The following is a 56751-nucleotide window of genomic DNA, read 5'->3' as shown; positions in this document are numbered from 1 at the left end:
GCGCATGGGTGCGCAGGCCGCGGAACTTGGGCAGCAGCGAGGGGTGGATGTTGATGGTGCGGCCGCGGAAGCGTTCGACGAAGGCGTCGCCGAGGATGCGCAGGTAACCCGCGCACAGCACCCAATCCGGGCGCGAGGCGGCGACCGCGTCCGCCAGTTCGGCATCGAAGGCTTCGCGGCTGGGGAAGCGCTTGGCCTCGGCCGACCAGCGCAGCGCCTCGGGGACGCGTTGCAGGGCGACCGCGCCGGGCTTGTCGGAGTAGACGCCAACGATCTCGCCGGCCAGCGTGCCGGCGGCGATAGCGTCGATGACGGCCTGCAGATTGCTGCCGCGGCCCGATGCGAGGACGGCGATGCGGGGGAGCGGTCGGGGCATTGCAGGCTGCGCGGTGGGTGCGGAGCGGCATTTTAGGCGATCCGGCGGCATTGGGCCGGGCGGCCCTCACCCCAACCCACCCCGGCCCAAACGCGTAGCGTTCGGGCGTTCGGTGCCGCGCGAGCCAATGGCTCGCAAGCGCGGCCCCTCACCCCGCAAGCGGGAGAGGGCCGGGGTGAGGGGCGCGAATCCGCAAGAACTCAGAACTTCGCATCCACCGAAACAAACCACTGCCGCGGCGCACCCGTCAACAACGTCTGGAACGTCCCCTGCGGATCGGCATCGCGAAAGCCGTTGCTGCCCAAGGTCGCGATGTAAGTCTTGTCGAACAGGTTGTAAACGTTCAAACCCACCCGCAGCGACTTGATCTGCCCCACGTCCTTGCGCTGCCAGCTCACCCCCGCATCCCACAGCCAGAACGCGTCGGTGCCGGCGTCGTTGGTGTAGGTGTAGTAACGCTTGCCGGTGTACTTGCCGCCCAGGCGCAGTTCGAAATCGCCGGCGCTGTAGCTGATTTCGCTCGCGAACAATTGCTTGGGCGTATCCACCACCTGCTTGCCGCGCACCTGCACCAGCTTGCCGCTGCTCAGATAATCCGAGCGGTACTGCGAATCGTTGTAGGCATAGCTGGTGAGCCAGCGCAGGTGTTCGGTCGGCGTCCACACGAAGGCGAATTCGCCGCCGAGCGTGCGCACCTTGCCGACGTTGGCGAACTGGTTCGGACAGCTGACCACGCCGGGGCAGGGCACGATCACCAACTGGCGGTTATCGAAGTTGACCCCATACAACGTAGTGGACACTTGATAACGATCGTCGCCGTAGCGCCAGCCCAGTTCCAGGGTCTTGGACTCTTCCGGCTTGGCGCTGGCGCGGCTGAGGTCAAAGGACGCCTGGGTCAGCGACCACGCGCCGTTGACGCCGGGACGGAACGCCGCCTGGTTTTCCGCGTAGTTGGCGAACACGTCGCTTTGCTCGTTCAACTTCCACGACAGGCCGAGCTGCGGCAGGAAATTGTCGCGCGTGGTCAGGCGTCCGCCGGCCCGGCCGGGAACCACCACGGTGCCGTCGGTGACTACGTGCTGGCCCTTGAAACCGGCGTTGATGGTCAGGCGTTCGTCGAGAAAACGCATCGTGTCCTGCACAAACCACTGCCGCGTGCGGGTATCGAAACGCTGCCGGAACAGGCGCTGGGCGAACTCGCTTGGATCGAAGAAGCGCTGATCGTCGATGGGTCCGGCGATGTTGACGAAGCTGCGGCCGGCGCCGTGCACGCTGTCTTCGAACCAGAAACCGCCTTCCAGCGTGTGCTGGTCCAGAGTGTAGGCCAGGCGCGCGTTCAAGCCGCTGCGCTCGATGTCGTAGCTGGTGATGCGCAGCGCCATCGGGATCGTCGGCGAACTGATGTAAGGCGTGAACCAGTGGCCCTGGCCTTCGTTGCGATGGTAGTAAGCGGTGGCGTTCAGGCGCAGCTGGTCGTTGAGATCGAACTCGCCCGATACGCTGGCCAGATCGTCGTTGCGCATGCCGCGCGCCAGGTAATACGCGTCGTCCTTGGTTTTCACGCAACCGCTGAACTGGCCCTTGGCGGCGGCCAGCGCGCGCTGCCAGTCGGGTGCGTAGTTGTCCCAGTCGTAGCCGCAGCGGCGGATCAGGTCGAGCGACATGTCCTGGTCGTCGGTTTCGTTGCGGCGCGATGTGGACAACCACGCGGCGATGCGGCCGCGATCCCACTGATACACCGCCTTGCCGTTGAACTGCTGCTGCTCCTGCACGCCGGCGCCTTTCCAGCGATCGGCCTCGCTGTGCATGCCCGAGACGTAGGCGCTGAAGCCGCCGTGATCGCCGGTGTCCACGCGCACGAAGCTGCGCAAGGTGGCGTTGTCGCCGTAAGCCAGATTGACGCGCGCGCCGAATTCGCTTTCCGGGTCGGAGGAGTGCAGCAACAGCGCGCCGCCCAGATTGCTCGTGGAGGGAATGCGCAGCGCGCCGGAGCCTTGCGCGAGTTCGAGCTGCGCGATGTTCTCCGGCAGGATCGCGCGGTTGGGCGACAGGCCGTTGTTGTTCGCGTAGCTGTTGTCGCCCAGCGGCAGATCGTCGAGCGTGTAGCCCAGTTGGTTCTGGGCGAAACCGCGGATGGCGATGCGGTTGGACCACTCGTAGCTGCCCCACGGATCGGAAGAGACGAAGTGCACGCCGGGCAGTTTCTCCAGCACCTTCACCGGATTGGTGCCGAGCGCGCTGGCCTGCAGCTCGACCTTGCCGATGTGCTGGACCTGGCGCACCTCGCGGTGGCCGATCACCGAGATCGTATCCAGGGTCGCGGCGGTTTCCAGCGGCGCGCCGCCGGCGGCGACCGCGGCGGTGCTGGCGTTGCGCACGCCGGCATCGGCGGGCGTGGACGGGGTTTGTGCCTGACAGACCAGGGGCAGCACGGCGAGCAGCGCCAGCGCCAGGGGAGTGCGGGTCGGGGTTTTCATGCGGTTCTCGAGGAATGCGCGCCACGGCTGCGGCGTCTGGCGGCATTACAGCGAGGCGATATGAAGGCCCGTGCGCGCGGGGCGGACTGCGCGGCGTACCTGTCTAGTCGGTCGTGACGGGCGGCGCGTTCAGTTTGTGGCGGGGTGGCGAAAAGGCGTTTTCGCCGGTCAGTTTGCCCCCTTTGAAAAAGGGGGCGAGCGCCCGGCGTGAGTGAGTTTCGAAGGGAATGATCGGAGCGCGGGGGATTTGCTTTTGCACGCGCAACAGCAAAAGCAAAAGCGAATCCCCCCTAACCCCCCTTTTTCAAAGGGGGGAACTGATGGCGATTGACGAGGGGAGAGGCGCGGAGTGTCTGTCAGTAGCGCTTCTTGCCGCCTATCCACACCGATTCGACCAGCGGCAACCCGCGCGACACCCGCACGCGCAACAGATCCGCGCGCAGGCCCGGAGCGATCTCGCCGCGGTCGCGATAACCGACTGCACGCGCCGGCGTGCGCGTGACCATCGCGATCGCGCGCGCCAGCCCGATCGATTCCCACTCGCCCAACTGGAACGCCGCCATCAGCAAGCTGCCGGGCACGTAATCCGACGACAGCACGTCGAGCACGCCCGCGCGCGCCAGATCGCTGGCGGCGACGTTGCCACTGTGCGAACCGCCGCGAACCAGATTCGGCGCGCCCGCCAGCACCTGCAGACCGGCCGCGTGGGCGGCGTTGGCGGTGGCCAGATTGACCGGGAATTCGGCGATGCACGCGCCGGCTTCGACCGCTTCGGCGACGTGGTTCAGATCCGAATCGTCGTGGCTGGCCAACGGCAGGCGCAGATCGCGCGCGATGGCCAACACCACGCCGCGATGCGCATCGGCATGACGCCGCTGCAATTGCTGCAGATGCTGCACGCGCGCCTGGAACTGCTCGTGATCGCGGGCGTTGCCGTGGCGCGCGCTGTAACCTCGATAAAGTTCCAGATCGTGAAATTGCCGCTGGCCGGGCGTGTGGTCCATCAACGACATCAGCCGCAGCCCGGGTGTGCGCAACAGCGGTTGCAGCCGCGCCGGCAGATCCGGGCAGGGCAGTTCGCAGCGCAGATGCACGGCGTGTTCGACCCGCAGGCCGCCGTCTTCGCGCGCTTCGGCCAGCGCCGCCAATAACGCCTGCGGATCGACTGCTTCCTCGGCGTCTTCTTCGCCGACCGAGATCGCGTTGAGCGCGGTGGTGATCCCGGCCGCCAGCAACTGCGCATCGTGCGCGCGCAGCGCGGCCGCGGCCGGCCAGTGCGCGCCGGGGCGCGGCAGCAGATGTTTTTCCAGATTGTCCGTGTGCAGCTCGACCAGGCCGGGCAGCAGGTAATCGCCTTCGCAATCCAGCGCGGCCGGCGAGCGGCTGCGGCCCTGGCCGATCCCGCGGATCACGCCGTCGGCGATCAGCACATGCCCGGCGATCACCGCCTCGGGCAGGATCAGTCGTGCGTTGTCGAGCAACAGTTCGGTCATCTGCCTAAACGGGAAGCGGCGCGGCGGCGGGTTCTGTCACGGCCATGCAACGCCAGGGCGTTCTCATGGCCGCTGATGCCGAGCCCGACCTGTCTAGTCAAACAGGCGCAGATGGAGGTTGTATGACATCCACCCAGCGAGCCGTCGTAGCCAGCGACCCCGCCGACACGGCCGCCGCGCTGTTCGCGCCGGACGAAACCCCGCATCGCGAAGGCGACGACGCCGCGGGCGATCACCCCGCCCAGCGCGACGCCGCGCTGCCGCTGTGGCAACAGATCGAAGCCTCGTTGTTGAAGGACATCCGCGCCGGCAACCTGAGCGAAGGCGACAAACTGCCGTCGGCGTTCGATCTGGCCAAGCGCTTCGGCGTCAACCGCCACACCGTGCGGCGCGCGATCGAAGCGCTGGAAGAGCGCGGCTTTTTGCGCACCGAAACCGGCCGCGGCAGTTTCGTGCAGGAGCATCCGTATCACTATCCGATCGGCCGCCGCACCCGCTTCGGCAAGGCCATGCACGACCTCAACGTGGAGAGCCGCTATCGCCTGATCGAAGCGGGCATCCAGACCCCGCCGCGCCAGGTCTCGCGCTCGCTGGGGCTGATCTCGGGCGAACGCGTGCACCGCATCGTCTATTCCAGCGAAGTCGAAGGCCGCACCGTCGACCACAGCGAGGCCTGGTTTCCGGCCTCACGTTTTCCCGGCCTGGACCGCGTATTCGCCGAACAATTGTCGGTGACCCGCACCCTGGCCGAATTCGGCGTGCGCGATTATCTGCGCAAGCACACCTCGGTGATGGCGCGCCTGCCCGGCGCCGAAGTCGCGCGCGTGCTCGGCCAGTCCACGCGCCGGCCGGTGCTGTGCGTGCATTCGCTCAACGTCGATACCCAGGGCGTGCCGGTGCAGTTCGGCGTGACTTCGTTCGCCGGCGACTGGGTGCAGTTGATGGTGATGACCGATTCGTGACATGAACTTGCCAGGCCCTGGCGGCTGCGCGGTTTGAGTCATGCCGATGGCGGGCGATGCGTCCTAGCCTGCGGGCTCCTTTCACCGCAGGAGCACCGCATGTCGCGTTCCCGATTGCATCGTTCCAGTATCGCCGCGTCCATCGTCCTGGCGCTGGTCTGCGCCGCCGCCGCGCCGGCCATGGCCAAGGCGCCGAAGGTGTTGTTCATCGGCACCGACGGTTTTCGCGGCGATGTGTACGGCGCCACGCCCACGCCGAATCTCGACGCCTTGGTCGCCGACGGTTACCTCGGCCGCGAAGGCCTCACCGCCGACACCGCCATCAGCGGCACCGGCTGGTCGTCGCTGTTCACCGGCGTGGAGCGCGACAAGCACGGCGTCTACGACAACAGTTTCAAGGGCAAGAATTACGCCGCCTGGCCCGACGTGCTGAGCCGCATCGAAGCGGTCGCGCCGGGCAAGCGCACCGCTGCGGCGTTGTCGTGGGCGCCGCTGGCCACCGAGATTCCGTGGAAGGCCGATACGGTCTACAACGCCGGCAGCGACGCCAACGTGCTGAGCAAGGGCCTGGAACTGCTCGGCGAGGCGGCCGGTCCGGACGTGCTGCTGCTGGATTTCAATCAACCCGATGAAGCCGGCCACGCCGGCACGTATTTCAACCGCGACGCCAGCGGTTATACCGCCGCGATCCGTGGCATCGACGGCTACATCGGCCAGCTCACCGCCAAGCTGCGCGCGCGTGCGAACTACGCCAACGAAGATTGGTTGATCATCGTCGGCACCGATCACGGCGGCTCGATCCATCACGGCCACAACACGCCGGAAGACCGCAAGACCCTGATCGCCTTCAGCGGCGAATCCGTGCCCAAGCTCGGCATGGAACCGCTGCGGCTGGCGCCGCGCCAGGTCGATGTCGCGCCGAGCATCCTCGCCCATCTGGGCCTGGCGGTTCCGCCCGGTCTCGACGGCCGGCCGATGCACAAGCCCGCGCGCGAAGCCGCGCCCGCGTTCGGCGTGAATCTGCTCGCCAACGCCGATGCCGAATACTCGCAGGGCCGTATCGATCGCGCCTACGACAGCGACGTGCCCGGCTGGCGCAAGGGCAACGGCGGGCAAGTGGTGAACTACGCGCAGTACACGTGGTTGCCGGCGCGGCCCAGCGACGGCGGCGCGAATCTGCTGATCGGCCGCGACACCTCGCGCAGCAACACCCTGAGCCAGCGCGTGGATCTGCGTGGTTTGAATCTGAGCGACGGCGCGGCGAGGTTCAAGCTCAACGCCGACCTGGGCGCATCCAGCGGCCATCGCGCGCGGGTATTCCTGCGTTTCTACGATCTGCGCGGACTGGCCAGCTTCAGCGCCGCCGGTATCGGCCACGTGTTCCGCGGCAGCGACTACTACCGCTACGACATCGCCGCCGATCGCGTCGCCAGCGGCTATCCGCAATCCATCGCCGAGAACTGGCCGGGCCTGGAGAAATTCGCCGGCGGCGCGCGCGATATCGACGCGGCCTTCGAAGCCGGCAACGGCAAGGTGTATTTCTTCAAGGACGCGCAATACCTGCGCTACGACCTGGCCGCGCGCAGCGCCGACCCGGGCTATCCGGCGCCGATCGCCGGCAGCTGGCCGGGCCTGGAGAAATTCGCCGGCGGCGCGCGCGACATCGAGGCGACGTTCTTCTTCAGCCGCAGCAAGCTGTACTTCTTCAAGGGCGATCAGTACATCCGCTACAACCTCGACAGCGATCGCGCCGACAGCTATTACCCGGGCTATCTGTCCAACGCCACCTGGCCGGGCAGCGGCTATTGGCCGGCGAACTGGTCGGGCGCGCTGAACTTCGCCAACAGCAAGTCGTACGCGTTCAAGCCCGGCGAATATCTGCGTTACGACCGGGTGCTGGATCGCGCCGACGCCGGCTATCCGGCGGCGATCAGCGCCTCCAGCTGGCCGGGCCTGCAGGCGCTCTACACCGGCAGCGCGTTCGAACTCGCGCCCGCGGGCGGCAATGGCGCCTTGCAGACCTACACCCTGCAAGGCCGCGTCCCGGCCGACGCGCAATGGGCCGAAGTGGAAATCCGCTTCGAACACGGCAACGCCACCGGCGATGCGTTCGCGGACAAGCTGGGGCTGACGATCGAGCGCTGAACCGGCCCTCGCGACCCTGCCGGACCGGCGCGAGCCGGTCCGGTGGCGGCCCGGTCAGTGGTCCGGAATTCGAACCGCCGCCGCCGCGATTGCGATGGCGGCCCGCCGTTACTGTGACGCAGCGCGTGAAGTCGCCCCGCTGCGGCGCTCGTGCCCAGCCGCTCAGCTTCCGCTTCCAGTCCGAATCGGCAAAGCTGCCGACTGCGGCGGCACGGGGGCGAGCGTGGGCACGGACAGGGCGATGCGGTGGGTGTGGGTGTGGGCGGCGTTGATCGCGCCGTCGGCGGCGGTGGCGCAGACCGCGGCGGGCAACGAGGCGGGCGCGGCGACGTGCCTGGAACAGGCGGTGGTGCTGCCCGATCCGGCGCAATGCCTGCGCCGCTACCAACGCGAGCCCGACGGCGATCTGCCGGCGACGTTGACGGTGCTGTACGAGCGCAGCGTCGAGCTGCAGAGCAAGGGCGAATTCGCCGCCGCCGCGGCGGTGCTCGATTGCGCCGAATCGGCCGCCGGCGCGCATCCGCCCGCGGCGATCGAACACGAGCTGCTGCGCCGCCGCGGCGTGCTCGATTACCGGCGCGAATGCCCGGCGCAGGCGCTGGACAAATTCAAGCGCGCGCTGAAGCTGGCCGAGCGCAACGAGGACCGCCCGGCGCAATCCAAGACCTGGAACAACATCGGCTCGGCGCTGCGCCGGCTCGGCGATTACCGCGGCGCGCTGCAGGCGCTGATGACCAGCCTGGAACTGCAGCGCGGCCTGCCGCAGGCCGAGGCCGGCAAGACCTTGAACAACATCGCCGACATCTATCGCGACCTGGGCGAGAACGCCAACGCGATCCGTCACTACGATCAGGCCTGCGCCGAATTCCTGCGCGACGGCAACAAGGCCGAGGCCGGCCACGTGCTGTCGAGCCTGGGCGTGCTGGCGTTGAACAACGGCGAGCTCCAGCGCGGGGAGAGCCTGCTGACCCAGGCGCGCGACGAGCTGCTCCAGGCCGGCGACAAGAAATATCTGATGCGCACCTACAGCGAACTCGGCCGCGCCGCGATCGAGCGCGGCGACGTGGCCGCGGCCAGGCGCTGGACCGACAGCGGCCTGGCGATCGCCGCGCAGGACGCCAAGACCATCGTGCCGGCGCCGCTGCAACTGCAGGCCGCGCGCGGTGACCGCCTGCGCGGTCAGGCGCGCGCCGCGCAGCAGCGCATGAGCGAGGCCCTGAACGCGTTGGCGGCGCAGGACAGCGATCGTCCGGACCTGCTCGCCGAACTGGCGCGCGACTTCGAAGCGCTGGGCGAATGGCCGCAGGCGATGGCGGCGCTGCGCGAGTCCGAGGACGCCGCGCGCGCGCTGCGCGAAGCGCGTTACGACCGCGAGATGAAATGGATGCAACTGCGTTTCGAAACCGCCGAACGCGACCGCACCATCGCCGCGCTGGCGACGGAGAACCAGGTGCGCGCGCTGAGCCTGAAACAGCGCACGCTGGCGCTATGGCTGACGGTGGTGTCGGCGCTGGCGGGCTTACTGGGGCTGACCGTGTTCTTCCTGCGCCGGCAGCATCGCGCGCGCGTGGCCGAAGCGGCGCGTCAGGCGCGGTTGGCGGAGGAAGTCGATTACTACCGCCGCGCCGCCGCCGAACTCGGCGTCGATCGCGCGCGCCTGCAGGCCGCGCTCGACAGCCGCGACGACGCGGTGCTGGTGCTCGATGCCGGCGGCCAGGTGCTGGCGGCCAATCGCAGCGCCGGCGAATTGCTGCAACCCTCGCAAGCCTCGCCGCTGGCCGGACGCGCGTTCGGCGAACTGCTGGACGAACCCGGCGCGCTGCGTTTCGCCCAGGCGCTGGAGCACCTGGACGAATCCTCGGCGCCGCAGGGCTTCGATTTCAAACTCGGCGCGCAGGCCGAATCCCTGCGCGCGCAGATCAGCGAAAGCGGGCAGGGCGAAGGCTTGATCGTGCTCGGCCTGAAATCCTCCGCCGCGCACGACGCCGCGACGAGGGCGGGCGAAAACGCCGAGGCCGATCCGCTGGGCGTGGAAGCGCCGGCGATGGCCGACGAAGAACTGCGCGTGTCGTTCCGCCGCGCGCTGGTGGAACTGATGCTGGCGGTGGTCGAAGCCTGGGAGCGCAGCACCGGCCAGGGCCGCCTGGAACTGGCGGAAAAGAGCCGGATCTGGCGCGTCACCGTCGACGACGGCCGTCTGCGCGCGCGGGCGATGGAGCGTTACCTGAGCCTGTCCAAGCTGCCGCGCCAACCGCGTTGGCGCGACGTGCTGCGCTCGGGCTACTACGTCCTGGCCGAATGCGCACTGGAGGAGCCGGTGCGCGGCGAACTCCAGCGCCACGTCGATGCGGTGCTGGCCTATACGCGACGCCACGCGCTGGTGTGAGCCCAGGCTGCCCCCGCAGGCGGGCGGCACACCGGCGCGTGGCGGCGCGGGGTTGCTCAGTGACCGGCGGCGACGGCCGACGGCTTGATCGGCGTGCCGCTGGGAAGCTTGCAGTAGACGCAGCGGCCGACCAGGTTCTGCGCGCCGCGGCCGCTGAAGCTGTAGCCGGTATGGTGGTTCAGCACGTCGTTGTAGACCGACGGCGAGATCACCTGCGGGGTGCTGCCGGGCGACTTGTCCTGGCAGTAGTTGGCGATCATCAAGGTCGCGACCGCCCAATGGTCATCGACGATGCCGCAACTGGTCGGCGTGCACATGCCGCCGCCGCCGCTGTGCTGCGCCTCGAACTGGGTCAGTTGGGTCGGCGTGAAGCTGAACGAGCCCGCGTCGATCACCTGCGCGCCCGGAGCCAGGCACGCCGCGTCGTTGTCGTGAGCCGAAGTGGCCGTGCTGGCCACGAGCGCCGCGCCGAGCGCCAGCGTCGCAAATAAGGTTTTCATGTTCGCCCCCTGTAGGCGAGTCATCAGGAGCGCTCAGCCTACGAACCCGCTCGGCGGCGCGTCCAAACAAATAGCGGGCACAAAGTGGGAACGTTTCCGGATGAACTTGCGTGCGGACACGGTCGGGTTGTGATCGTGTTTGCGCTATGAGTCAGTACGCCGTCGCATGGCATTCGAAATCTTCCCATTTCGTCCCGGTTCGGTCCCACATCCTTCCTCGCAAAGCGGCGCGATACGGCGGTAAATAAAGACGTCGTTCAAGCGCGGACATCGCCCCGATCCGGACACGATCGGACGAGGGTTGCGCCGGCCAAGGAAGGCGAACACGTCATCGGTTTCCGTCGCGGCCCGCTCCGGAAGGAACGCTCCTGGAAGGAGTGGGGCGCGGCGGCTCATCGGATCGCGCCCCGGGCCGCACCGGGGCGCGGTTCGCTGAGGTCGGCTAGGGAAGGCCCGGGTCCCGGGAACGGACCCGGCAACATCCATCGCGCTTGCGGCGGATGCGTAACCATCGGGTTCGGCGCGCGATCGCGTCGTCCGCGGCTCCATCGCGAGCCTCACGGGCGGACCGCGCGAATGCGCCGGACCGGTTGGGCATAGGGATATGCGGCCCGCCCCGTATCGGCATGGATGCCGCTGCGGTCGGTAACGCGGCGCTCGCAGCGCGGCGTTGGCGGGTGCGGTCAGTCCGACGGGGGAGCCAGCGGACTGGACGCCGCGGGCTATGGCGTATCAGGACGCCATAGCCCGCGATTGGATTGGCAGCTCATGCCGCACCGCATGCCCGGATGGACGACGGCGCAAGGCCGTCGATCGCGATCGCGTTTCGCGAATCCCGGGCTGCTTCGAATTCCGAATCCGCTTACTCATTATTTTTGCCGCGCGCGATACACGCAGCGCATCGGCGCGTGTCCGCCGCGTTCGACGCGCGCGCATCGCGCCTGTGACGCAGTTCGCGATCGGCTTCGCCTGCGCCGCGAATGTACCCGCCGCGACCCGCGCAGGCCCGTCGAGGCCCGATTCGATCCCGACTCCTTCCTCGTAAATCGCCGCGACGCGTCGGTAAATGATCGACGTCGGCGGCGCCTTCGATCGCATCGACGCTTCGCACATCGCCGTCGGCGCATGTCGCCGCAATCGATCGAAAGCGCCGCGGACCATACACGACTCAGGTTCGAGTCCTTTCACTCCATTCACTCCAAGGAATCGCAACGCAATGGATATCAAGCATTCGATCGCCAAGCATGGAACGCGCATGGGCCGCTGGATCGGCGTGGCGCTGTTGGCCGGAGCCTGCGCGCCGGCGCTGGCCGGCAACCCGATGGACACGGTCGGCGCCGAGCACAACGCGTATCTGGGCTGCCTGATGGCGCAGAGCGACAACGGCGCGCGCAAGGGCACCTTGCTGGAAGACGTGGTGGACCTGTGCGGCTACCGCCCGGAAGGTTCGCGCGAGGAATTCATCGCCCAGTACACCCCGTACCAGCCGACCCAGCGCGACCTGCGCTTCGGCGAGCGCGTCGCGCCGTTCCGCAAGTATTTCGATGCGCGCGAAGCCGCGTTCCTGGACCGCATCGATCGCGCCTTGTCCACCGACGCGCAATCGGCCGCCGAGATCGACGCGCAACTAGCCAAGATCGAAAACGAAGCGATCGTCCAGCTCGACCCGAAGAGCCAGGGCGGCCAGGCCGTGCTCGCCGGCCTGAGCACCGCGCGCCATTCGCTGGCGTTCTGGAACAAGCGGTATGACGTCGAAGCCAGCGCCGGCCAGGTCCAGCACGCCAGGCGCAAGTGGTGGCAGGTCGTGCTGCAGGTCATCACCGTGGTCGGCGCCGACGTGGGCTGCGCGGTCGGTGTGAGCGCGATCCCGGGCGGCGCGGTCGCGGCCGGTGCCGCGTCGGCCGCGTGCTCGGGCGGCGTCGAAGAACTGTGGGGCAATTGATCGACGCATCGATCCGCACGATGCGGACATCGGCCGGATCATGAGCCGGTAGTCGTGCAACCTCTCCGCGCCGACGCAACCGGTCGGCGCGGAGATTTTTGCGTTGCGCCGGCGCGAGCGCGAATCCCGGGTTTTTTCAGGCCGCCGCCCGGCGCACCGCGCCGTAGCGGCCATCGACGATTTCTTCCGCCAGTCCGAAGCTCAAGGTCATGCCCAGGCCGCCGCCGCCGACGGCGTTGACGATGGTTACGCCCGGCGCCGGCTCGGCGACGAACTCGCTGCTGCCGTCGGTGAGCTTGGGATAGATCCCGTGCCAGGTCTGGATCACGCGCGGATCGGGCAGGCGCAGGAACCGGTTCAGATAATCCAGCACCTTGGCGTTGATGCTTTGCTCATCGAACGGGTCGTGCGTATGCGCGTAGGCGTGCGAATCGCCGATGGTGACTTCGCCGCGGCCGTTCTGCGCCGCCATCACGTGGATGCCCAGTTCGATCAGCTCGCCGAACTGTTCCTGATAGCGCGCGCGCAGCGGCGCCACGTCGGCGGCCTGCTGGAAGCCGGCGTAATGCACCAGCGACAAGCCGCCGCACAGCGCCGAGCCCAGGCGGAAACCGTCCGGCTGCGCGGCCAGGCGCATCATCTGCAGCTTGCAGCGGGTCAACGGCGCCGCCGCATAGACCTGCGGATACAGTTGTTCGAAGTCCGGGCCGCTGCACACGAACACCCGGTCGGCCTCGAAGCGGCGCGTGCCCGAATGCGCGCGTCCGCTTTCCACCGCGGTCACCGGCGTGCGCCAGTGGAATTCCACGCCGTGGCGTTCGTGCAGATAACCCGGCAGCGCGGCCAGCGCCTGACGCGGATCGACGATCATCTCGTCGCGGTTGAACAGCGCGCCGCGCAGGTTTTCGCCGACCAGCACCGGCGAGATCGCCAGCGCCGCGTCGCGATCGAGCAGCGAGCACGGACGCAGCGAGCGGTTGGCGGCCGCGTACTGTTCCAGCACCTCCCATTCGTCTTGCTCGTAGGCCATGTGCAGCGAGCCGCAGGGGTCGTGCCAGAGCCCGGCGCCGTCGATCACTTCCTGCCAGATCGCGCGCGAACGCAGGGCGCGTTCGTAGGCGGCGCCGTTGGTCACGCCGATCGGCCAGATCATGCCGAAGTTGCGCACCGAAGCGCCGACCGCGCGGTCGTAGCGTTCCAGGACGGTGACGCGGTGGCCGCGCACGGCGAGCGCGCGGGCGATGGCGAGGCCGACGATGCCGGCGCCGATGACGAGAGCGGATTCGGATTTCATGGACGATGCGTTGGCGAGAGTCGGATGGGCGCGAGCGTCGGCGCGCCGGAGCGGCGCGTCGCGCGATGATGGAAGTACACCGCCGACAGCAGCAGGCAGGCGCCGCCGAGCGCGGCCAGGGCCAGCACGGTCTGGGCGAAGAATTGCGTCCACGACAGCTGCAGGCCGGAGAATTCCTTCGTCAGCAGCACCGCGACGCTGCCCAGGTAGCCGAAGGCGTCCGACAGATACATCAGGAAACCGACGTTGCCGGCGACGCGGAAGGTCGCGATCAAGCGTTCGTAGAACACGCAGTTGAACGGCACATAGGCCAGATACAGGCCGAACCCGACCAGCGCCAGCCACCACAGCGGCGGCAATGCGCCGGACTGGAACGCCAGCGTGCTGACGCCGGCGACGGCAAGGCCGGCGAACATCAGCCCGTGCAGCGCCATCAGGCCGCGCAGGTTGTCGCGGAACCACGTCAGCCCCGCGGTCAAGGCGAGTACCGCCACGGCGATAGGCGTCTCGATCAACGCGAACACGCCCGCATTGCCGCCGTACCCCAGATCGTTGAACAGCTCGGCCTCGAAGTTGTCGCGAAAATCGCGCACCACGGTCAGCGCCACGTAGCACAGGATCATCAGCGCCAATCCGGGCAGGAACTGGCGCACGAAGGCGCGCCGCTCGCTGCGGTTCATCGGCAGGCGCTCGCTGCGTTCGCGGCGGTCGTCGGCATCGGGCTCGGGGATGCGTTCGAGGAAATGCAGCGCGATCACCAGCGGCGGCAGGAACAGCAGCCCGGTCAGGAACGGCATCCAGAATTCGCTCACCCCCGCCAGCAGCAGCCACTTGCCGACGCTTTTGACGATGCCCGAGGCCATGATGAAACTCGACGCCAGGATCGCGCCCATCGCCTCGGTGGTGCGGCGGCCTTCCAGATAGCTGAAGACCAGGCCCCAGACCATGCCCAGCGGCAGGCCGTTGAGGAACAGGAACGGGATATTCCACGGCGCCGGCACCAGGGCGAAGCCGAGCAAGGCCAGCCAGGCCACGCCGATCAACATCAGCAGCAGGCGCGCGCGGCGTTCGCGGCGCAGGCCGCCGATCACGCCGATGCCGATGAACTTGCTGCACATGTAGCCCAGGATCTGCGCGACCACCAGCCACACTTTGTAGTCGACGTCGAACCATTGCTGACCGTGGAACGATGCGGCCGCGAACGGCTTGCGGAACGCGTACATGCACGCATAGGTGACCAGCGCGGCGCCGCCGGCGAGCAGGGTCACCTGCCACTGGCGCATGCCTTCGCCGGTGTGGGCGCGCGCGCGTTTCATGCCGCGGCGTTGCGCGCGCCGTCGGCGAGGCCGAGCAGCGCCGGCAGTTCGAACAGCGAATCGATGATGCGGTCGGGCCGGTACGGCTCCAGTTCGGCGCGGGTGAAGGCGCCGGTGGTGATCGACACCACAAGGCCGGCCTTGGCGTTGCGGCCTTCGCCGATATCGACCTCGGTGTCGCCGATCTTGACCAGTTGCGCCGGATCGTCGATGGACAAGCGCTGCATCACGGCCTGCGCCATGTCCGGCGCGGGCCGGCCTTGCGCGACTTGGTCGCTGGCGATCAGCCCGTCGATGCGATCGGCCCAACGCAGGCGCTCGATGATGGCGTCGGCGATATCGCGCGAGAAGCCGGTGTTGAGCGCGACCTTGATGCCGTTGGCGCGCAGCAGGGCGAAGATCGATTCCGCGCCCGGCAGCGGTTCGATCCCCGGCCAATCGCGATAGCACACCAGCATGCGCTGGACGAAATCCTCGTGGATCGCCTTGACCGCCGCGTCGGTGGCCCGATCGCCGAGCAGGCGCGCGATCGCCAGCGGCTTGGGATAGCCCATCAGCGGCCGGCAGGCCTCGTGGTCGATCGGGTGCCCGGCGGCGGCCATCGCGCCGACGAAAGCCTGGGCGACGAAGCCCGGGTCCGACACGGTGGTGCCGGCGATATCGAACAGGGCGAGACGGTAGGTCATGACGGCCGGAAGCGCTGAGGAACAGGCGTCCAGCTTGGGCGGCGAGCGCAACCCGGTGATGACAACGCGGGGACAACCGGGTGGACCTGTCTAGTCGGTCCGGTTCGTGTTCAGGGTTCCACGGCCGCCCCGGCAGGTCCCGGCCGGGTTCGACCTGTCTTGGCGCGGACGGCTCGCGCGGCTACCGTCCGGGGCCATGTAGATAGGTTTCAGCGCCGCTCAGAACGCCAGGCGCGAGCGCAGCTGCGTCACATCCGCCTGCCACGCGGCGAAGTCGTCGGTTTCCGCCCACAGCTCGCGCAGTTCCGAGTCCGGGCCGAGGATGCGATCGATCGCGCTGACCGCGTCGGCGATCAAGGCCGCGTCCGGCGACGGCCGCATCTTCGAAATCCAGATCATCAGTTCTTCCTGCTTGCGCGCGGCGCCCGAGGGCCGGCCGATGGCGGCGGCGATCAGCTCGCCCGCGGCGATTCCCGCGCAGGCTTCGGGCGCTTCCAATTGCTCCTCCGCGTCCAGCACCGCGGCGATGGTTTCGCGCACCAGCGCCAGACTCTGATGGTCGCCCAATTCGTCCAGCCAATCGGCGGCGTCGTCGTTCTCGAAACTGCCAAAACCCCACGCGCCCATGTCTCGCTCCTTACTGAAATAGTGCTGATGAGCCGGCGACGGCCGCCGTATTCGCGGCGAGCCGATGCGCTCAGGATCGCGCTTGGAACAATGCCTTCACCGAAGGCCGTCCCAACACGATGAAAGTGAATACGCCCAGCGTCGTGCCCAGCGGAATCGACAGGCAGGTCAGGCCGGCGACGACCTGGCAGAAGCCCAGGCCGCGACGGTCGCGCAGGCGCCGCGCGGTGACGAAATGCAGCGCCGCGAACAGCAAGGACAACAGCGCGGCGAACACGCAGAAGCCGACGATCATGTGGACGAACGCCTGCGGCGGCGCCGAACTCGCGTGCGAGGTCTGCTCCATGCTGAACAAGGTCGACATCATCACTGCGTACAGCGCGATGAAGCCGATCGACAACAGGTCGAGCACGACGAACACGTAGTAGGCGATGCTGAGTATCTGCAGATGCGAAGCGTCTTCGGCGTTGGCCGTCGGACGCGGGTCGGTCTGGGACATTCCGGTGTCTCCTGTCGAGGGCGCGCTCAGCGCGCGGAAGCGAACAAGGCCTTGATCGGCGTTGCGCGCAAGAGGGCCAGGGCATACGCGCCGGTGACGGTGCCGAACGGAAACAGCAGGCAACTCAGCACCGACACCCCGATGCACAGCGCGCGCGAGCGCCGCCGGCGCAGGCTCAGCGCGGTCGCCAGATGCAGCAGCGCGAACACCGCGTTGACCGCGAGCATCGTCGTGCACAGCGCGATCGCAAGGTTGCCCAGCTGCCCCGGTTCGGCCGCCAATGCCGCCGTTGCGTAGCTGTCGCGTATCGAGCGCGCGAACTGGCCGAACATCACCGCCGCGGCGACGTCCAGTCCGGCCAGCACATAAAACCAAAGGCTCAGCCGGCGCAGCGAAGCGGCCGGGTCGCGGCGGGCGGGCGAATGCTTCGTGGCCATGTCGGCGGTCCCCGATCGCGCAGGCTGCGTAGTGTTCAACGCGCGGGAGCGAACAAGGCTTTGATGTGCGGCTTGGTCAGCTCGATCAGGGCGAACACGCCGAGGATTGTGCCGAACGGCATCAAGGTACAGCTGATCGCGCTGACCACCAGGCAGAAGGTGTAGCCGCGGCGCTGGCGCAGCCGCTGTCCGGTCATGGCGAACAGGGCCGCGCAGGCCAGTCCGCCGAGGATGAACATCGCGCCCATGATCACGAATATCCAGCCGACCATCGGCGGCGGCGGATTGGGGCCCTGTTCGAAGCGTCCGCCGATCATCGCCAGGCCCATCACCACGTGGATGATCGGAATCAGCGAGAACAAGCCGGTCAACGCGGCAAGCACGTAGTACAGGACGCCGAGCGTGTCGAGCTGATTCGCGGGCGCAGCGGCGACGGGCGCGGGTCGCACGTCCAGGCGGCCGGAGTCGGAGGTGGAAGGATCGGGCGTGTTCATGACGCGTGCTCTCCTTCGGAACGATGTCGATCGGCGCGATGCCGGCCGCGGCCGGCGATCAAGAGGCGCTGCCGGCCCGGGGCGCGGGCTTGCGCGCTCGCGGCCAGGCCGCCAGCGCGCCCAGTGTCGCAAGAAACATATCGGTGTGCGCGTCCCAGACATCGCCTTGCTGGCCGTTGTAGGACTCCGCGTCCGCGGGCGACATGGTCAGCGCGATCGCCCATTCAATCCATTCGTAGATCAGGCTGGTGCACATGACCGCCGCGACCGCCAGCACGAACGCCTGCCGCGGCGACAGCGCCGGCCAGCGTTGGCGGAAGTATTCGCGCACGGCCGGGGCGAAGCACACGCCGTACAGGAAGTGGATCAGACGGTCGAAGTGATTGCGCTCGAAGCCGAAGGCCTGGTTCAGCGACCAGCCACCGGTGAGCCACTGAATCCACTGGTCGTAAGGCACGTACGAGTACAACCAGCGCGCGGCGATGCAATGCGCGGTCATGAACACGCAGATCGCGACGAAGTGGCCGTCGCGCATGCCCCAGCGGCGATCGTGGCGCCACAGCCAGAACAGCCCGACGACGGTCAGCACGCTGTGCATGCCTTGTTCGAACGGGCTTTTCGGCGAGATCCAGGTAACGGCGAAGACCGCCAGCACCAGACCCAATGCGATCTTCTTGATCGCGCTCATGCGTCCCTGCGATGCGAGACTCATCCGATGTGGACGCGCTCGCCTTCGCTATGGCCGACCACTTCGCCGATGCGCCAGTGGTTCAGGCCCAGGCGCTTGAGGTCGGCTTCGGTCGCGGCGACCGCATCGTCGGGCACCACCAGCACGAAGCCGATGCCGCAGTTGAAGGTGCGCCACATTTCCTCGCGCTGCACCGCGCCTTCGCGCTGCAGCCAGTCGAACACCGGCGGCAGGTTCCAGGTGGCGGTGCGGATGTCCAGGCCGAGGCCGTCGGGGATCACGCGGATGATGTTTTCGGTCAGGCCGCCGCCGGTGATGTGGGCCATGGCGTGGATGGCGTGCTGGCCGCCGTCGGCGCGCAGCAGTTCCAGGATCGGCTTGACGTACAGCGCGGTCGGCTCCATCAGCGCGTCGATCAGGCGCACGCCGCCGACGGCGACGTCGCCCGGACGGCCGGCGCGGTCGAAGATGCGGCGGATCAGCGAGTAACCGTTGGAATGCGGGCCGCTGGAGGCGATGCCGATCAGCACGTCGCCCTTGGCCACGCGCGAGCCGTCGAGGATCTGCGACTTCTCCACCGCGCCGACGGTGAAGCCGGCCAGATCGTATTCGCCCGGCGGGTACATGTCGGGCATTTCCGCGGTTTCGCCGCCGATCAGCGCGCAGCCGGCGAGTTCGCAGCCGCGGGCGATGCCGCCGACCACCGATACGGTGGTTTCCACGTCGAGCTTGCCGGTGGCGAAGTAGTCCAGGAAGAACAGCGGCTCGGCGCCCTGCACCAGCACGTCGTTGACGCACATGCCGACCAGATCGATGCCGATGGTCTCGTGGCGATTGAGTTCCTGCGCGAGCTTGAGCTTGGTGCCGACGCCGTCGGTGCCGGAGACCAGCACCGGCTCGCGGTATTTGCCCGACAGATCGAACAGCGCGCCGAAGCCGCCCAGCCCGCCCATGACTTCGGGACGGAAGCTGCGCTTGACCAGCGGCTTGATGCGTTCGACGACCTCGTTGCCGGCGTCGATATCGACGCCCGCGTCGCGGTAAGTCAGCGGCTTGGGGGAGGTGTCGGAAGGAGATGCGGTCACGGCGGCCCCGGCGGTCGCGGAAGGAAACGCTGGATTTTAGCAGGCAGGGGGGCGGGAGAAGTGAGTTCGCAGGAGTGAGGAACGAGTAAAGGCAGGCGCTGCGGCGCTTTTACTCGTTCCTCACTCCTGCGAACTCGTTCCTCGCCCCCCAGGGCCGTTCAGCTCCCGAATGGACGATCCGGCTCCACTACGGCAACATTTCCGACCTTGAACGTCCGTACCGGCCTGACGGCCGCGAACGGCCTTCGAGCCGGGTCAGCGGCTCGCCATGCGGGCCGGATGCCCGCTCCTCATACGGATAGGGATAGCGATGGGCTTGTCGATGGGTAAGGCAATTCGGGGCTGGATGGCGACGATGGCGCTGCTGGCGAGCTTCGCCGCGAGCGCGCAGCGCGTGGAAGGCGACCGCGCCCAGGCCGAAGGCGCGTACTCGGCCGAGGTGCCGGTCGGCGGCCAGAGCGAGAACGAGCGCAACGGCGCGATGGCGCGTGCGCTGGCCCAGGTGCTCAGCAAGATGTCCGGCGACCGCACCGCGGCCAGCCGCCCGGGCGTTGGCCAGGAGCTGCGCCGGGCCAAGGACTACGCCCTGGGCTACGACTACCGCCAGGACGAGGGCGTGTCGCAATCCACCGGCGCGCCGACCTTCCAGACCACCTTGATCGTCAATTTCGACCAGGAGAAGGTCGATAACCTCGCCTCGACCCTGGGCCTGCCGATCTGGCCGCAGCCGCGGCCCAAGCCGGTGCTGTGGATGGCGATCGACGACGGCAGCGGCCCGCGCCTGGTCGGTCTGGCGCAGGCCAACGCCGCGCGCGCGGCGCTCAATCGCGCGATCGAACGCGGCTACAAGCTCGGCCTGCCGACCGGCAGCGCGGCCGAACAGGCCAGCGTCGGCGCGATCTGGCGCGGCGACGCCGCCGCGGTGGCCCGCGCCTCGGCGCGCTACAGCCCGCCGATGCAGCTGATCGGCAAGCTGTACCGGGTCAAGACCGGTGGCTGGAAGGGCGAATGGAGCTTCGTGGACGGCGGCAAGGTGCTCAACAGCTGGACCGCCACCGATCCGGACGCGCGCAAGGTCATGTCCGGCGGCGCCGACGGTGCCGCCGACGCGCTGATGAAGCGCTACGCCAAGCGCAGCATGGCCGGTCCGCCGGGCACCTATCGGGTGGTGTTCACCGGCGTGCGCAGCGCCGACGACTACATCCGCCTGGCCGGCTACCTGCAGGGCCTGGCGGTGATCCGCAAGATCACCCCGGTGCGCACCACCCCGGAAAGCCTGGAGTTCGACCTGGAGCTGCTGTCGGGCCTGCCCGGCCTCAAGCGCATGGTCGATGCCGGCGGCACCCTGGTGGCGCTCGATGGCCTGGATGGCCAGCCCCCCGTGTATCAGTTGCACTGACGCATGGAACGCACTCCTCTGGAAGACATCGCGCTGTTCCTGCGCCGTCTGCAATGGACGGCGCTCGGCGTGGGCGCGTGCTGGCTGCTGTGGGTCCTGGCGCCGGTGCTGACCCCGTTCGTGGTCGCCGCGATGCTGGGCTGGCTCGGCGATCCGCTGGTCGATCGGCTCGAACGCACCGGCCGCTCGCGCAACACCTCGGTGATCCTGGTGTTCACCTCGATGGCCTTGCTGGTGCTGCTGATCCTGGTGCTGCTGGTGCCGTTGATCGAGCGCCAGATCAGCACCCTGATCGTGTCGCTGCCGCGCTACCGCGACTGGTTCACCGGCATCGCGATTCCGTGGCTGGAGCAGCGCACCCGCCTGGAGATCAGCGACTGGCTCGATCTGAATCACCTGATCGAACTGGTGCGCAGCAACTGGGAGCGCGCCGGCGGCGTCGCCACCACGCTGCTGGGCTATCTGTCGCGTTCGGGCTTCGCGGTGATGGCGATGGTCGCCAACATCGCCCTGCTGCCGGTGCTGACGTTCTTCTTCCTGCGCGACTGGGACGTGCTGGTCGATCGCGTCGCCTCGCTGATCCCGCGCGATCATCTGGCCACCGCCAGCCGTCTGGCCAAGGCGTCCAGCGACGTGCTCGGCGCGTTCCTGCGCGGCCAGTTCCTGGTGATGGTCACCCTGGGCGTGATGTACGGCATCGGCCTGTGGGGCGTCGGCCTGGACCTGGGCATCCTGATCGGCATCATCGCCGGCCTGCTGACCTTCGTGCCGTACCTGGGCCCGGCCAGCGGCATCATCCTGGGCGTGATCGCGGCATTGGTGCAGTACGGCGACTGGAAATACGTGGCCGGCGTGCTGGCCGTGTTCGGCGTCGGCCAGGTCATCGAAAGCTATTGGCTCACCCCGAAGCTGGTCGGCGATCGCATCGGCCTGCATCCGGTCGCGGTGATCTTCGCCGTGCTGGCCGGCGGCACCTTGTTCGGTTTCCTCGGCATGCTGCTGGCGTTGCCGATCGCGGCGGTGGCCAACGTGCTGTTGCGCTATGCGCAGGAGCGCTACACCCACAGCCGTCTGTACGCGGGCGATCATCCGGACGTCCTGCTCGATCCGGCGACCACGCCGATCGCGCCGGACGCGGCCACGCCGGCCGGCGACAACGGCAACGGCGCCGCCGGCGCGGAGCGCGAAACTCAGTGAGCGTTCCGCAGTTGCCGCTGGCCCTGCGCTATCCGCCGGACCAGCGTTTGGACACGTATGTCGATGCACCCGACGGCGCCATCGCGCAGTTGCGCGCGCTGGCCACGCAGACCCATGAGACGGCCGGTTACCTGGACCCGACCGGCGCCGACTGGGTCTACCTCGCCGGCCCGGCCGGCGTGGGCAAGACCCATCTTTTGCTCGGCGCCTGCGCGGCCGCGGAAGCCGCCGGCCGCCGCGCCGCCTACCTGCCCCTGAGCGCCGCCAGCGGCCGTCTGCGCGATGCCTTGTTCGCGCTGGAAGGCAACGACTTGTTGGCGCTGGATGGCATCGAGGCGATCGCCGGCGATCGCGACGACGAGGTCGCCTTGTTCGACACGCACAACCGCGCGCGTCAGGCCGGCATCGCCTTGATCTACGCTGCGCGCGAAAATCCCGACGAGTTGCCGTTGAGCCTGCCGGACTTGCGTTCGCGCTTGTCGCAATGCACGCGCATCGTGCTGTCGCCTTTGGACGACGCGGGCCGCGGCGAAGTGCTGCGTCAGCGTGCGCAGCGGCGCGGGCTGGCGTTGGAAGAAGCGGCGTTGGATTGGTTGCTCAAGCGGGTCGATCGCGATCTGGGCGGGTTGACGGCGTTGCTCGACAAGCTCGATCGGGCTTCGCTTGCGGCGCAGCGGCGGATTACGGTGCCGTTCTTGAGGCAGACGCTCGGGGCGGAGTAGGGCGTTGTCGGGGATCTAGAAGTTCGATAAGGCGGTTGTAGTTGATCGCGGTTTTTGTGTGCTTGTGTTGTTGCCGAGCCGAACTGCAGTGATTGCGTTGCGTGAACGCGACCATGCATCCGTTATCGGCGAGAGCCGGAATTCTTTTTTGCTGCAGCCGTTGCCAAGATTTTGCTTGGGCTTGGGCTTGGGCTTGGGCTTGGGCTTGGCTCTGCCTTTGCTCTTGTTTTTTGCCGTTGCTGTTGCTGTTGTTGCTGGGCGCAGCTACTAACTCGCGAGACCAGGGACACCCGGAGGGCGGCNNGGCTTTTGACTCGAAACAGCCTAAAGCCCTTTCTTTGGTTACTTTCTTTGTGGCTTTGGACAAAGAAAGTGACCCGCCGCTCCATGGCGGAAGCGTTTAGCGTTTGATCTTGCCTATAGCGTTTGATCCTGCTTGTAGCGTTTGATCTTGCTTGAAGCTTCTAAGGAACCTGAAAGCCCCTGATCGACGAAACAACCAGACCCGCGCACTCCCTCCTACCGTCATTCCCGCGAACGCGGGAATCCAGTGCCTTTCGTGCGAGAACGTTTGAAGTCTCTGGATTCCCGCGTTCGCGGGAATGACGAGCAAAAGAAGCCTCAAGCAAGAGCGAGGGCAACAGAAAGAGCGAGAGCAAGATCAAACGCCTAAAGCTCCGCCGCCGCCGAGCAAGGACGAATTGGCCGCATTGACGATCGCATCGACCGCCAGCGTGGTGATGTCGCCCTGGACCGCGCTCAGCTGCATCGGCTCAGCCTTGCTCCGGCCAGTCGATGAATTCCGCCGCGACCGCATCGGTCAGCCACACGCCGTTTTCCGAACGGAAGAACGCCAGCCCGCGCGCATGCATCTCGCCGGACCGGATCTTCAGCACCAGCGGCCTGCCGTGGCGGCCGCCGACCTTGATCGCGGTGGCTTGATCGGCCGACAGATGCACGTGCTGGCGGCTTTGCTTGACCAAGCCCAGGTTGCGGATCGACTTGGCGAAACGGGTCGCGGTGCCGTGGTACAGCGTGACCGGCGGTTCCAACGCGGTCAGGGTCAGATCGATCTCGATCGAATGGCCCTGGTTGGCGCGGATGCGCAGGCCGTCTTCGCTGATCGCGAAACGCTGCTTGTCGTTGTCGCGCACCACTTCGTCGATCAGCGCGCGGGTGACCGGCTTGCCGCTGGCGTTGGCCAGGTCGATGAGTTCTTCGATGTCGGCCCAGCCGTTGGCGTCGAGGGTCAGGCCGATCGCTTCGGGTTCGTGGCGCAGCACGAGGCTGAGGAATTTGCTGGTCTTGGTGAGGCTTACGGCGGTCATGGGGTGTCCGATGTCGTGAGGGGCGGCGCGGCTGGCGATATCGCGCCGCGCTCGTCGTTGCGGTGTCCGCGGCTCCGGCCCGAGGCGCGGGCCGGATGCTGGGCGCTGAGGGTCAGGCGTGTTGTTCCGCGGTCAGCGCCGCGTCGAGCTGCTGCAGACGCTCCGGCGTGCCGACGTCGGTCCAGCGGCCGCGATGGTGTTCGCCGCCGATACGGCCGCGCGCGGCGCTGGCGCGCAACAGCGGCACGGTGCTGAAACGCGGCGGCGTGCGGTGTGCGTCGGCGGTGTCGCCCACGGCGGCGCGCAAGACCGCGCGCCAATCGTCGAACAGCGAGGCGCGATACAGGCCGATGCCGGAGTAGGTCAGCCGCGATTCGCCTTCGTTGCCGATACGGCCGTTTTCCAGCTGAAAATCGCCCAGCGGCCGCTGCACCGGGTTGTCCACCAGCAGCAGGTGCGCGTCGCCGTCGAACTCGCGCGGCAAGGCGGCGAAATCGTAGTCGGTCCAGATATCGCCGTTGGCGACGATGAACGGTGTGCGCGGATCGGTGCCTTCGTGCAGCAGCTCCAGCGCATGCAGCATGCCGCCGCCGGTTTCCAGCGGGGTCTCGCCCTCGTAGGAAAAACGCAGGCGCAGGCCCCAGCGCGCGCCGTCGCCGAGCGCGACCGGAAACTGCTCGGCCAGCCACGAGGTGTTGATCACGACTTCGCGCACGCCGATGCCGGCGAGCTTTTCCAGATGCCATTCGATCAGGCGCTTGCCGCCGACCGCGAGCAAGGGCTTGGGCGTGTGCAGCGACAACGGCCGCATGCGCTCGCCCAGGCCGGCGGCGAAGATCAGCGCTTTCATGCCGGCACGCCGGTCGAGGGCGCGAGCGCGGGACGCACGTAGCGTTCGACGATCTCGGCCAGCGGCGCCAGTTCGGGATAGCGCGGCAGGACGATGTCGAGATAGCGCAGGAAGCGCGGCGCGTCGGCCAGGTACTTGGGCTTGCCGTCGCGATGATTGAGCCGCGCGAACAGGCCGAGGATCTTGATGTGGCGTTGCAATCCGGCGAAATCGGCATCGCGGCGGAAGCGCGCGAACTCGGGCAGGGGGATGCCGGCGGCGACGGCGCGCGCGTGATAGCGCGCCATCCAGGCGTCCACGCGGTCTTCCGGCCAGCTGATGAAGGCATCGCGGAACAGGCTGATCGGGTCGTAGGCGATCGGCCCTTTCAGCGCGCCCTGGAAATCGATCACCGCCACGCCGCCGTCCACCGGCATCAGATTGCGCGGCATGTAGTCGCGATGCACGAACACCCGCGGCTGGGCGAGGACGTTGTCGAGGATGCGGCGATAGGCCAGATCGAGCCGTTCCAGATCGCCGCACTCCAGGCTCAGGCCCAGATGCCGGCCCAGGAACCATTCGTCGAACAGACGCAGCTCGCGGCTCAGGAAGGCTTCGTCGTAGGGCGCCAGATCGTCCGGGCAGGGCAGCGCCTGGATTTTCAGCAGTTCGCTGAAGGCCGCGTCGAACAGCGCGTCGGCGTCGCCGTGGCCGGCTTCGAAGGCTTGCAGGAAGGTCTGCTGGCCGAGGTCTTCCAGCAGCAGGAAGCCGCGTTCCAGGTCCTGCGCGCGCACCTGCGGCACGCGCACGCCGCCGGCGAGCAGCATGTCGCGGATGCGCAGCCACGGGCGCGCGTCTTCGAGGTCGGGCGGGGAGTCCATGACGATGACGCTGCCGGCGTCGGTGTGGCCGCGCCAATAGCTGCGGAAACCGGCGTCGAAAGAGGCTCGGGCGAGTTCGAGGCGGTCGTCGCCGGTCGCGGCGCGGGCCCAGTTCAGGCGGTCGGCGTCGCGGTCGGTGGGGTGGGGCTGGGTCATGCGGGCTCCGGCGGCCGGACGGGCCGCAGGTGCACAGGGTAAACGGGTGGAGGGCGTGGGTGAATGTCGCCGACGCCTGTGCCCTCATCCACCCTTCTCCTGCAAGCGGGAGAAGGACGCGAATCGCTCCCTCTCCCGCTTGCGGGAGAGGGTTGGGGTGAGGGCGCGCGAACCCGCAGCGCGCGACCACCATCGAGAAGAGTAGGGCGAAGCCCACGCCGCAGATCCCCCGAAAGCAGTCGCCACCGCCGCTTCCGGATTCCCTGCGCCGCGGACCCCGCCCTACGGGTGCCCGGGTAGTACGGCGAAACTCGGTAAAGCGCGGAGCGGAGCCGGCGCGCTACGCCTGCTTCGATGCGGCGGCACGTGCGCTGCGAAACCCGGCGCGCACGGCTCCGCTCCGCCTGTTGCCCATCAGGCCGCGACGGATTCCTTCTGATCCAGCGAGGCCAGCCATTCGTCGTCGGAACCTTCCGACACGCCTTCGAACAAGAACGTGGACAGATAGCGCTCGCCGGTGTCCGGCAGCATCGCCAGCAGCACCGAGCCTTCCGGCGCGGTTTCGGCCACCTGCAGCGCCGCGGCCACGGTCGCGCCGGCGGAGATGCCGACGAACAGGCCTTCTTCGGCGGCGAGCCGGCGCGCGGTGTCGCGCGCGGTCACGTCATCGACCGGACGGATTTCGTCGGCGACGCCGCGATCGAGCACGCCGGGCACGAAGTCCGGCGTCCAGCCCTGAATCTTGTGCGGCTGCCAGGCCGCGCCGCTGAGCAAGGACGCGCCGGCCGGCTCGGAGGTGACGATCTTCAGATCCGGACGCGCCAGCTTGAGCACTTGTCCGGCGCCGGTCAGCGTGCCGCCCGTGCCCCAGCCGGTGACGAAGAAATCCAGACGCTTGCCGGCGAAATCGCGCAGGATTTCCGGGCCGGTGGTGCTGCGGTGATAGGCCGGGTTGGCTGGGTTCTCGAATTGCTGGGCCAGGAACCAACCGTGTTTTTCCGCCAGTTCCGCGGCCTTGCGGACCATGCCGGTGCCGCGTTCGGCGGCCGGGGTCAGGATCACTTTCGCGCCGTAGGCGCGCATCAGCTTGCGCCGTTCGATCGAGAAGGTTTCGGTCATCACCGCGACGAAGGGATAACCGCGCGCGGCCGCGACCAGCGCCAGGGCGATGCCGGTATTGCCCGAGGTCGCTTCCACGATGGTCTGGCCGGGCTTGAGCGCGCCGCTGCGTTCGGCGTCGAGCACGATCGCCAGCGCCAGGCGGTCCTTGACCGAACCGCCGGGATTGAAAGATTCGACCTTCGCGTACAGCGACACGTGCTTGGGCGCGAGGCGATGCAGTTTGACGATCGGCGTGTTGCCGATGGTGTCGAGGATGCTGTCGTACAAAGGCATGGAAGCTCTCCCGTGGCGTGGGTGTGAGGGGTCAGGCGGCCGCGGCGAACGCGGTGTCGCTGGAGATCGGCGCATCGGCGAAATCGGTCAGCGGCGCGTCGCCGAACCAATGCAGGCGCTGCGCCAGCGCGGCGACTTCGCCGACGATCAGCAAGGCCGGCGATTGCACTTGGTGCCCGCGCGCGCGTTCGGCCAGATCGGCCAGCGTGCCGGTGACCACGCGTTGCTCGCGGCGCGAACCGTTTTCGATCAGCGCGAACGGCGTGGACGCCGCGCGGCCGTGTTGAATGAGTTTGTCGCGCAGCAGGTCCAGCCCGGACACGCCCATGTAGACCGCGAGCGTCTGCTTTTCCTGCGCCAGCGCCTGCCAATCGAGCGTATCGGTCGAATCCTTCAGGTGCGCGGTGACCAACCGCAGCGATTGAGCATGATCGCGATGCGTCAGCGGCACGCCGGCGTAGGCGGCGCAGGCCAGCGCGGCGGTGATGCCGGGCACGACTTCGAAAGCGATGCCGGCCTCGGCCAGCACTTCCAGTTCTTCCCCGCCGCGACCGAACACGAACGGATCGCCGCCCTTGAGCCGCACCACGCGCTTGCCGGCGCGGGCGTGTTCGAGCATCAGCTCGTGGATGCGATCCTGCGTGGTGTGATGATTGCCGGCCTGCTTGCCGACTTCGATCAACTCGGCGTCGCGGCGCGCCAGGCGCAGCACATCGGCGCTGACCAACCGGTCGTGCAGGATCACATCGGCTTCGTTCAATACGCGCAAACCGCGCAAGGTCATCAAGCCGGCATCGCCCGGACCTGCGCCGACCAGCGCCACCGAACCGGCCTGCGGCGCATCGGGCTTGTCGTCGATCAGAGCCACGCCGAACGCGCGCTGCGCTTCGTCCAGGCGGCCTTCGCGCAACAGCGAGGGAATCGGCCCGGACAACACGCGATCGAAGAAACGACGGCGCAGCGCCATATCCGGATAGTGCCGGCGGATGCGCGCGCGTTCGCGGCTGAGCAGGCGCGCGAGTTCGCCGAGCGATTCGTCGAACTGGGTTTCCAGGGTTTCGCGCAGATGCCGCGCCAGCATCGGCGCGCCGCCGCCGCTGGAGATGGCGATCTGCACCGGGCCGCGTTCTACCCGCGCCGGGACGTGAAAGCTGGAAGCCTCCAGATCGTCGACGACGTTGACCCAGACCCGGCGCGCTTCGCCGGCCTCGGCGACGGCGCGATTGACCTCGCGGTCGTCGGTGGCGGCGATCGCCAGCCAGGCCTGATCCAGCCACTCGGGCTGGAAATGTCCGTGCAGGTGTTCGATACGTCCCTGCGCCGCCCATTCGGCCAGCGCCGGCAGCAACTGCGGCGCGCCTACGCGCACCCGGGCGCCGGCTTCGAGCAACGCCGCGGCCTTGCGCAGCGCCACCGCTCCGCCGCCGACCACGAGCACGGTGCGTCCGCGCAGGTCGGCAAACAGCGGAAACAGGGGGCTGGTCATGGCGGCGAGGGGGCGATGCGGGGACGATGGAGCGACCCTAAGGCCGCCGGTCGGCGACCGGAAATGACGGGGCAGCCTTTGCACATGCCGTCACGTAATGAGCCGCAGCGTTGCGGCACGGATACTGGACAAGGCCGCCATACGCCGGCTAGCCTATAAATCCCTTTATCCGAATAGAGCGATAAATAAGTGGACACGGAGTGCCAGCGAATGTCCGGGACGCGATTCGACCGCCGCAACGACCGCAAACCCGCGGCCGCAGGGTGTTGTCGCTCGCGCCGACTCGCCGTGCCCGCTTCCGTTCCGCCCCGTCTCTTATTCTGGATCGCTTCGCCATGACCCTGACCCAGCTGCGCTATCTGGTCGCCATCGCCGATTCCGGCCTCAACATCACTCTCGCCGCCGAACGCGTTCACGCCACCCAGCCCGGTTTGTCCAAGCAGCTCAAGCAGCTGGAGGACGAGTTGGGCTTTTTGTTGTTCGTGCGCAAGGGCCGCAGCCTGGAAGCGATCGCGCCGGCCGGCGAGCGCGTGCTCGAACACGCGCGCCGCATTCTCGAAGAAGCCGGCAACATCCGCGCCTACGCCGCCAACGAACGCGGCCAGCACGCCGGGCGCCTGGTGCTGTCAACCACGCACACGCAGGCGCGCTACGTGTTGCCGCCGATCATCGCCCAGGTCAAGCGCGACTTCCCCCAGGTCAGCGTGCATCTGCAGGCGGCGGCCGACGGCGAGGTGCTGTCGCATCTGTCGCACGGCAACGCCGATCTGGCGGTGATCAGCACCGCCGGCGGGCCGCCCGAAGGCGGGCTGGCGGTGCCGCTGTTCCGTTGGCGCCGGGTGGTGCTGGTGCCGCGCGCGCATGCGCTGGCCAAGCTCGATCGCGCGCCGACGCTGGCCGAGCTGGCGGCGCAGCCCTTGATCAGTTACGAATCTTCGACGCGGCCGGAATCGTCGTTGCGCCGCGCCTTCAGCGCCGGCGGCCACGAGCCGCAACTGGCGATGACCGCGCGCGATGCGGACCTGATCAAGACCTACGTGCGCGCCGGTCTCGGCGTGGGCGTGCTGGCGGAAATGGCGGTGACCTCGCGCGATGAGGATCTCAAGGCGCTGGTCGCGCCGGACGCGTTTCCCGAGTGCATCACCTGGGCGGTGATCCCGCGTGCGCGGGTGTTGCGCGATTACGCGCTGGAGCTGCTGCACGGTCTGGCGCCGCAGATCGACCGGCGCGATCTGCGCCGGGTGCTGGAAGGCAATCTGGAACCGCAGTGGCCTAAGGCGCCTACTTGGGTTGAGTTGACGCAGCCGATCAGTTCTTGAGGTTGGTTGGACGGTAAAAGCTAAGCAAAGCGAATCCCCCCTGGCCCCCCTTTTTCAAAGGGGGGAACTCTTCGGTTGAGTTGGTGGGGCTTGGGGATTATCGCTTCGTGGTTTGGTGCACCGAACCGCGATGGCTGCCGTAGCCACGACCCCGCCTACCGAACTTCCCCCTTTGAAAAAGGGGGATCGAGGGGGATTCGCTCTTAAGCCCAGCAACGCCCCCCACAACGATCAAGCCGCCTTATCTTCCGTCACCGGCTCACTATCGAAGTGCAGCCCGCATTCGCGCTTGAGCCCGAAAAAGCGCGTGTCCTCTTCGCGCATGCCCGGTTCCAGCCGCCGCGTGGTGTGGACGTCGCCGATCGACACATAACCGTCGTGCCACAACGGGTGGTAAGGCAGATCGTGAGTCTGCAGGTACTGCCAGATATCGCGATCGGTCCAATCCGCCAGTGGATGCAGCTTCCAGCGGCCGTCCTTCAACTGCACGAAATCGATGTTGGCGCGGCTGCCCGACTGGCTGCGACGCAGGCCGGCGATCCAGGTGCGCACGCCCAGTTCGTTCAAGGCGCGCTGCATCGGCTCGACCTTGCGCAGGCGGTTATAGCGCTCGATGCCTTCCACGCCCTGTTCCCACAAACGGCCGAACCGCGCTTCCATCCAGGCCACGCCCATCTGCGGGCGATACACCTTCAGATTGAGGTCGAGGCGCTCGCCGAGTTCGTCGATGAAGCGATAGGTCTCGGGGAACAGATAACCGGTATCGACCACGATCACGGGAATCTTCGGCGCCTGCGCGGTCACCATGTGCAGCGACACCGCCGACTGCGCGCCGAAGCTCGACGACAGCGCGTGTTCGCCCGCGGTGTTTTCCAGCGCCCAGGCGACGCGCTGTTCGGCCGACTGGGTGCCCAGCCAGGCGTTGAGTTGCGCCAGCGCGCGCGGAGATTCGGCGGCGGTGACAGGGTCGGTGGGTGCGCTCATGCGTGGGCCTCGGTAACCAGAACGACCGGAATGCCGGTGGGGGTGGGATAGGGAACGGATACGACTTCGCTGCGGACCAGGTAATCGCCGAAACCTTCGTCGTCGAGGCGCTCGCTCGCGTAACCGGCGAACAAGGGATCGAGCGCGGCGAGGATCTCCGGTTCGGCGATGTTCTCGCGGTACAGCGTGTTCAAGCGCTGGCCGCGATGATCGGCGCCCAGCATCAGGTTGTAACGGCCGGGCGCCTTGCCGACCAGGGCGATCTCGCCCAGGTACGGGCGCGAGCAACCGTTGGGGCAGCCGCTGATGCGCAGGTTGATCGCGGCATCGGCAATCGCGTGGCGCGCCAGCAGTTTTTCGACTTCGCCGACGAAATCGGGCAGATAACGTTCGGCTTCGGCCATCGCCAGGCCGCAGGTCGGCAGTGCCACGCAGGCCAGGGCATTGCGGCGCACCGGGCTGGCCTGGATATAGCCGTCCAGGCCATGCCGGGCGACCAGCGCATCGACTTGCGCGCGCAGGTCCGCGGGCACGCCGGCGATCACCAGATTCTGATTCGGCGTCATGCGGAATTCGGCGCCGTTGCAGCCGCTGAGCAGTTGCGCGATTTCGCGCAGGCCGCTCAGATGAGTGACCGCCGCGCCCAGGCCGTCGAGCGCGCCGTCGACGATGCGCCCGGCCGGAATGCGCAAGGTCAGGTGCGCGCGGCCGTCGTCGCCTTCGACCCAGCCGAAGCGGTCGCCGTTATGGCGGAAGGCGAACGGTCGCGCCGGCTGGAGAGAGAATCCGGCGCGGCGTTCGACTTCCGATTTGAACCAGTCCAGGCCGCGATCGTCGATGGTGTACTTGAGGCGCGCGCGCTTGCGCACTTCGCGATTGCCGAAATCGCGCTGCGCGGTCACCACCGCTTCGCCGACCGCGATCACCCGATCCGGCGCGACGAAGCCGATCACGTCGGCCACGCGCGGATAGGTTTCGGCATCGCCGTGGGTCGCGCCCATGCCGCCGCCGACGGTGACGTTGTAGCCGAGCAGTTCGCCGTCTTCGATGATCGCGATGTAGCCCAGGTCCTGCGCGAACACATCGACATCGTTGTACGGCGGAATCGCGAATCCGATCTTGAACTTGCGCGGCAGGTAGGCCTTGCCGTAGATCGGCTCGTCCTCGCTGCCGCTGCCGGCGATGCGTTCTTCGTCCAGCCAGATTTCGTAATAGGCGCGGGTGTTGGGCAGCAGATGCTCCGACAGCGCCGCGGCCTGGGCGAACACCGCCGCGTGCGAGGCCGACAGTTGCGGATTGGCGGCGACCGCGACGTTGCGGTTGACGTCGCCGCAGGCGGCCAGGGTATCGATCAGCGTGGCGTTGATCGCCTGCATGGTCGGCTTGAGTTCTGTCTTGATCACGCCATGGAACTGGAAGGCCTGGCGGGTGGTGACGCGCAGGCCGCGCTCGGCGTAGCGGGTGGCGATGCCGTCGAGCTTGAGCCACTGCTCGGGCGAAACCACGCCGCCGGGCGTGCGGGTGCGGATCATGAAGCTGTAGGCCGGCTCCAGCAGCGCCTGGCGGCGCTCCTCGCGCACGTCGCGATCGTCCTGCTGATAGCTGCCGTGGTACTTGATCAGGGTCTGGTCGTCGTCGTTCAGCGCGCCGGTGACCGGATTGGCCAGACTTTCCAGCAAGGTGCCGCGCAGACGCGCGCTGGACTGTTTGATGTCTTCGACCGAATGCGCGCTCATGCCGATGCTCCGGCGCGCGAACGCAGCGGATGCAGCCCGAACAGAACGCGGCCCGCTCGCGACGGCGTGCTCTTGGCGACGCGCTCGATCGCGGCGGCGGAGACTCGTCCGCGTTCCATCCGGACTGCCGGGGCAACTTGCACTGCGTGGCGGTCAGTAGACATCAACGGCAACGCGGCGACCTGCGACGCGCGGCCCGATTCGATGAAATGGCGTTCGAGGAAATACAGGCGCTGCGCGTACATCAATAAACGTCCCGGGCGTAACGGCCCTGTTGCTGCAACTCGTTCAGATACTCTTCGGCGGCTTCCGCGTTCTTGCCGCCGTGCTCGGCGATGACCGCCAGCAACGCGGCGTGCACGTCGCGGGCCATGCGGGTGGCGTCGCCGCACACGTACAGGTGCGCGCCGCCCTGCAGCCAGTCGTACAGGTCGCGGCCGTGTTCGCGCAGGCGGTGCTGCACGTAGACCTTCTGCGCCTGATCGCGCGAGAAGGCGAGATCGAGCCGATGCAACTGGCCCGACTTCAGCGCCGCCTGCCATTCGGTCTGGTAGAGGAAATCGGTGCGGAAATGCGGATTGCCGAACAGCAGCCAGTTGCGGCCGCCGGCGCTGTCGGCGGCGCGGTCCTGGACGAAGCCGCGGAACGGCGCCACGCCGGTGCCCGGGCCGATCATGACGATGTCGCGGCTGGCGTCGGCGGGCAGGCGGAAGCGCTCGTTGTGTTCGATGAACACCGGCAGGCGCTCGCCTTCCTCGGCCGCGGCCAGCAGATGCGAGGCCGCGCCCCAGCGCGGGCCGTGTTCGCTTTCGTATTCCAGATGGGCGACGGTGAGGTGCGCTTCTTCGCCGACGGCCTTCTGGCTGGAGGCGATCGAATACAGCCGCGGCGTCAGCGGACGCAGCGCGGCGACCAGATCCTCGGCCGACCACTCGCCGTCGTAGCGCTGCAGCAGGTCGATCACCTGCGTGCGCGACAGCAGCTCGGCCAGCTGCGCGGCATTGTCGGGCGCGAGCAGGCGGTTGAGCTCGTCGCTGCGCGCATGCGCGGCGTGGCTGGCGATGAACGGCCGCGCCAGCTTGGTCAGTTCGCGCTTTTCGCCCAGCCATTGCCGCAGCGGCAGGTTATGGCCGCCGTGGCTGACCGAGGCGTCGCCGTCGAGTTCGAGCGTTTCCAGCACCGCCTGCACCAGCTCGGGCGGATTGCGCGGCCACAGGCCGAGCGCGTCGCCGGGCTGGTAATGCAGGCCCGAGCCCTCCAGCGACAGTTCGATATGGCGGATGTCCTTGTCGGCGCTGTACGCGCCGCGCGCACTGGTGCCGCGCGCGATCAGGCGGCGGTTGGCGATCAGCTCGGCCGCGAACGGCGCGTCGCGATGGAACGCCGGCGCCGCCGGCAGCGGACGCAGCGGCGTGACCGTGGCCAGATGCGCGGCGGCTGGCTTCAGGGTTTCCTTCGCCTGGGTCAGCGCCTGCTGCAGCCACGGCGTGGAGACGGTTTCGAAATCCAGATCGGCTTCGCCGCGCGCGAACAAACGCGTGGCGCCCAGTTCGGCCAGGCGCGTGTCGAGCTTGCTGCCGATCGCGCAGAACTGCGGATAGCTGGAATCGCCCAGGCCCAGCACGGCGTAGCTCAGGTTCTTGAGCTCGGGCGCGCGCTTGCCGGCAAGGAATTCGACCAGGCCGCGCGCGTCGTCCGGCGGATCGCCGTCGCCCTGGGTGCTGATGACGATGTAGAGCAGGCGCTCGCTCTTGAGTTCGCGGGTCGGGTAGGCGTCGGCGCGGACCAGGCGCACGCCCAGTCCGGCGGCTTCGGCCTGGCCGGCGAGCTGCTCGGCCAATCGCTTGGCGTTGCCGGTCTGGCTGCCGTAGACGATGGTCAGGCGCTCGCTGCTCCTGGCGTCCGGCAAGGCCGCCGCGACCGCGGTGGCGAGTGTGCCGGCGCCGGAGCGGGCCAGCCCGGCGGCGTAACCGGACAGCCACCACAGGCTGTTGCTGTCCAGGCCGTCGGTGAGACGGGCGAGCGAATCGAGCCGGTCCGCGGGCAGCGGAGTGGCGAGCACAGCGGGGGCGATCGTGGTGGCGGCGGCGGGCACGGCGGTCGGCGTCTGGCTTGGGAGACTGCAGGCTACGAGCCTGAAACCCCCGTCCGGAAAGGATGCTCGGTTATGCGTTCATGACCTGCGCTCATTTCTCCCGGAATCCGGGGGGATTTCTAATGGGCCGTGTCGAAGCGGTCGCTCCGGTCGGGTTTGGGCCCGGTTCCGGGATGGCCGCGGACGGGGTCTGGTGCGCTGTTCGGGGGACCGGTGGGTGGTGGAGCCGGGCTTCGGAGGGTGGCGTGGACCTTGTGTTTTGTTACTTCGGTTGGTTCGATGGGCGCGGCGGGCACTCCCCGACGACGTCCCGGGAACCGGAATCACCGCTACAGGCCGGGCGCCGCCGCGTCGCCCGGCCGATCCTGGAACGCGGCTTTGCTTACGAGTCCGCCTGAGATGAGTGCGTCACCCGATCTGAGTGTCCTGTTCGACCCCTCCGCCGCCGCGCAAGCGCCAGCCCATGGCGAAGCGCGACTGGCGCCGCACGCGCTGAGTCATCTGGACAAGCTCGAAGCCGAGAGCATCCACATCCTGCGCGAGGTCGCCGCCGAGTTCCGCAATCCGGTGATGCTGTACTCGGTCGGCAAGGACAGCTCGGTGCTGCTGCATCTGCTGCTCAAGGCCTTCTATCCGGCGCGTCCGCCGATTCCGCTGCTACACGTGGACACCGGCTGGAAGTTCGGCGAAATGATTTCCTTCCGCGACCAGCGCGCGCGCGAAACCGGCGTGGACTTGCGCGTGCACATCAATCCCGACGGTCTGGCCCAGGGCATCGGCCCGGTCAGTCACGGCGCGGCCGTGCATACCGACGTGATGAAGACCCAGGGCCTCAAGCAGGCGCTGGACTGGAACAAGTTCGACGCCGCCATCGGCGGCGCCCGCCGCGACGAAGAAAAATCGCGGGCCAAGGAGCGCATCTTCTCGTTCCGCAATCCGCAGCACCGCTGGGACCCGAAGAATCAGCGCCCGGAGCTGTGGAATCTGTACAACACCCGCATCCACAGCGGCGAAAGCGTGCGCGTGTTTCCCATCTCCAACTGGACCGAGCTGGATGTGTGGCTGTACATCTACCGCGAACGCATTCCGGTGCCGTCGCTGTATTTCGCCGCGCCGCGCCCGGTGGTGGAGCGCGAGGGCAGCCTGATCCTGGTCGATGACGAACGCCTGCCGCTGCGCGACGGCGAAACGCCGCAGACGCGCAAGGTGCGTTTCCGCACGCTGGGCTGCTATCCGCTGACCGGCGCGATCGAATCCGAAGCCGACACGCTGGAAAAAATCATCGCCGAGATGCTGACCGCCACCACCTCCGAACGCCAGGGCCGGATGATCGATCACGATCCGTCCGCCTCGATGGAGCGCAAGAAGCAGGAAGGGTATTTCTGATGAAGCCGGGACTGGACATTCGCGATTCGGAATTCGCGCAAGCGCGCGGCGTGGCGGCCGAGGGTTCGACGGACAAGGCGGAGGCGAGCGTGTTGGCGTTCGCCAATCCCGAATCGCGAATCCCCAATGCCGCCGGCGACGCCATCGCCGCCTACCTGCAACAGCACGAACGCAAGAGCCTGCTGCGCTTCATCACCTGCGGCAGCGTGGACGACGGCAAAAGCACGCTGATCGGCCGCCTGCTGCACGACACCCAGCGCCTGTTCGAAGACCAGCTGGCCGCGCTCGACGCCGACAGTCGCCGTCACGGCACCCGCAACGGCGAGGTCGATTACGCCTTGCTGGTCGATGGCCTCGCCGCCGAGCGCGAGCAGGGCATCACCATCGATGTCGCCTACCGTTATTTCGGCACCGACCAGCGCAAGTTCATCGTCGCCGACTGCCCGGGGCACGAGCAGTACACCCGCAACATGGCCACCGGCGCGTCCACCGCCGATCTGGCCGTGGTGCTGGTCGATGCGCGCAAGGGCCTGCTGACGCAGACGCGCCGCCACAGCTACATCGTCTCGCTGCTGGGCATCCGCCACGTGCTGCTGGCGGTGAATAAGATGGATCTGGTCGGCTTCGATCAGGACGTGTTCGACCGCATCGTCGGCGAATACCGCGAGCTCGCGGCCAAGCTCGGCATCGAGGACGTGCAGGCGGTGCCGCTGTCGGCGCTCAACGGCGACAATCTCACCGCCGCGTCCGCGGCCACGCCCTGGTACACCGGACCGAGCGTGCTCGAACACCTGGAAACGGTCGATGTCTCGCGCCGCGCGGCCGAGATCGGCCTGCGCCTGCCGGTGCAATGGGTCAATCGCCCGCACCAGGATTTCCGCGGCTTCGCCGGCACCATCACCGCCGGCTCCGTGCGGCCGGGCGACGACATCGTCGCGTTGCCGTCGGGGCGCCGCTCGCGCGTGCAGCGCATCGTCACCGCCGACGGCGATCTGGCCCAGGCCTTCGCCGGGCAGGCGGTCACGCTGACGCTCGCGGACGAACTCGATATCAGCCGCGGCGACGTGATCGCCAGCGCGGCGCAACCGGCGCAGGTGGCCGATCAGTTCGCCGCGCATCTGCTGTGGATGGACGCCAAGCCCTTGCTGCCGAGCCGTTCGTACTGGCTGAAGATCGGCGCCCGCACCGTCGCGGTCAGCATCACCGAGATCAAGCACAAGATCGACGTCAACACCCAGGCGCAGCTGGCGGCGCGGCAGTTGGAACTCAACGAAGTCGCGTACTGCAATCTCAGCCTGGATCAGCCGATCGCGTTCGAGGCTTATCGCGACAATCGCGATCTCGGCGGTTTCGTGTTGATCGACCGCCAGACCAACGCCACCGTCGCCGCCGGCACGCTCGATTTCGCCCTGCGCCGCGCGGAGAACATCCACTGGCAGCCGGTCGATGTCGACAAGGCCGCGCGCTCGCGCAGCAAGCAACAGACGCCGCGCTGCGTGTGGTTCACCGGTCTGTCGGGTTCGGGCAAATCGACCATCGCCAACCTGGTGGACAAGCAGTTGCACGCGCTGGGCCACCACACCTTCATTCTCGACGGCGACAACGTGCGCCACGGGCTCAACAAGGACTTGGGCTTTACCGACGCCGACCGGGTCGAGAACATCCGCCGCGTCGCCGAAGTCGCCAAGTTGATGACCGACGCCGGCCTGATCGTGCTGGTCAGCTTCATTTCGCCGTTCCGCGCCGAGCGCCGGCTGGCGCGCGAGTTGTTCGGCGACGGCGAGTTCGTGGAAGTGTTCGTCGACACGCCGCTGGGCGAGGCCGAGCGGCGCGACGTCAAGGGCCTGTACGCGAAAGCGCGCGCCGGCAAGATCCCGAACTTCACTGGCATCGATTCGCCGTACGAGGCGCCCGAGTCGCCGGAACTGCGGCTCGACACCCTGGAAGAAGACGCGCAGGCGCTGGCGCAGCGGGTGGTGGATTACCTGCGGGATTGACCGCTTCGCCCGGTATCGGCCGAGCGCGCAAACGAAAAACGCCCCGGCCTAAACCGGGGCGTTCTGGTTCGTAGCGCTGTGATCTGGCTTCAGCCCTTCGCGGTCTTGCTGCGAATCATCTCGTACAGGAACAACAGCACGACCGCGCACACCACCGAGATGATGATGCCGATGAAGCCGCCGCCGGCGTAGAACAGGCTGCCGACATAGGCGCCGGCGATGCCGAGCAGGATAGTCAGGATCCAGCCCATCGGGTCCGCGCCGGGCTTGAAGAAGCGCGCGAGGATGCCGATGACTGCGCCGATGATGATCGTGGAAATAATGCCGCCGAACATGGCTTGCCTCCTCGGGAGGATAGATGGGGATGCGGCAGGATCATGTGACCGGCGCCGTCGCTGCCGTGTGAGGGCGGCGGTTCGGGTTGTCCAGCGGTTAAGCCAGTGCGCCGCGGCGCGAAAACGGCTTCGAAGTCGTTCGCATGCCGATGGCGGCATATCGGTTCTGGCGGCCGCGCGCGCGGCGTGCGCCGGATCGCGCCCGGGCCATCCGCAAGCCTGAGCGCGCAACGGCATCGCGAAATAAAAAAGGCGGACCCGACGACGGGCCCGCCTTTTTGTCGCCGCGAAGATCGGCGGCTCAGCAGCAGCCGTGATCGCCGTGACGATCGCCGCTGTCGGCCGCGACGGCGACGCCGGTGGTCTCGCCGCGCTGGCTGGCTTCATGATGCTCGGCCACCACGCGCGCCACGCACGCGGTCACGCGCTTGCCCATCGGGATGTGCAGGAACTCGTTCGGGCCGTGCGCGTTGGAATGCGGACCCAGCACGCCGGTGATCATGAACTGCGCGCCGGGGAATTTCTCGCCGAGCATGCCCATGAACGGAATCGAGCCGCCTTCGCCCATGTACATCGCCGGCTGGCCGAAGAAATCGCGGCTGGAGGTGTCGATGGCTTTCGACAACCACGACGACATCGCCGGCGCGTTCCAACCGCTGGAGGACTTCTCCAGTTCCAGCGTGACCTGCGCGCCGTTGGGCGGATCGCGCAGCAGCACTTCCTTGAGCAGTTCGCCGGCGCGCTTGCCGTCCAGGGTCGGCGGCAGGCGCAGCGACAGCTTCACCGAGGTGTGCGGACGCAGCACGTTGCCGGCCGAAGCCAGCGACGGCATGCCGTCCACGCCGGTGACCGACAGCGCCGGACGCCAGGTGCGGTTGAGCACCAGTTCCGACAGATCCTCGGCCATCGGCTTCATGCCGGGCAGGAACGGAAACTTGTCGTAGATCGCCGTGCCCAGCACCTTGGCGGCCTGGCGCGCCTGCTCCAGGCGTTCTTCCGGCACGTCCACGTACAGGCCTTCGATCAGGATCTTGCCGCTGGATTCGTCCTCAAGGCGCGAGAGCAGCTGGCGCAGCAGGCGGAAACTCGACGGCACGATGCCGGACGCGTCGCCCGAATGCACGCCTTCGCTGAGTACCTTCACCGTGAAATTGCCGCCGGCCAGGCCGCGCAGCGAGGTCGTGCACCACAGTTGCTCGTAATTGCCGCAGCCCGAATCCAGGCACACCACCAGCGAGGGCTGGCCGATCCGGTCGGCGAGGTGATCGACATAGGCCGGCAGGTCGTAGCTGCCCGATTCCTCGCAGGCCTCGATCAGGATCACGCAGCGCGAGTGCGGGATCTGCTGCTCCTGCAGGGCCAGGATCGCGGCCAGCGAGCCGAAGATCGCGTAGCCGTCGTCGGCGCCGCCGCGGCCGTAGAGCTTGTCGCCCTTGATCACCGGCTTCCACGGGCCCAGGTCGTCGTCCCAGCCGGTCATCTCCGGCTGCTTGTCCAGGTGGCCGTAGAGCAGCACGCAATCTTCGTCGCTGCCGCCGTGGGCGGCCGGAATGTCGAGGAAGATCAACGGCGTGCGGCCTTCCAGGCGCACCACCTCGACCTGCATGCCGGGGATCGACTGGGACTTGGCCCAGGACTCCATCAGCTTGACCGCATCGTCCATGTAGCCGTGCTGGACCCAGTCGGCGTCGAACATCGGCGACTTGTTGGGAATGCGGATGTATTCGACCAATTGCGGGACGATTTCGTCGTCCCACTTGCCGCTTACGTAACGATCGACCTTGCTGGCGTCCATCATCGGGGCCTTCGAAGCTGGGAAAGACGCCAGTTTACCCCTCCGGGACCGTGTAGGACTTTTCCTACCCTGCGCTGCGGCTACGCCCGACTTCGCGCAGGCCTGCCTGGCGATAACCTGTGCCCGTCGAGACATGGAGACTGTCTCCACCGGCGGACACAAGGACTCAGGGATGTACGTCCGCCGGATCGGAAAGGAATCCAATCTCAGGAGCTTAAAGTCATGAAATCGTTTGCCCTCATCGCCAAGTCGTTGGTTCTGTCGTTGCTGCTGGCTGGCAGCGCCTACGCCTCGGAGCAGGTCAATATCAACAGCGCCGACGCTGCCACGCTGGATCGCGTGCTGCTTAACGTCGGAGCGTCCAAGGCCGAAGCCATCGTCGCCTACCGCAAGGCCAACGGAGCCTTCCGCAGCGTCGAACAGCTGGCCTTGGTCAAGGGAATCGGTCTGAAGACGGTCGAAAAGAACCGGGACCGAATCGTGGTGGGTGGCGCGCCGCAAAGCCGGCCGACCAACACCGCCGGCGCGATCGCAGCACCGCGCGCCGCCAGCAAGCGCTGAAACAACCTGCCGGCACCGTACGGATGCGGAGTCGGTAGTTAATCGGGCAAGGACGCCCGAAGGATTCGGGGGGAGGTCCCTGGACACGGAAGTACGTCGCCCCGCCGCGGAAGGATCCGCGGTGGGGCACATCCTTTTTGGGATTCGGGATTCGGGATTCGGGATTCGGAATTCGGGAGCCGGGAATCGGGAATCGGGAATCGGGAATCGACGCCCCCGGCGGCCGAAGCCGCAATCCCCATTCCCCCCGGAACAACCCCCGAAGTTTCCCCCCTTTGAAAAAGGGGGGCAGGGGGGATTCGCTCTTGCTCCCCAGACCCCATCCAGCCCCTAGACTGCGCGTTAGCCCGCAGCCTCCCACCGCCATGTCCGACAGCCTGTCCTGGTCCATCCCCGCCAACGAGTACCGCCGCGAACGCTGGCGCAATCAGTTCGGTTGGACCCGCGAGATCGTGCGCATGAGCCGCCAGGCCGGCGGCGTCGATCGCCCGGTCGAAGGCGAGGACTGGGACTGGCGCCTGTCGATCGCGGAAATCGAACGCGACGCGCCGTTTTCGGCGTTCCCGGGCATCGATCGCGAACTGGTGCTGCTCAGCGGCAACGGCCTGCGCCTGCGCTTCAACGACGGCGAAGCCCACGAACTGCTGCCGCCGCACGACAAGCTGCGCTTTCCCGGCGAGCGCGAGGTACTCGGCGAACTGCTCGACGGCCCGACCCACGACTTCAACCTGATGTGGCGCCGCGACCGCGTCCGCGCCGAACTGTGGCACCGGCCGCTGGTGGGGCCGATGGTGATCTTCGCCGAACCGCACCAGAGTTGGGCCGTGCACCTGCTCGCCGGCCAGGCGCGATTTACCGACGACTCGAGTCTGCCGCCGCTGCAGGCCGGCGACACCGCGATCCTCGCCGCCGGCAGCGAACGGCTACGGCATGTGCTTGAAGGCGGCGGCGAAGTGCTGCTGGTGCGCGTGGCCGCTGTGGAGTGAGTTAGCCAGGCGCTGGGATTGCGCTGTATTTCGAATGCTGCGAGATCGTCATGCACTGATCGGAAAGCATCGGGGCTGAAGCCCCTCCCACAAAAGACCTCGTTGGCTCGAAGCCTATTGTGGGAGGGGCTTCAGCCCCGATGCTTTCCGATCCGCTCGCCGCGACCCCGCAACCCAACCTCAGTAAACATCGCGCCGATAACGGCCCTCAGCCGCCATCGTCTCCAAGGCCTCCACGCCCACGGCCTCCACCAGCGCCGCCTCCACCCCCGGCGCCATGCCTTCCAGACTGCCGCAGACATACACCGACGCGCCCGCGCCGATCCACGCGCGCACCTCATCGACCTGCTCGCGCAGCAGCTGTTGAACATAGACCCGCGATCGCCCGTCGCGCGAGAACGCATAATCGGCGCGCTCGATCAACCCCTGCGCCAGCCAGGCTTCGAGTTCATCGCGATAGTGCAGATCGCAGGCCGCGTTGCGTTCGCCGAACAGCAGCCAGTTGCGATGATGGCCCGCGGCGATGCGCGTCTTGAGCAAAGCGCGCAAGCCGGCCAGACCGGTGCCGTTGCCGATCAGGATCATCGGCCGCGCATCGCCCGGCGCGTGGAAGGAGGCATTGCTGCGGATGCGAAGGTCGATCGACGAATCCAGCGGCGCGTACTCGCTCAGCCAGCCGCTGCCCACGCCCAGGCGGCCGTCGTCGCGGCGCATCTGCCGGACCAAGAGCCGCAGTGAACCTTCGGCGGCGATCGAGGCGATCGAATATTCGCGATGCGGCAACGGCGCCAGCGTGTCGGCGATCGCCTGCGCGCTTTGCCCGCGCAGCGCGACCGGATCGGGCAGGTGCGAACGCGCCAGCAGCTGTGCCAGGGAGAGATCGGCGTCGTCGCGGCGCACCCGCGTCGAGCCGTCCATCGCCGCGTCCGTCAGCCACGAAGAAACTTCGCCGGCGCCATTGCGCGGCCCGATCTCGGCGATATCGCCCGCGTCCCACTGCAACAGCGCGGCATCGGCCGGCACCAGTTCGATATGGAACGCCGGCGCGCCGGCGCTGCCCGGATTGGACACGCGCCGCTCGCGCAAACGCCACGGCGTGTACGCGGGCGCGCTCCAGTCGGGCAGGTCGGTGCGCCCGGCGAGCAGGCCCAGGTGATGTTGCCAATGGCGCAGCGCGCCGGCTTCGCCGTTATCGACTTCGACCAGATCGAACAGCGGCTGCGCGCCGGCATGACGCAGCCAATGATCGAGGCGATGGCCGAACGCGCAATACTCGCTGTAGTCGCGATCGCCCAGCGCGAGCACGCCGTAGCCCAGTCCGGCCAGCGTCGCGCTGCCGCCCATCGCCCGCCGCACGAAGGCCGCGGCGCTGTCGGGCGCATCGCCTTCGCCGGTGGTGCTGACCACGAACAGCACGCGCGAGTAGCGGCCGAGCTGGCGTGTATCGAGGCTGCCGAGCACGGCCAGATCGGCGCGCAATCCGGCATCGCGCAGCGCCTCATGGCTGCGCCGCGCCAGTTGTTCCGCGAAACCGGTCTGGCTGGCGAACGCGACCAGCCAATCGCCGCGCTGGTCCTGCGTTATCTGCGGCAAGGCCTGCGTGCGAACGCTGCGCGCGCGCGACACCGCCACGTTGATCGCGAAGCCGGCGTAAGCGGCGATCAGCGCGGCCGCGGCCCACAGGCGTCCGCGCCCGGGCGCGACCCAGTTCCAGGGCTCGGCCTGCCACTGCGACAAGGCGATCGCCAACGCCGCCAGCGCGGCCAGAATCACGGCATGGCCGATCGACGACAGATCGAAACCACGTGCCCGGGATGCGGGCGTCTTCGGTGCAGGCGGTTCGGAAGCAGACGGCGAATTCATACGGCGCGCTGACAGGCGACGAAGCCCGGCGTGGTGCGGGTGACGAAGCCGTCGCCTTCGCGCAATACGAACAGCGCGGCGAGGTTGCGACGGTTGGCGTGGGCGATGCCGGCATGCGCGCCGAGCACGGTCAGCGCGGTCGCCAGGGCATCGGCCTGCATGCAGTGCCGGTGCAACACCGTCACCGAAGCGACGGCGTTGTCGATCGGCGCGCCGCTGCGCGGATCGAGAGTATGCGAATAGCGGCGTTCGCCGGCGTCGAAATAGCGGCGGTAGTCGCCCGAGGTCGCGATCGCCAAACCGTCGAGCGCGATCACCGCCGCGGCTTCGGCGCCGCCGCCGCCGGGTTGCTCGACCGCGACGCGCCACTGCGAGCCGTCGGGTTTGCGTCCGTGCGCGCGCAGCTCGCCGCCGACTTCGATCAGGCAATCGCCGACGTCCTGCGCCAGCAGCCAATCGGCGACGCGATCGACGCCGTAGCCCTTCGCGATCGAAGACAAGTCGAGATACGCGCCGCCGGGTTGCGGCAAAATCCGCTGCGCGGCGTCGAAGCGCAGGCGCCGCCAACCGACCCGTTCGCGCGCCTGCGCGAGCGTTTGCGTCGCCGGCGCATGCGCGCGGGCGCCGGCCGGGCCGAAGCCCCACAGATCGGTCAACGGGCCGATGCTCGGATCGTAGGCGCCGTCGGTATCGGCCGCGAGCGCGAGCGCCGCGGCCAGCACCTGCGCGAATTCGGCCGGCAACGGATGCACGCTGCCGGCGGGCGCGCGGTTATACCGGCTGATGTCGGAGTCGGCCTGCCAGGTGCTCATCTGCGCGACGACTTCATCCAGGCGCGCCTGGATGCCGCGTTCGAGCCGTTGCAATTGCGAAGCGGCGGCGACCAGCTTGACCGACCAGCTCGTACCCATCGTCAGGCCGCGCAGCGTGTGCAAGCCCGGCGCGGCCGCGGCGACGCTGTTCGGCCGCGACCAGACCGCGGGCGCGCTCGGCGCGCCCGTCCACGACCCCATCGCTGGCGGCACGCGCTGGGTCATCGATTACTGCGGCAGCACTTCGACCACGGCGACGTAGCTCAGGCGGCGCTGCTTCGCGTCCGGCAGGCTGGTCTTGTTGTCTTCGCTGGTGGTTTCCAGCCAGTACATGCCGGCTTGCGGCCACTTCACTTCGAACTTGCCGTCGGCGCCGGTGGTGGCGTGGATTTCGCTCTGCTGATCGCGGTAGCGGGTCGCGCCCGGCACGATTTCGATCTTCAGGCCCGAAGCCGGCTTGCCGTCGAGCAGCAACTGGAAGGTCGCCGCTTCACCGGCGAACAAATCGTTGGGATGGGTCACCGGAACCAGCTCGATGCCCTTGCCGCTGGTCTTGAACACGCCGGTGCTGGGCTTGCCGACCGTGGCGAAGGTTTCCACCCGGCCCAGGCTTTCCGAGGCGCTGATTTCGGTCGCGCCGGCCGGAATCGCGGTCTTGAACTCGCTGGCCTTGCCGCGCCAGCGCTTGGCTTCGCCGCCGAGCTTGTAGCTGGCGAACATGCCTTCGTTGTTCATCGCGATCTTGTAGGTGCCTTCCTGCTGCAGTTGCAGGTCGAAAACGGTGCGCAGCTTGCCGGTGGCGCCGTTCTGCGGCTCGAGTTTGCTGCCGTCGGGCGCGGTGACTTGCAGGCGTTCCAGCGGCAACGGCACGTGATTGAAATAGAACAGGTCGTTGGACACGGCCGCATCGACCGTCATCCACGAGTCCTTGTCGGAGAACACGGTCTGCGAGGGCTGCAGCCAGGCCTTGTGCGCTTGCGCGGTGCCGGCGAGAGCGAATGCGGCGATTGTCGCGGCGACCAGTAGTTTGAGGTTCATGGCGTTTGGGTCCGGGAATGGGGAATAGGGAATGGGGAATCGGGAATCGGGAATCGGGAATCGTCAGAGCAAGGGCATGTGGGCATCGATAAATGGATGAGATCGAAAGCATCGCTTTTGCGATTCCCGATTCCCCATTCCCGATTCCCGGCCCTCAAGGCTTCACCACCACCTTGATCTTCCCCAGCTCGGTCTTGCCCTGAGCGGAAAGGTTCTGCGCCTTGCCGGGCCACTCGAACGGAATCGTCAGCATCTCGCGGCCGCCGACTTCGCGCGCGGCTTCCACCACCAAGGTGTAGTTGCCCGGGGCCAGGCTGCTGAGCGGCTTGCTGTTGCCCTTGAACGACAGGGCGTGCGCGCCGACCGGACGGGTCGCGCCGCTGACGCCATCGACCGGCATGCTCAAGCTGCGGCCGCTGCGACGCCACCACTGGCGCATGTCCTTGAGCCACTTGGTGCCTTCACCGTTCTTCTTGTCCAGGTCGTACCAGACCGCGAGATCGCCGGCGACGGTGTTGTCGGATTTTTCGATCCACGCGGCGACATAGGGGCGGTGGTACTCGGCGGCGTTGATCCGCGGAATTTCGATATTGAGTTCCAGATCGGCCGCGAACGCGGGCAGCGGCAGCGCCAGCGCGGGGATCAGAACCTTGAACGACGACAATTTCATGGATCGCTCCTGAAGGGCTAAAGACGTTTGTTCAATGCATGAAGACGATGACGACCAGCAGCGGCACCGCCAGGCCCAGCGCGACCAGCGGCCAGGTCTTGCCGCGCTGGCGCGCGTGCAGTTGCAGCAGCCACAGGCCGGTGAAGGCGAACAGCAGGCAGGCGATCGCGAACAGATCGATGAACCAGCGCCACGCCGCGCCGGTGTTGCGGCCCTTGTGCAGATCGTTGAGCCAGGCGATCCAGCCGCGGTCGGTGCGTTCGTACTCGATCGCGCCGCTCTCGCGGTCGATGCTGATCCAGGCGTCGCCGCCCGGACGCGGCAGCGAAACGTAGACGTCGCTGTCGGACCATTCGCCCTTGCGACCGGCGGCGCGCACATCCAACGCATCATTGAGCCAGTCGTTGACAGCGCCCGGCAGCGGCGCGTCGGCGGGGTGTTCGCCCTTGAGGCCGCGCAACAGGCTGGCGGGCAGGGTTTCCTTGAGGTTGACCACGCGCGGCTCGGATTCGATCTGCGCGGCGTGATTCAAGGTGATGCCGGTGATCGAGAACAGCAGCAGCGCGATCAGGCTGACCGCGGCGCTGATCCAATGCCAGCGGTGCAGGGTCTTGAGCCAAAAGGAACGACGATTAGCATCGATCGTCCCCGAAGCCGCCTTGACCGGTCCAGCTTTAACCGAGCCGGCGTCGATCGCGCGATCGTCGCTGGCCGCGTTCACGGCTGGCTCCAGCGCCGCAGCAGGTTGTGATAGACGCCGGTGAGCTGCACCAGCGACGGATGATCGGGCACGTCGGCGGTCAGGCGGCGGATCGACACGTCCAGCTCGAACATCAGCCGGCGCTGCGCGTCTTCGCTGACCAGACTTTGGACCCAGAAGAACGACGCGACGCGCGCGCCGCGGGTGACCGGCGTGACCCGGTGCAGGCTGGTGCCCGGATACAGGACCAGATCGCCGGCGGCGAGCTTGACGCTGTGGGTGCCGTAGGTGTCTTCGATGATCAGTTCGCCGCCGTCGTATTCCTCCGGCGCGCTGAGGAACAAGGTCGCCGACAGGTCGGTGCGCACCGCGTCCATGCCGCCGCGGCTGCGGTCGTAGCGGATCGCGTTGTCGACGTGGAAGCCGAACGACTGGCCGCCGGTGTAGCGGTTGAACAACGGCGGATACACGCGCTGCGGCAACGCCGCGGAGAAGAAGGTCGGATTCTTCGACAGTGCGTCGAGAATCAGCGGGCCCAGCTCGCGCGCGACCGGATCGTTCTCCGGCAGTTGCGCGTTGTCCTTGGCCTTGGCCGATTGATGGCCGGCGGTGATGCGTCCATCGGCCCAGCCGGCCTGATCCAGACGCGCCCGGCAATGGGCGAGCTGTTCGGCGGTGAGTACCTTGGGGACGTGCAGCAGCATGGGTTTCCTCGATGCGGCCGCCCGGGACGGACCCGGGCGGCGCGCGCGGACTATGGAAGTCCGATTAGAACGTGAAGTCGGCGCGGCGTGCCAGTTGCCCGTCGCGCCCGGCGCGGCTTAGAACGCGAAATTGGCGCTCAGCACCACCTGGCGGCCGTCGCCCGGCGTCGCCCAACCGTTGTTGCGGATACGGGTGAAGTAATCCTCGTCGGTCAGGTTGTTGACGTTGAGCTGCAGCTGCGCCGAGCGGTTGATCTTGTAGGCGACCATCGCGCGGTGGGTCCAGTAGCTGCCGTAAGTGGTCAGCGGGCCGTTGACGTTGGTCGCGCTGTGCTGGGTCAGCCAGATCTTGCCCTGGTAGGTCGCGCCGTAGCCGATCTGCCACTTCGGGCTGAGGTCGTAGGTGGTCCACAGGCTGAAGGAGTGCTCCGGCACCGAGGTCAGGCGATCGCCCTTGGTGTAGTCCAGGCCCAGGCCGGCCTGACGATCGGACGCGCCCTGCAGCACTTCGCTGTCGAGGAAGGCGTAGTTGGCGTAGACCGCCCACTGGTCGGTGATCAGGCCGGACAGGCCGAGCATCACGCCGTCCACGCGCGCCTGGCCGTCGAGCTGCTGCAGGCCGGACAGGTTGGCCGGGTTGTCGAGGTCGGCGACCTTGTAGTTCTTGCGATCGTTGCGGAACACCGAACCGGTCAGCGCCAGGCGGCCGTCGAGGAAGTCCCACTTGGTGCCGATTTCGTAGTTGACCGCGGTTTCCGGATCGACCGAGCAGGTCTGCGCGGTGCACGAACCGTTGACCGACGCCTTCGACGGCGTCTTGGAGTTGCCGTAGGCGATGTAGATGCTGCCGTTCTCGACCGGCTTGAACACCAGGCCGGCGCGGTAGGAGAACAGGTCGTCGTTGCTCTTGAACGGTACGCCGTAACCGGTGACGGTGCCGATCGGCTGCGGCGGCAGCGCGCCGCCGACGGTGGTCGGAGCGAGCGCGACGACGGCGTTGCTGGTCTTGCCTTCGTTGCGCTCGTAGCGCGCGCCCAGGCTCAACTGCCATTGCTCGTTGAACTTCAGCGTGTCGAACACGTACAGCGCGCGGTTGTCCAGTTCGCCCTCGGTGCGGCCGGTGAGGGTGCGGTTGAGCGGGCCGCGATAGATATGGTCCGGATTGGCGATGTTCATCTGCGGCAGCCCGTTGATGTACGGGTTGGTGCCGTTGGGATTGCGGAAATCGCTGGTGACGTCGAGGTCGAACTTCTCGTGCAGGATCGAGAAGCCCGCGACCAGATTGTGTTCGATCGCACCGGTGTTGAAGGTGGTGGTCAGATCGGTCTGGTTGTAGATCGTGGTGTTGCGCGTGTCGCGGCCGTAACCGCGCGGGCCGCTCGGGCTATAGTTGCCCGGGCGGGTGGCGCCGCAGGACGCGCCGGTCGGGGTGAGGTTGTTGGCCAGGCACCAGGTGCCTTGCACGGCATCGACCAGCGAGAATTGATCGACCTGCTGCCAGCGGGTCAGGTTGCGGACCTTGAAGCCATCGTTGAAGGAATGCTCGATGATCGAGGTCAGCGAGTTCAGATCGATGTCCTGCTTGTCGATATTGCTGTAGCCGTAGTAGTTGCCGCGATCCACGCCCGGCAGGCCGTCGCCGTTGAAGAACGGCAGGCCGTACTGCGGGGTGTTGTCGTCTTCCTGGTGCAGATAGTTCAAGGTCCAGGTGGTGTCGCCGCCCAGGCCGAAGGCCAGCGACGCGGCCACGCCCCAGCGCTCATTGCTTTCGACGTCGCGGCCCGGCACGTCGTTCTGGTGCGCCATCGTGTTCAGGCGCAGCGCGGTGCTTTCGCCGAGCACGAAGTTGCTGTCGGTGGTCATGCGCGCGTAGCTGTCGGTGCCGGCGGCGATGGAGGCCTTGTGGAACTCGTTGAGTCCGGCGCTCTTGCTGACCAGATTGATGGTGCCGCCGACCGAGCCGGCGCCGGAGTACACCGAGTTCGCGCCGTTGATGACTTCCACCGCTTCCAGGTTGAACGGATCGGTGCGGCTGTACAGACCGCTGTCGCGCACGCCGTCGACAGTGATGTCGCTGTCGGCGTTGAAGCCGCGCAGGTTGATCTTGTCGCCGAAGCCGCCGCCGCCTTCGCCGGCGCCGAAGGTGATACCGGGCAGGGTGCTGAGGATGTCGGTCAGCGACAGCAGGTTCTGGCCGTCGATGGTGTTGCGGTCGATCACGGTGATCGTCTGCGGCGTGTCGCGCAGGTTCGCGGTGTACTTGCCGCTGCTGGCTTTCTGCACGCGATGGCCATGCACGGCGACGCCTTCGACGTCCTTGGCCTGGGGCTCGGGCGCGGGCGCGGGCGCGGCGAACACGGGCAGGCTGATGGCTAGAGCGAGCGCGCCGGCAAGCGGCGACACGACGAACTTCGTGGTCGGCATGAGAATCTCTGGAAGTACGGGGAATGGGCGACCGCAAGGCGGGGTCAGGCCGCGATCTTAATGAGATGAATTCTCATTTGCAACGAAAAGTAAACGCAGAGGCCCGGCTGTAACCGTTTTCGTCGCATAAGTGTGCGTAAACGGGCCGCTGAGTGGGCGGGCGGTCGCGTTTTGGGATTCGAGAGGGAAGCTGCGGCGAGGAAGTAAATCAGGCGCCGCTGAGCGCCGTCGCGAGGTCTTTTGTAGGAGGGGCTTCAGCCCCGATGCTCTTTTCTCCGATAGCCGCGAATCTGAGAGCGGCTTTTCAACGGATTGAGGCGATGCCAGCGACCTGAGAGGAAAGCATCGGGGCTGAAGCCCCTCCCACAAAAGATCCGGAAACAGTCAATCAGGCGCCGCTGACCGCGGTCGCGAGGTCTTTTGTAGGAGGGGCTTCAGCCCCGATGCTCTTTTCTCAGATAGCCGCGAATCTGTGAGCGGCTTTTCGACATATTGAGGCGATGCCAGCGACCTGAGAGGAAAGCATCGGGGCTGAAGCCCCTCCCACAAAAGATCCGGAAACGGTCAATCAGGCGTCATTGAGTGCGGTCGCGAGGTCTTTTGTAGGAGGGGCTTCAGCCCGATGCTCTTTTCTCCGATAGCCGCGAATCTGAGAGCTGCTTTTCAACGGATTGAGGCGATGCCAGCGACCTGAGAGGAAAGCATCGGGGCTGAAGCCCCTCCCACAAAAGATCCGGAAACAGCCAATCAGGCGCCGCTGACCGCGGTCGCGAGGTCTTTTGTAGGAGGGGCTTCAGCCCCGATGCTCTTTTCTCGGATAGCCGCGAATCTGAGAGCGGCTTTTCGACGGATTGAGGCGATGCCAGCGACCTGAGAGGAAAGCATCGGGGCTGAAGCCCCTCCCACAAAAGATCCGGAAACAGTCAATCAGGCGCCGTTGAGCGCAGTCGCGAGGTCTTTTGTAGGAGGGGCTTCAGCCCCGATGCTCTTTTCTCTGATAGCCGCGGATCTGAAAGCGGCTTTTCAACGGATTGAAGCGATGCCAGCGACCTGAGAGGAAAACATCGGGGCTGAAGCTCCTCCCACAAGAAATTCCGAAGCCTCGCGCGGCCTTGAACTGGCGCCGCCAGCCGCGCTTACTCGCGATCATCGCGGGTCCACACCCCGCCGTCTTCGACCTTGACCGGAAACTTCGCCACCGGCTCATACGCCGGCGGACACAGCGGCCGGCCGTCGCGGACGTCGAAGCGCGCGCCGTGCAACACGCATTCGATACTGGCCTGCTCGCCGTCGAACGTGCCCGAGGACAATTCGAAATCCTCGTGCGAGCAGCGATCTTCCAGCGCGTAGTAATCGCCGTCGTAATTGCAGACGAAGATCGCGGTGTCGCCGTCCCAGGCGACGGTGGACTCGCCCGGCAACAATTGCGAGGTGGCGCAGACGAAAATCCAATCGCCCATGACGTGCTGTTCCCGTGGCTGGCGGTGCGATGGCGCTAGTTTAAAAGCTCGGCGGCGGCGGTAACAGCGACGGTGGCCCGGCGGCTGCCCGCGTCAGCCGCTCAGACGGTCTTTTCCAGCACTTCGAAGCTCAGGTCGTCGCGCTTGGGCAGGCCGAAGCGGGCATCGCCGTACGGGAACGGCAGGAACTTGCCGGTACGCCTGAAGCCGCGGCGCAGGTAGTACTGGATCAGTTCCTCGCGCACGTTGATCACCGTCATCTGGATCGTGGACAAGCGCCAGTCGTCGCGAACGATGCGCTCGGCCTCGTCCAATACGCGCTTGCCGATGCCGGCGCCCTGCAGGGCCGGATCGACCGTGAACAGGCCGAAGTAACCGACCTCATCAAGGGCCGCGATATGCGCGCAGGCCACCAGCGCGGGCGGATCGCCGCGTTCGCCGAGCAAAACCATGCTGCGCGGCTTGCTCAGCATGACTTCGACCTCGTCCGGCCCGGTGCGGCGGCCACCGAGCAGATCGGATTCGGTGGTCCAGCCGCGCCGGCCGGAGTCGCCGCGATAGGCCGATTCGGCCAGGGCGACGACCGCATCGATATCGGCCGCGGTCGCGGCGCGGAAAGTCAGGTTGTCTTGGTTCATGCGAGCAGCTTGCGGACCTTGTTCAGCGCCGCCACGAAGGCGTCGATTTCGTCGAACGTGTTGTAGTACGCCAGCGATGCGCGGCAGGTCGCCGGCACGCCGAAGTGTTGCATCAGCGGATGCGCGCAGTGATGGCCGGAACGGATCGCCACGCCTTCCAGATCGAGCAAGGTGGCCAGATCGTGCGCATGCGCGCCTTCGATCAGAAAGCTGACCACCGCGGCTTTTTCCGGCGCCTCGCCAAAAATGCGCAGGCCCGGAACGTCGCGCAGCGCCTGGGTGAAGCGCGCCAGCAGGGCTTGTTCGCGCGCGTCGATGTTGGCCATGCCCAGCGCCGACAGATAGTCCACCGCCGCGCCGAGCCCGGCGAAACCGGCGATGTTCGGCGTGCCGGCCTCGAACCGGCGCGGGCCGTCGGCGAACACCGTGCCTTCGAACCGCACTTCCTTGATCATCTCGCCGCCACCGATGAACGGCGGCATCGCTTCCAGGTGTTCGCGTCGCGCCCACAGCGCGCCGGTGCCGGTCGGGCCGCTCATCTTGTGGCCGGTGATCGCGTAGAAATCGCAGCCGATCGCGGCGATGTCCAGCGGCCGGTGCGGCGCGGCCTGCGAGCCGTCGACCAGCGTGGCGATGCCGCGCTTGCGCGCTTCGCGGCAGATCTCGCGCACCGGGTTGACGGTGCCGAGCACGTTCGAGACATGGGTCAAGGCCAGCAGCTTCACTTCGGGAGTGAGCAGCGAGTACAGCTGATCCAGATTCAAAGCGCCGCGTCCGTCGATTTCGGCGACCTTGATCGTGGCGCCCGTGCGCTGCGCGACCAGTTGCCAGGGCACGATGTTGGCGTGGTGCTCCATGCGCGTGAGCACGATCGCATCGCCGGCCTTCAATCGCGGCAACGCCCACGAGTAGGCGATCAGGTTGATGGCGAAGGTCGTGCCGCTGCACAGCACCAACTCATCGACGCGCACGTTGAGGAAGCGCGCGAGCTTGCCGCGCGCGCCTTCGTAGGTCTCGGTCGCCTCGGTGCCCAACGTATGCACGGCGCGGCTGACGTTGGCGTTGTGGTGGCGATAGAAATCGTCCACCGCATCGATCACCGCATTGGGTTTCTGCCCCGTGTTGGCCGAGTCGAAATAGATCAGCGGCTTGCCGTGGACTTCGCGCGCGAGCACCGGGAAATCGGTGCGTACGGCGGCCCAGTCGATGGCGGCGGAAGCGGGGTGGGCGGCGTTCATCAAGTGGGGTCTCGGTGGGGCGGGAACGAGTGGGAAAAGTGAGAAACGGGTAAGTGCGCCGGCTCAACCGCCGTTGCGCAGTCGTACTCGTTCCTCACTCCTCTCCACTGCTTTCCTCGCTCTTAAATCAGTCGTTCCAGCGCCAGATTCAGCCGCACTTCCAGCATCGCCCGGGCGCTGTCGTCCTCGATCACCGTCAGGGTCTCGCGGCAGAACGCGGTGGTCAGCAGCGCGCGCGCGGTTTCCATCGGCAGGCCGCGCGAACGCAGGTAGAACAGGGCGTTGGCGTCGAGCTGGCCGACAGTGGCGCCGTGCGCGGCCTGGACTTCGTCGGCATGGATTTCGAGCACCGGCTGGGTGTCGATTTCCGCGCCTTCGCTGAGCAGCAGGTTTTTGTTCGACAGCGACGCGTTGCTGCCGTCGGCGCCTTCGCGGATCTGGATGCCGCCATGGAACGCGGCGCGCGAACGGCCGGCGCCGAGACCGCGCCAGACCAGTTCGCACTGGGTGTCGCGGCCGACGTGATCGATGCCCAGGCGGGTGTCGAGATGGCGGCGGCCGCTCGCCAGCAGCACGCCGTTGGCAAGTACCTGCGCGCCTTCGCCATGCAGCGCGGCGTTGAGTTCGTGACGCGCCAGCGCGGCGCCGAGTTCCAGGTCGATGCGGCGATAGCGCGCGCCGCGCGCCAGCACCGCGTCGGTGCGCGCGAACACGGTCGCGCCGAGCGCTTCGTCCTGCACCCGCGCATGCGACAGCGTGGCGTTGGGCGCCAGATGGACGTGGGTCAGGCTGTTGGACAGGTGGTTGTGGATGTCGGTGGCGATCTGGTGCTCGACCACGCTGAGCGACGCGCCTTCGCGCAGTTCGATCAGATGGCGCAGATGCCAGGCCAGATCGCCGGCGTTGGGGCTGCCGACGAACACCAGATGCACCGTGCCCGGCGCCTGCACGCCGGCGTCCACGCGCAGCACCGCGCCTTCGTCGGCCAGCGCGGCGTTGAGGCGGGCGAAGATTTCGTCCGCGCGCTCGAAGCGGCGGGCGAGGAAATTGGCTTCGCGCGCGTCGTCGGTGGCCAGCACCTGCGACAGCGGCAGCAGCGATACGCCCGCGGGCAGGCCGGACAGGTCCGAACGCGCGGCGTCGAAGCGGCCGTTGTGGAAGACGATGCGCGGCGCCGGAATGCCGGCGATGGCGGCGTTATCGAAACTGGCCGGCACGGCTTGAGCCGAAGCGAAGGCGCGCCGGTCCAGCGCGCGCAGCGGCGTGTATTTCCAGGCTTCGGTGCGCGGCCCGGGCAGGCCGTCGCGGAGCGCGGCGTCGAGCGCGGCGCGGCGGGTCGCGCCGAGTCCGGCGGCTTCGCGCGCGGGCAGGGCCTCAAAGGACGCGGCGAAGGCGTCGAGCAGGGCGCTCATCGGGCGCGCTCCGTGGCTGCGTTCGCGCTGATCACGCCGCGTTCTCCGGGGCGACGCGGTCCTTGAGCCATTCGTAGCCGTGCGCTTCCAGTTCCAGCGCCAGTTCCGGCCCGCCGGTTTCGACGATGCGGCCGTCGGCCAGCACGTGCACCACGTCGGGCTTGATGTAGTCGAGCAGGCGCTGGTAGTGGGTGATCACCAGGAAGGCGCGATCGGCCGAGCGCAGCGTGTTGACGCCGTGGGCGACGGCCTTGAGCGCGTCGATGTCCAGGCCCGAGTCGGTTTCGTCCAGGATCGCCAGCTTGGGTTCGAGCAGCGCCAGCTGGAAGATCTCGTTGCGCTTCTTCTCGCCGCCGCTGAAGCCTTCGTTGACGCCGCGATGCAGCAGCTCGTCCTTCAGATGCAGCACCGCCAGCTTTTCGCGCACCAGCTTGAGGAACTGCATCGAATCCAGTTCCGTCTCGCCGCGCGCCTTGCGCTGAGCGTTGAGCGCGGCGCGCAGGAAGTAGGTGTTGTTCACGCCGGGAATTTCGACCGGGTACTGGAACGCCAGGAACACGCCGGCGGCGGCGCGTTCTTCCGGCTCCAGCGCGAGCAGGTCGCGGCCTTCGAACTCGATCGAGCCCTGGGTGACTTCATAGCCTTCGCGACCGGCGAGCACATTGCCCAGCGTGGACTTGCCCGCGCCGTTGGGTCCCATGATGGCGTGCACCTGACCCGGCCGCAGGTCCAGGCTCAGGCCCTTGAGGATGTCCTTGCCGGCGACTTGGACGTGGAGGTTTTCGATCTTGAGCATGGTGGGCATCTTGGTTAGTTCAATCTTCGAGGCGTTCCAGGTCCGCCAGGTCTTGCAGGCGGCCGACGGCTTTCTTGTTCTTGCGCAGGTCGTCGATACCGATGACCGAGACCTCCGCTCCCGCCAGCGGAACAACGATCCGGTTCGGGAAGCACTGGTCGAAGTCCACGCCATCGGCGAAGTTGATGAGTTCGATTTTGTTCGGTTCCGCGCCAAGCATCAGCATCGCGCGCGGTTTGCAGAAATCGGCGGGATTGGCCTTGATGTCCGTGAAACCGAAATCGCGTAATGCGGCGATCAGGCGTTGCGCGTTTTCTTCGGTACCGCGGAACCAGACATCCATGTCCCGGGTATAACGCACGTGTCCATGCACGCCAAGCGCAATGCCACCGACCAGCATGTAATCGACGCGATGGGCGCCCAATGCGGCGAGAAAGTCGCGCCAGTCGTCAGGGAGCCGGGACATCGCGCAACTCGATCACGTAAGCGAAAGGCGGGTTTCCGTTCTTGAACAGCTCATTTCCTTCCCGGTGCAGGTTCAAAGTCTCCTGCAAACGTTCTTCCGGCGGACGCGAGCGCCAATAGCGCACAGACTCGGCGCTTTGTTCATCCGGCGCGACGAAGCGCATGGTACGGGCGATGCGCGCGGTCATCCGACCGAACCTTCCAAACTCACTTCCAGCAGCTTCTTGGCCTCGACCGCGAACTCCATCGGCAATTCGCGGAACACGCTCTTGCAGAAGCCATCGACGATCATCGACACCGCGTCCTCGGTGCCGATGCCGCGGCTGCGGCAATAGAACAGCTGGTCGTCGCTGATCTTGGAGGTGGTCGCTTCGTGTTCGACCGTCGCGTCGGGGTGCTTGACCTCGATGTACGGGAACGTGTGCGCGCCGCACTTCTTGCCGATCAGCAGGCTGTCGCACTGGGTGTGGTTACGCGCGCCGGCGGCGTTCTTCTCGACCTTGACCAGGCCGCGATAGGTGTTCTGGCCGCGCCCGG

Annotated in this window: 51 protein-coding genes and 1 pseudogene (2 of these 52 running past the window's edge); 12 read left to right on the top strand and 40 right to left on the bottom strand. The window is 67.3% G+C overall.

The genetic code is table 11. From position 1 onward, the window contains the following. The 3 genes from purN to J7J50_RS07045 all read right to left on the bottom strand — a co-directional run. Window positions 1-376, bottom strand: partial view of a phosphoribosylglycinamide formyltransferase gene (gene purN, locus J7J50_RS07055; RefSeq protein WP_215057979.1) — the 5' portion only. Its footprint begins 308 nt before the window's first position; 376 of the gene's 684 nt are visible here — the first part of the coding sequence; it begins with the start codon at window positions 374-376; its stop codon lies off the left edge, out of view. Window positions 377-576: 200 nt separating this feature from the next. Beyond that, window positions 577-2853 carry a TonB-dependent receptor gene (locus J7J50_RS07050; RefSeq protein ID WP_215057978.1) on the bottom strand — a complete coding sequence of 759 codons (2277 nt, stop codon included), beginning with the start codon at window positions 2851-2853 and terminating at the stop codon, window positions 577-579. A 356-nt stretch (window positions 2854-3209) separates the two neighbouring features. Next, window positions 3210-4346, bottom strand: coding sequence for an alpha-D-ribose 1-methylphosphonate 5-triphosphate diphosphatase (locus J7J50_RS07045; RefSeq protein WP_215057977.1), 1137 nt, complete (start codon window positions 4344-4346; stop codon window positions 3210-3212). A 122-nt stretch (window positions 4347-4468) separates the two neighbouring features. On the opposite strand from J7J50_RS07045, the gene phnF reads away from it, so the two are divergent. The 3 genes from phnF (at window position 4469) to J7J50_RS07030 (ending at window position 9839) form a co-directional block, all read left to right on the top strand. After that, complete coding sequence (gene phnF / locus J7J50_RS07040) at window positions 4469-5308, top strand: phosphonate metabolism transcriptional regulator PhnF (protein WP_215057976.1); 840 nt, start codon at window positions 4469-4471, stop codon at window positions 5306-5308. 99 nt (window positions 5309-5407) lie between these two features. Continuing rightward, window positions 5408-7453, top strand: a complete 2046-nt coding sequence (locus J7J50_RS07035) for a hemopexin repeat-containing protein (RefSeq protein ID WP_215057975.1) — start codon at window positions 5408-5410, stop codon at window positions 7451-7453. Window positions 7454-7694: 241 nt separating this feature from the next. After that, window positions 7695-9839 (top strand): tetratricopeptide repeat protein, encoded by a 2145-nt coding sequence (locus tag J7J50_RS07030; RefSeq protein ID WP_215057974.1) that lies wholly within the window; start codon window positions 7695-7697, stop codon window positions 9837-9839. A gap of 56 nt (window positions 9840-9895) precedes the next feature. Here J7J50_RS07030 and J7J50_RS07025 read toward each other — a convergent pair whose 3' ends face one another. Then, window positions 9896-10339, bottom strand: coding sequence for a hypothetical protein (locus J7J50_RS07025; protein ID WP_215057973.1), 444 nt, complete (start codon window positions 10337-10339; stop codon window positions 9896-9898). Between the two features lie 1216 nt (window positions 10340-11555). Here J7J50_RS07025 and J7J50_RS07020 point away from each other — a divergent pair. After that, a complete protein-coding gene (locus J7J50_RS07020; RefSeq protein ID WP_215057972.1) occupies window positions 11556-12281 on the top strand; it encodes a hypothetical protein in 726 nt (241 codons plus the stop codon). A 136-nt stretch (window positions 12282-12417) separates the two neighbouring features. On the opposite strand, the gene J7J50_RS07015 is transcribed toward J7J50_RS07020, so the two are convergent. From J7J50_RS07015 to purM, 9 genes are all read right to left on the bottom strand, one after another. Beyond that, complete coding sequence (locus tag J7J50_RS07015; protein ID WP_215057971.1) at window positions 12418-13575, bottom strand: TIGR03364 family FAD-dependent oxidoreductase; 1158 nt, start codon at window positions 13573-13575, stop codon at window positions 12418-12420. After that, window positions 13572-14891 (bottom strand): DUF5690 family protein, encoded by a 1320-nt coding sequence (locus tag J7J50_RS07010; protein ID WP_215057970.1) that lies wholly within the window; start codon window positions 14889-14891, stop codon window positions 13572-13574. Before J7J50_RS07010 ends, J7J50_RS07015 begins: the two co-directional genes overlap by 4 nt. Next, on the bottom strand, window positions 14888-15577 hold the full coding sequence (locus J7J50_RS07005; RefSeq protein WP_215057969.1) for an HAD family hydrolase: 690 nt from the start codon (window positions 15575-15577) through the stop codon (window positions 14888-14890). Before J7J50_RS07005 ends, J7J50_RS07010 begins: the two co-directional genes overlap by 4 nt. Window positions 15578-15796: 219 nt before the next feature. Further along, window positions 15797-16204: a DUF4259 domain-containing protein gene (locus J7J50_RS07000; RefSeq protein ID WP_215057968.1), complete on the bottom strand. Its 408-nt coding sequence runs from the start codon at window positions 16202-16204 to the stop codon at window positions 15797-15799. Between the two features lie 70 nt (window positions 16205-16274). Next, the gene (locus J7J50_RS06995; protein WP_215057967.1) at window positions 16275-16703 is read right to left on the bottom strand and encodes a hypothetical protein; all 429 of its coding nucleotides are present in this window, start codon (window positions 16701-16703) and stop codon (window positions 16275-16277) included. A 26-nt stretch (window positions 16704-16729) separates the two neighbouring features. Beyond that, window positions 16730-17140 (bottom strand): hypothetical protein, encoded by a 411-nt coding sequence (locus J7J50_RS06990; RefSeq protein WP_215057966.1) that lies wholly within the window; start codon window positions 17138-17140, stop codon window positions 16730-16732. A 35-nt stretch (window positions 17141-17175) separates the two neighbouring features. Beyond that, window positions 17176-17634: a hypothetical protein gene (locus tag J7J50_RS06985; protein ID WP_215057965.1), complete on the bottom strand. Its 459-nt coding sequence runs from the start codon at window positions 17632-17634 to the stop codon at window positions 17176-17178. Between the two features lie 58 nt (window positions 17635-17692). Then, on the bottom strand, window positions 17693-18322 hold the full coding sequence (locus J7J50_RS06980) for a DUF2238 domain-containing protein (RefSeq protein WP_215057964.1): 630 nt from the start codon (window positions 18320-18322) through the stop codon (window positions 17693-17695). A 20-nt stretch (window positions 18323-18342) separates the two neighbouring features. Continuing rightward, window positions 18343-19407, bottom strand: coding sequence for a phosphoribosylformylglycinamidine cyclo-ligase (gene purM, locus J7J50_RS06975; RefSeq protein ID WP_215057963.1), 1065 nt, complete (start codon window positions 19405-19407; stop codon window positions 18343-18345). Between the two features lie 310 nt (window positions 19408-19717). On the opposite strand from purM, the gene J7J50_RS06970 reads away from it, so the two are divergent. The 3 genes from J7J50_RS06970 to hda are packed head-to-tail and all read left to right on the top strand — an operon-like array spanning window position 19718 to window position 22725. Continuing rightward, window positions 19718-20806 carry a DUF2066 domain-containing protein gene (locus tag J7J50_RS06970; protein WP_215057962.1) on the top strand — a complete coding sequence of 363 codons (1089 nt, stop codon included), beginning with the start codon at window positions 19718-19720 and terminating at the stop codon, window positions 20804-20806. Between the two features lie 3 nt (window positions 20807-20809). Next, the gene (locus tag J7J50_RS06965; RefSeq protein WP_215057961.1) at window positions 20810-22003 is read left to right on the top strand and encodes an AI-2E family transporter; all 1194 of its coding nucleotides are present in this window, start codon (window positions 20810-20812) and stop codon (window positions 22001-22003) included. Then, window positions 22000-22725: a DnaA regulatory inactivator Hda gene (gene hda / locus J7J50_RS06960; protein WP_215057960.1), complete on the top strand. Its 726-nt coding sequence runs from the start codon at window positions 22000-22002 to the stop codon at window positions 22723-22725. Before J7J50_RS06965 ends, hda begins: the two co-directional genes overlap by 4 nt. Before the next feature lie 676 nt (window positions 22726-23401). On the opposite strand, the pseudogene J7J50_RS06955 reads toward hda, so the two are convergent. The 6 genes and pseudogenes from J7J50_RS06955 to cysG all read right to left on the bottom strand — a co-directional run. Next, window positions 23402-23494 (bottom strand): annotated as a pseudogene (locus J7J50_RS06955) (O-acetyl-ADP-ribose deacetylase); the annotation flags it as partial. A gap of 4 nt (window positions 23495-23498) precedes the next feature. Then, entirely contained in the window at window positions 23499-24053 is a 555-nt protein-coding gene (locus J7J50_RS06950) for an RNA 2'-phosphotransferase (RefSeq protein ID WP_215058324.1), read from the bottom strand. A 112-nt stretch (window positions 24054-24165) separates the two neighbouring features. Continuing rightward, window positions 24166-24903 (bottom strand): nucleotidyltransferase family protein, encoded by a 738-nt coding sequence (locus tag J7J50_RS06945; protein ID WP_215058323.1) that lies wholly within the window; start codon window positions 24901-24903, stop codon window positions 24166-24168. Beyond that, window positions 24900-25919: a phosphotransferase gene (locus tag J7J50_RS06940; protein ID WP_215058322.1), complete on the bottom strand. Its 1020-nt coding sequence runs from the start codon at window positions 25917-25919 to the stop codon at window positions 24900-24902. Before J7J50_RS06940 ends, J7J50_RS06945 begins: the two co-directional genes overlap by 4 nt. Before the next feature lie 414 nt (window positions 25920-26333). Then, window positions 26334-27314 (bottom strand): cysteine synthase A, encoded by a 981-nt coding sequence (gene cysK, locus J7J50_RS06935; protein ID WP_215058321.1) that lies wholly within the window; start codon window positions 27312-27314, stop codon window positions 26334-26336. Window positions 27315-27345: 31 nt separating this feature from the next. Further along, window positions 27346-28800, bottom strand: a complete 1455-nt coding sequence (gene cysG / locus J7J50_RS06930) for a siroheme synthase CysG (protein ID WP_215058320.1) — start codon at window positions 28798-28800, stop codon at window positions 27346-27348. A gap of 335 nt (window positions 28801-29135) precedes the next feature. Here cysG and J7J50_RS06925 point away from each other — a divergent pair, with 335 nt between their 5' ends. After that, entirely contained in the window at window positions 29136-30119 is a 984-nt protein-coding gene (locus J7J50_RS06925; RefSeq protein WP_215058319.1) for a LysR family transcriptional regulator, read from the top strand. A 231-nt stretch (window positions 30120-30350) separates the two neighbouring features. Here the strand turns inward: J7J50_RS06925 and J7J50_RS06920 are convergent, their stop codons facing one another. Genes J7J50_RS06920 through J7J50_RS06905 form a run of 4 tightly spaced genes read right to left on the bottom strand, consistent with a single transcriptional unit; the run spans window position 30351 to window position 34934 of the window. Beyond that, the gene (locus tag J7J50_RS06920; protein ID WP_215058318.1) at window positions 30351-31103 is read right to left on the bottom strand and encodes a phosphoadenylyl-sulfate reductase; all 753 of its coding nucleotides are present in this window, start codon (window positions 31101-31103) and stop codon (window positions 30351-30353) included. Continuing rightward, window positions 31100-32839 (bottom strand): assimilatory sulfite reductase (NADPH) hemoprotein subunit, encoded by a 1740-nt coding sequence (gene cysI, locus J7J50_RS06915; protein WP_215058317.1) that lies wholly within the window; start codon window positions 32837-32839, stop codon window positions 31100-31102. The genes J7J50_RS06920 and cysI overlap by 4 nt, the downstream gene beginning before the upstream one ends. Then, the gene (locus tag J7J50_RS06910; RefSeq protein WP_215058316.1) at window positions 32836-33084 is read right to left on the bottom strand and encodes a hypothetical protein; all 249 of its coding nucleotides are present in this window, start codon (window positions 33082-33084) and stop codon (window positions 32836-32838) included. Before J7J50_RS06910 ends, cysI begins: the two co-directional genes overlap by 4 nt. Next, window positions 33084-34934 (bottom strand): assimilatory sulfite reductase (NADPH) flavoprotein subunit, encoded by a 1851-nt coding sequence (locus J7J50_RS06905; protein ID WP_343222447.1) that lies wholly within the window; start codon window positions 34932-34934, stop codon window positions 33084-33086. The genes J7J50_RS06910 and J7J50_RS06905 overlap by 1 nt, the downstream gene beginning before the upstream one ends. A 477-nt stretch (window positions 34935-35411) precedes the next feature. Between J7J50_RS06905 and cysD the strand changes: the two genes are divergently transcribed. Together cysD and cysN are read left to right on the top strand one after the other, a co-directional pair. Further along, window positions 35412-36320, top strand: coding sequence for a sulfate adenylyltransferase subunit CysD (gene cysD / locus J7J50_RS06900; RefSeq protein WP_251044625.1), 909 nt, complete (start codon window positions 35412-35414; stop codon window positions 36318-36320). Next, on the top strand, window positions 36320-38317 hold the full coding sequence (gene cysN / locus J7J50_RS06895) for a sulfate adenylyltransferase subunit CysN (protein WP_215058314.1): 1998 nt from the start codon (window positions 36320-36322) through the stop codon (window positions 38315-38317). Before cysD ends, cysN begins: the two co-directional genes overlap by 1 nt. An 89-nt stretch (window positions 38318-38406) precedes the next feature. Here the strand turns inward: cysN and J7J50_RS06890 are convergent, their stop codons facing one another. Further along, window positions 38407-38652, bottom strand: a complete 246-nt coding sequence (locus J7J50_RS06890; RefSeq protein WP_215058313.1) for a GlsB/YeaQ/YmgE family stress response membrane protein — start codon at window positions 38650-38652, stop codon at window positions 38407-38409. Between the two features lie 301 nt (window positions 38653-38953). Then, window positions 38954-40447 (bottom strand): M20 family metallopeptidase, encoded by a 1494-nt coding sequence (locus tag J7J50_RS06885; protein ID WP_215058330.1) that lies wholly within the window; start codon window positions 40445-40447, stop codon window positions 38954-38956. A 222-nt stretch (window positions 40448-40669) separates the two neighbouring features. On the opposite strand from J7J50_RS06885, the gene J7J50_RS06880 reads away from it, so the two are divergent. Then, window positions 40670-41008, top strand: a complete 339-nt coding sequence (locus J7J50_RS06880) for a ComEA family DNA-binding protein (RefSeq protein WP_215058312.1) — start codon at window positions 40670-40672, stop codon at window positions 41006-41008. Window positions 41009-41373: 365 nt separating this feature from the next. Further along, entirely contained in the window at window positions 41374-41994 is a 621-nt protein-coding gene (locus tag J7J50_RS06875) for a HutD family protein (protein WP_215058311.1), read from the top strand. 180 nt (window positions 41995-42174) lie between these two features. Here J7J50_RS06875 and J7J50_RS06870 read toward each other — a convergent pair whose 3' ends face one another. From J7J50_RS06870 to sufB, 15 genes are all read right to left on the bottom strand, one after another. After that, window positions 42175-43857, bottom strand: a complete 1683-nt coding sequence (locus J7J50_RS06870) for a sulfite reductase flavoprotein subunit alpha (RefSeq protein ID WP_215058310.1) — start codon at window positions 43855-43857, stop codon at window positions 42175-42177. Then, window positions 43854-44894: an FAD:protein FMN transferase gene (locus tag J7J50_RS06865; RefSeq protein ID WP_251044610.1), complete on the bottom strand. Its 1041-nt coding sequence runs from the start codon at window positions 44892-44894 to the stop codon at window positions 43854-43856. The genes J7J50_RS06870 and J7J50_RS06865 overlap by 4 nt, the downstream gene beginning before the upstream one ends. Before the next feature lie 3 nt (window positions 44895-44897). After that, the gene (locus tag J7J50_RS06860) at window positions 44898-45707 is read right to left on the bottom strand and encodes a DUF4198 domain-containing protein (protein WP_215058309.1); all 810 of its coding nucleotides are present in this window, start codon (window positions 45705-45707) and stop codon (window positions 44898-44900) included. A gap of 154 nt (window positions 45708-45861) precedes the next feature. Next, a complete protein-coding gene (locus tag J7J50_RS06855; RefSeq protein ID WP_215058308.1) occupies window positions 45862-46377 on the bottom strand; it encodes a DUF2271 domain-containing protein in 516 nt (171 codons plus the stop codon). A gap of 31 nt (window positions 46378-46408) precedes the next feature. After that, a complete protein-coding gene (locus tag J7J50_RS06850; protein ID WP_215058328.1) occupies window positions 46409-47020 on the bottom strand; it encodes a PepSY-associated TM helix domain-containing protein in 612 nt (203 codons plus the stop codon). Between the two features lie 74 nt (window positions 47021-47094). Beyond that, window positions 47095-47781: a Fe2+-dependent dioxygenase gene (locus J7J50_RS06845; RefSeq protein ID WP_215058307.1), complete on the bottom strand. Its 687-nt coding sequence runs from the start codon at window positions 47779-47781 to the stop codon at window positions 47095-47097. Between the two features lie 117 nt (window positions 47782-47898). After that, window positions 47899-50205, bottom strand: a complete 2307-nt coding sequence (locus J7J50_RS06840) for a TonB-dependent receptor (RefSeq protein WP_215058306.1) — start codon at window positions 50203-50205, stop codon at window positions 47899-47901. Between the two features lie 1136 nt (window positions 50206-51341). Further along, entirely contained in the window at window positions 51342-51665 is a 324-nt protein-coding gene (locus J7J50_RS06835) for a non-heme iron oxygenase ferredoxin subunit (RefSeq protein ID WP_057942004.1), read from the bottom strand. A gap of 101 nt (window positions 51666-51766) precedes the next feature. Then, the gene (locus J7J50_RS06830) at window positions 51767-52303 is read right to left on the bottom strand and encodes a GNAT family N-acetyltransferase (protein ID WP_215058305.1); all 537 of its coding nucleotides are present in this window, start codon (window positions 52301-52303) and stop codon (window positions 51767-51769) included. Beyond that, window positions 52300-53541: a cysteine desulfurase gene (locus J7J50_RS06825; RefSeq protein WP_215058304.1), complete on the bottom strand. Its 1242-nt coding sequence runs from the start codon at window positions 53539-53541 to the stop codon at window positions 52300-52302. Before J7J50_RS06825 ends, J7J50_RS06830 begins: the two co-directional genes overlap by 4 nt. 122 nt (window positions 53542-53663) lie before the next feature. Further along, window positions 53664-54953 (bottom strand): Fe-S cluster assembly protein SufD, encoded by a 1290-nt coding sequence (sufD, locus tag J7J50_RS06820; protein ID WP_215058303.1) that lies wholly within the window; start codon window positions 54951-54953, stop codon window positions 53664-53666. Between the two features lie 31 nt (window positions 54954-54984). Further along, window positions 54985-55749 (bottom strand): Fe-S cluster assembly ATPase SufC, encoded by a 765-nt coding sequence (gene sufC, locus J7J50_RS06815; RefSeq protein WP_215058302.1) that lies wholly within the window; start codon window positions 55747-55749, stop codon window positions 54985-54987. 19 nt (window positions 55750-55768) lie between these two features. Beyond that, window positions 55769-56215 (bottom strand): hypothetical protein, encoded by a 447-nt coding sequence (locus J7J50_RS06810; protein WP_215058301.1) that lies wholly within the window; start codon window positions 56213-56215, stop codon window positions 55769-55771. Next, window positions 56199-56402: a hypothetical protein gene (locus J7J50_RS06805; protein WP_215058300.1), complete on the bottom strand. Its 204-nt coding sequence runs from the start codon at window positions 56400-56402 to the stop codon at window positions 56199-56201. The genes J7J50_RS06810 and J7J50_RS06805 overlap by 17 nt, the downstream gene beginning before the upstream one ends. Further along, window positions 56399-56751, bottom strand: the 3' end of a protein-coding gene (gene sufB / locus J7J50_RS06800; RefSeq protein ID WP_215058299.1) for a Fe-S cluster assembly protein SufB. 1123 nt of this gene lie beyond the right edge of the window; 353 of the gene's 1476 nt are visible here — the last part of the coding sequence; its start codon lies beyond the right edge, outside the window; it ends in the stop codon at window positions 56399-56401. Before sufB ends, J7J50_RS06805 begins: the two co-directional genes overlap by 4 nt.

The organism is Lysobacter sp. ISL-50, from assembly GCF_018612875.1.
In the GTDB taxonomy this organism is placed as follows: Bacteria; Pseudomonadota; Gammaproteobacteria; order Xanthomonadales; family Xanthomonadaceae; genus Lysobacter.
This window is presented reverse-complemented; position numbering and strand designations above follow the sequence as displayed.

Coding starts and splice junctions, on each gene's coding strand:
- sufC (WP_215058302.1), bottom strand. CDS start 55,749: ATGCTCAAGATCGAAAACCTCCACGTCCAAGTCGCCGGCAAGGACATC.
- J7J50_RS06830 (WP_215058305.1), bottom strand. CDS start 52,303: ATGAACCAAGACAACCTGACTTTCCGCGCCGCGACCGCGGCCGATATC.
- J7J50_RS06865 (WP_251044610.1), bottom strand. CDS start 44,894: ATGACCCAGCGCGTGCCGCCAGCGATGGGGTCGTGGACGGGCGCGCCG.
- J7J50_RS06855 (WP_215058308.1), bottom strand. CDS start 46,377: ATGAAATTGTCGTCGTTCAAGGTTCTGATCCCCGCGCTGGCGCTGCCG.
- phnF (WP_215057976.1), top strand. CDS start 4,469: ATGACATCCACCCAGCGAGCCGTCGTAGCCAGCGACCCCGCCGACACG.
- J7J50_RS07000 (WP_215057968.1), bottom strand. CDS start 16,204: ATGGGCGCGTGGGGTTTTGGCAGTTTCGAGAACGACGACGCCGCCGAT.
- J7J50_RS06980 (WP_215057964.1), bottom strand. CDS start 18,322: ATGAGCGCGATCAAGAAGATCGCATTGGGTCTGGTGCTGGCGGTCTTC.
- J7J50_RS06910 (WP_215058316.1), bottom strand. CDS start 33,084: ATGTACGCGCAGCGCCTGTATTTCCTCGAACGCCATTTCATCGAATCG.
- J7J50_RS06945 (WP_215058323.1), bottom strand. CDS start 24,903: ATGAAAGCGCTGATCTTCGCCGCCGGCCTGGGCGAGCGCATGCGGCCG.
- J7J50_RS07015 (WP_215057971.1), bottom strand. CDS start 13,575: ATGAAATCCGAATCCGCTCTCGTCATCGGCGCCGGCATCGTCGGCCTC.
- J7J50_RS07035 (WP_215057975.1), top strand. CDS start 5,408: ATGTCGCGTTCCCGATTGCATCGTTCCAGTATCGCCGCGTCCATCGTC.
- J7J50_RS07030 (WP_215057974.1), top strand. CDS start 7,695: ATGCGGTGGGTGTGGGTGTGGGCGGCGTTGATCGCGCCGTCGGCGGCG.
- sufD (WP_215058303.1), bottom strand. CDS start 54,953: ATGAGCGCCCTGCTCGACGCCTTCGCCGCGTCCTTTGAGGCCCTGCCC.
- cysG (WP_215058320.1), bottom strand. CDS start 28,800: ATGACCAGCCCCCTGTTTCCGCTGTTTGCCGACCTGCGCGGACGCACC.
- J7J50_RS06940 (WP_215058322.1), bottom strand. CDS start 25,919: ATGACCCAGCCCCACCCCACCGACCGCGACGCCGACCGCCTGAACTGG.
- J7J50_RS06925 (WP_215058319.1), top strand. CDS start 29,136: ATGACCCTGACCCAGCTGCGCTATCTGGTCGCCATCGCCGATTCCGGC.
- J7J50_RS06845 (WP_215058307.1), bottom strand. CDS start 47,781: ATGCTGCTGCACGTCCCCAAGGTACTCACCGCCGAACAGCTCGCCCAT.
- J7J50_RS06970 (WP_215057962.1), top strand. CDS start 19,718: ATGGGCTTGTCGATGGGTAAGGCAATTCGGGGCTGGATGGCGACGATG.
- J7J50_RS06885 (WP_215058330.1), bottom strand. CDS start 40,447: ATGGACGCCAGCAAGGTCGATCGTTACGTAAGCGGCAAGTGGGACGAC.
- J7J50_RS07025 (WP_215057973.1), bottom strand. CDS start 10,339: ATGAAAACCTTATTTGCGACGCTGGCGCTCGGCGCGGCGCTCGTGGCC.
- cysN (WP_215058314.1), top strand. CDS start 36,320: ATGAAGCCGGGACTGGACATTCGCGATTCGGAATTCGCGCAAGCGCGC.
- J7J50_RS06840 (WP_215058306.1), bottom strand. CDS start 50,205: ATGCCGACCACGAAGTTCGTCGTGTCGCCGCTTGCCGGCGCGCTCGCT.
- J7J50_RS07045 (WP_215057977.1), bottom strand. CDS start 4,346: ATGACCGAACTGTTGCTCGACAACGCACGACTGATCCTGCCCGAGGCG.
- J7J50_RS07005 (WP_215057969.1), bottom strand. CDS start 15,577: ATGACCTACCGTCTCGCCCTGTTCGATATCGCCGGCACCACCGTGTCG.
- J7J50_RS06950 (WP_215058324.1), bottom strand. CDS start 24,053: ATGACCGCCGTAAGCCTCACCAAGACCAGCAAATTCCTCAGCCTCGTG.
- J7J50_RS06870 (WP_215058310.1), bottom strand. CDS start 43,857: ATGAATTCGCCGTCTGCTTCCGAACCGCCTGCACCGAAGACGCCCGCA.
- J7J50_RS06965 (WP_215057961.1), top strand. CDS start 20,810: ATGGAACGCACTCCTCTGGAAGACATCGCGCTGTTCCTGCGCCGTCTG.
- J7J50_RS06835 (WP_057942004.1), bottom strand. CDS start 51,665: ATGGGCGATTGGATTTTCGTCTGCGCCACCTCGCAATTGTTGCCGGGC.
- J7J50_RS07010 (WP_215057970.1), bottom strand. CDS start 14,891: ATGAAACGCGCGCGCGCCCACACCGGCGAAGGCATGCGCCAGTGGCAG.
- J7J50_RS06825 (WP_215058304.1), bottom strand. CDS start 53,541: ATGAACGCCGCCCACCCCGCTTCCGCCGCCATCGACTGGGCCGCCGTA.
- J7J50_RS06880 (WP_215058312.1), top strand. CDS start 40,670: ATGAAATCGTTTGCCCTCATCGCCAAGTCGTTGGTTCTGTCGTTGCTG.
- J7J50_RS06875 (WP_215058311.1), top strand. CDS start 41,374: ATGTCCGACAGCCTGTCCTGGTCCATCCCCGCCAACGAGTACCGCCGC.
- J7J50_RS07050 (WP_215057978.1), bottom strand. CDS start 2,853: ATGAAAACCCCGACCCGCACTCCCCTGGCGCTGGCGCTGCTCGCCGTG.
- J7J50_RS06985 (WP_215057965.1), bottom strand. CDS start 17,634: ATGAACACGCCCGATCCTTCCACCTCCGACTCCGGCCGCCTGGACGTG.
- cysK (WP_215058321.1), bottom strand. CDS start 27,314: ATGCCTTTGTACGACAGCATCCTCGACACCATCGGCAACACGCCGATC.
- J7J50_RS07020 (WP_215057972.1), top strand. CDS start 11,556: ATGGATATCAAGCATTCGATCGCCAAGCATGGAACGCGCATGGGCCGC.
- J7J50_RS06890 (WP_215058313.1), bottom strand. CDS start 38,652: ATGTTCGGCGGCATTATTTCCACGATCATCATCGGCGCAGTCATCGGC.
- J7J50_RS06990 (WP_215057966.1), bottom strand. CDS start 17,140: ATGGCCACGAAGCATTCGCCCGCCCGCCGCGACCCGGCCGCTTCGCTG.
- J7J50_RS06810 (WP_215058301.1), bottom strand. CDS start 56,215: ATGTCCCGGCTCCCTGACGACTGGCGCGACTTTCTCGCCGCATTGGGC.
- cysI (WP_215058317.1), bottom strand. CDS start 32,839: ATGAGCGCGCATTCGGTCGAAGACATCAAACAGTCCAGCGCGCGTCTG.
- J7J50_RS06805 (WP_215058300.1), bottom strand. CDS start 56,402: ATGACCGCGCGCATCGCCCGTACCATGCGCTTCGTCGCGCCGGATGAA.
- J7J50_RS06995 (WP_215057967.1), bottom strand. CDS start 16,703: ATGTCCCAGACCGACCCGCGTCCGACGGCCAACGCCGAAGACGCTTCG.
- J7J50_RS06860 (WP_215058309.1), bottom strand. CDS start 45,707: ATGAACCTCAAACTACTGGTCGCCGCGACAATCGCCGCATTCGCTCTC.
- J7J50_RS06920 (WP_215058318.1), bottom strand. CDS start 31,103: ATGAGCGCACCCACCGACCCTGTCACCGCCGCCGAATCTCCGCGCGCG.